Origin of the sequence: Spirillospora sp. NPDC048819 (genome assembly GCF_040650055.1) — a bacterium.
Lineage (GTDB): Bacteria > Actinomycetota > Actinomycetes > Streptosporangiales > Streptosporangiaceae > Spirillospora.
Genome location: NZ_JBEZGN010000019.1, coordinates 1 through 56,118, shown reverse-complemented (window position 1 = coordinate 56,118; position 56,118 = coordinate 1). Strand labels below are relative to the sequence as shown.

Below are 56,118 nucleotides of genomic sequence, written 5' to 3'. Positions count from 1 at the left end.
CAGTCTGCGGCGTCCCGCGGGTGCAGCCGTCCCGCGACGATCAGCAGTTCGGCGATGGCCTCGCTGTCGCCCTCGCCGTCCCGGAGCTTGCGCAATGTCGCGAGAGGGACGGATTCGGCGGGCAGATGCCCCACCACGTAGGAGGCGCACCGCCGCACGTGCACGTCCGGGTCGAAATGCAGCTTCAGCAGCCGCGCCGCGCCCGCGGCGAGCGCGCTTTGGACGTCGTCGAGTACGCCGGGCCGGGCGTGGGCGCCTTGGGCGATCCAGGCGAGCTGCCGCAGCACCTCGGGCCGCCGCCGCGTCCGCCGCGACGTGGCCAGCGCGATCAGGAACGGCACCGCCGCGGCCGTCGCCGGATACAGCGTGCCCTGGTGGGCGAGACGGGAGGCCAGGTCGTCGAAGGCCTCCGCGGCGGCGTCGTCACCGCGGCCGACCGCCGCGCGCAGCAGTCCCGGCACGTCCTCCGCCGAACCGTGGGCGTGCTCCAGCGAAGCCCAGTCGACGTCGTCGAGGCCGCCCAGCGGCCGGAAATTCATGGACGATCACACTAGTGACGAGAGCGGGGCCCCGTCTCGCGGGACGGATCTAACGCTCGTCGGCGGCGTCGGCGGCTTCCACTTCTTCGCGGGAGATGCCCAGCAGGAAGACGATCGTGTCCAGGTAGGGGACGTTGACGGCGGTGTCGGCGGCCTCGCGGACGACGGGTTTGGCGTTGTAGGCGATGCCGAGGCCGGCGGCCTGGAGCATGTCGAGGTCGTTGGCGCCGTCGCCGATGGCGACGGTCTGGCTGATCGGGATGCCGGCCTCTTTGGCGAACCGTTCGAGGGCGGCGGCCTTGCCGGCGCGGTCGATGACCGGTCCGGAGACCCGGCCGGTGATCTTGCCGTTCTCGATCTCCAGCGTGTTGGCGGCGGAGTAGTCGATGCCGAGGTCGTCGACGAGGCCGTCGGTGACCTGGGTGAACCCGCCGCTGACGATGGCGAACTTGTAGTCGAGGCGCTTCAGGGTGCGGACCATGGTGCGGGCGCCGGCGGCGAGGCGGAGCTTGTCGCGGACGTCGTCGACGGCGGCGGCGTCGAGCCCGGCGAGGAGCGCGACCCGTTCGCGGAGGGAGCCCTCGAAGTCGAGCTCGCCGCGCATGGCGGCCTCGGTGACCTTGGCGACCTCGTCGAGGCAGCCGGCGTGCTCGGCGAGCAGCTCGATGACCTCGCCCTGGATGAGGGTGGAGTCGACGTCCATGACGATCAGCCGTTTGGCGCGGCGGTGCAGGCCGCTCTGCTGGACGGCGACGTCCACTTCCTGTTCGGCGGCCTCGGCGGTGAGGGCGGCGCGGAGGGCGTCGGGGTCGGCGCCGGAGACGTCCATCTCGATGCAGGTGACGGGGTTCTGCGCGAGCCGTTCGATGCGGTCGATGTTGGCGCCGTGCGCGGAGATCCGCCCGGCCATCCCGGCCATGGCGGCGGGCTTCAGCGGGGCGCCGAGGACGGTGACGTGGAGGCGGCCGCTGCGCTTCGGCATCCGCTTGTTGCGGCCCGTGGACAGCTCGATCTCCATGTCGAGGTCGTTGGCGACGCGTTCGGCGGCGTTCCACACCCGCCCGATGTCGGCGCCCTCGCTGTACGCGAGCAGGACGCCGAGGACGAGCCGCCCCCGGATCACGACCTGTTCGACGTCGGCGACGATGAGGGGGAACTCCGCGAGGGTCCGGAAGAGACGCGACGTCACGCCGGGGCGGTCGCGTCCGGTGAGTGTGATGAGGAGCGTGCGCTGTGCTGACCCGTCCATAACTGTTCTCAACGGTACCGGCCGTGACGTGGGGTTCGTGCGGCAGGTCCAGCATGCAAGACGGCGGGCTAGTCGGGCAGGAGGAGATTGACGTCTCCGAACTCGTGCCACAGGTAGCGCTCGGCCAGGGCGGCCTCGTAGGTGGAGGCGAGCAGATCGGGTCCCGCGATGGCGGTGAGCATCATCAGGTGGGACGACCTGGGCTCGTGCAGGCCGGTGAGCAGGCCGCCGACGGCCTGTACGCCGCGCTCCGGGGTCACGATGTGCTCGGTCCACCCCGCGGATGCCCGGACGTGCCCGGAGGCGTCCACGGACGTCTCCAGGGCGCGGACGGCGGTGGTGCCGACGGCGATCACCCGGTTCCCGCGGGCGCGGACGTGCTCGACCAGCGCGGCCGTCGGTTCGGGGACCTCGTAGCGTTCGGCGTAGGGGGGTTCGTGGGCCTCGGGGGACGCGACGCCCGTGTGCAGGGTGATCGGGGCGATGAGGACGCCGCGTGAGACGAGCCGGGTCACCAGTTCGGGGGTGAAGGGGCGGGCGGCGCTCGGCATTTCGGCGCTGCCGGTCGTGCGGTCGTGGGCGAACACGGTCTGGTACGCGGCGGCTGGCCAGTCGCGGCGGACGTACCCGTACCGGATCGGTGTCCCGTGGCGGCGCAGGTACGGGACGACGTCGGTGCTGAGCCGGGCCTCCCAGAGACGATCCGACTCCCTGTGGGAAGACGACCCTCCATGACCCTCGGAACCGCCTTTGTGACGTCCCACCAAGGTGAGGGTGGCGCCGCCCGGCATCGGGATCCATTCGCCGGGGCAGCCGCCCGTGTAGGGGCTGCTGGACTTGCCGGTGAGGCGCCGCAGTTCGACGAGCCACAGCCGGTCCCCGCCGCCGGGCACCGGGGTGGAGAAGTGGACGCTGATCCGGTCGAGGCGGACGGCGGCCGGCAGCGTGGACGAGGTGTTGACGACGAGCAGGTCCCCCGGGTCGAGCAGCGTGGGCAGGTCGCGGAACTCGTGGTGGGCGACCTCCCCGGTGGCGCGGCGCGAGACCAGGAGCCGGACGCCGTCGCGGGTCCTGTCGCGCGCTTCGGGGGGCTCGTGGGCCTCCAGCGACGGGGGCAGCGTGAAGTCGACGGTCATGTGCGGGCCTCCAGCCGGACGGCGGCGATCACGCCGAGGGCGGCGATCGCGGCGAACAGCGCCCCGGCGACGGCCAGGCCCGTGTCGAGCCGTGCGCCGCCGAAGCCGGCGACCAGCGCGCCCGCGACGCCGACCACGAGGGAGGAGCCGAGGGTGTCGCTGATCTGGAGCGAGGACGAGTTGACGCCCTGCTCGTCCTCGGGCGACATGTCGAGGAGCAGGACGGACAGGCTGCTGATCGCGAAGCCCATCCCGGCGCCGCCGATGATCCACGCCGGGACGGCGAGCCAGCCGGAGAGCTGGAGCGCGACGGCGGTGAGGATGATCCCGGCGGTGACGAGCACGGCGCCGAGACGGGCGAAGAACGCGCGGGAGCGCTTGGACCTGGCCTGGATCTGGGCCGACGCGGACCAGCCGAGCGCGCCGACCGTCAGGACGACGCCCGCCTGCGTGGCGCTGAAGTCGTGCAGCCGGGTCAGCGCCAGGGGGATGAACACGTCGGTCCCGAAGAACGCGCCGGACAGCAGGCCCCGGACGAGGATGACGCTCGGCAGTCCGCGGCGGAGCCGCAGCGTCCCGGCGGGCAGGAGTTTCGGCAGCCCGTACGCGAGGCCCGCGAGGCCCGCGGCGACGGCCGCCGCCATCGTCCAGCCGGGGGCGTCCAGGCCGTACAGGAGGGTTCCGGCGCCCGCCGACACCGCGACCGCGGCCAGGTAGCGGCCTTTGCCGGAGGCGGGAGCGGCGTCCACGGTCCTGATGCCGCGCAGCGCGGGGACGAGCAGCAGCGTCGGCGGGATCACCAGCGGGATGAGCCCGAGGAACACCCAGCGCCACCCGGCGTGCTCGGCGACGACGCCGCCGACCGCGGGGCCGATCAGCGACGGCAGCACCCACGCCGCTGCGAGCATCCCGAACACGCGGGCGCGCTGATCCTCCGGGTAGACGCGGGCGATCACGACGTACATCGCGACCATCGCGACGCCCGAGCCGAGGCCCTGCACCGCGCGGCCGGCGACGAACAGCCACATGGACGGCGCCGCGCCCGCGACCACCAGCCCGGCGACGAACGTCCCGAGACCGGTCATGAACGGCCGGACGGGGCCGGACCTGTCGATCCAGCCGCCCGCCAGGACGGTGGACAGCAGGCTCGTGATCAGGGTGGCGCTGAAGCCCCACGCGTACAGCGACAGGCCGTTCAGGTCTCCGGCGACCACCGGCATGACCGTGCCGACGGCCATGGCCTCGAACGCCAGCAGCGTGACGACCAGGACGATTCCGAGCGTCGCGCCCCGGAGCCCGGCTTCCCGCGGCTTCGGCCCGGCGCCGGGCGGCGACGCCAGATGATCGGGTTCGAGCACGGTGGTCATCGTGCACCGCTGAGGTCGGCGGCCCGGTACCGGCCGCTGGCGGGCCGGCCGGTGACGAGGCGGCGGAACGCGGCGGCGGCCTCCTCGGGCGGCGGCGCGGAGTCGGCGTCCTCGCCCGCCGCGCGCAGCATCGCGGTGTTCATCTCGCCCGGATCCGCCCACCACACGGCCACGTCGGGCTCCTCGGCCGCCAGGACGTTCGACAGCTGCTCCAGGGCCGCCTTCGACGTCCCGTAGCCGCCCCACGTCTCGTAGTTCTCCACGGCCGCGTCCGACGTGATGTTGAGGATCGCGCCGCGCCGCTCGCGGAGGCTCGGCAGGACGTCCTGGATCAGCGCCAGCGGCGCCAGGACGTTCGTCGCGAACGTGGCCGCCAGGTCGGTGACGGGCAGGTCGGCGAGCCGCGGCATCGGCGTCGGGCCGAGGGTGCTCGCGTTGTTGACGAGCAGGTCGAGCCCGCCGTCCACCGCCCGGACGAGGTCGGCGCGGTGCGCGGGATCGGCGACGTCTCCGGCGATGGCCGTGACGCTCCCCCCGATTTCCCGGACGGCGGCGGAGAGCGCGTCCGCGTCGCGTGCGTCGATGACGGTGTGCCAGCCGTCCCGGGCGAGTTCGCGGGCGAGCGCCCGGCCGAGCCCGCGGGAGGCCCCGGTGATCAGTGCCGTCTTCGCTGTCGTCGCTGTGCTCATGCCTCCGACGCTAGGAATCCGCGCAGTTCACGGCATCGGCCGACGGGTCCCGCGGCGGGTGGTCAGATGGTCCTAGGACCAGCGTCCGGGAAGCCCCGCCGGCACGGCCGGAGACGTCGCCCTTGGGGCGGGTGTTACGGGTGCGGCGCACCATGCGCGGGGCGCCTCCACGTGGGGGAGAGCGAGAAGACCCGCGTACCGAGTACGGTCTTCACATGTGAGTGCCGGAAGGCGCTCGGCCACGGGCGATGAGAGGCCGGGATGGAGACCGAGGACGGCTGCCGCGGCGACCAGGGCGCGACCCTGCACGCCGTGAGTTCGGCCGTGCTCGCGGTGACCCGGCACCTGTCCGTCCACGAGGTGCTCCAGGTGATCGTCCGGGCGGCGGCGCAGCTGCTGGACGCCCGGTACGCGGCGCTCGGCGTGCCGGACGACGAGGGCTCGTTCGCCGAGTTCGTCGTCGAGGGCATCTCGGAGGAGGAGTGGGAGCGGATCGGCCCGCTGCCCCGCCAGCACGGCATGCTCGCCGCGATGCTGCACGGTGACACGCCGAAGCGGCTCAGCGACATCCGCAAGGAGCCGGAGTTCGAGGGCTGGCCGGTCGCGCACCCCGTCCTGAAGGACTTCCTGGGCGTGCCGATCCTGGACGGCGAGGACGTCCTCGGCATCATCTTCCTGGCCAACAAGCGGCGCCCCGGCGGGTTCACCGAGGGCGACGAAGACCTCCTCACCCTGTTCGCCGCGCACGCCGCGATCGCCATCACGAACGCCCGCCTGTACGAGCACAACCGTGAGCTGACGGTCGTCGCCGAACGCAACCGCATGGCCCGCGAGCTGCACGACGCCGTCGCCCAGAAGCTCTTCTCGCTGCGCCTCACCGCCCGCACCGCGTCCGCGCTGGCCGAACGCGACCCCGCCCGCACCGTCAAGGAGCTGGAGCAGGTCGAGCGGCTCGCCGCCGGGGCCCTCAACGAACTCCGCGCCGTGATCTTCGAGCTGCGCCCGGCGGACCTCGCGGACGGGCTGGTCGCCTCGCTGCGCAAGCACGTCGAGGTCCTCGACCGGGCGCACGAGACCACCGTGCGCATCGCCGCCGACGAGGCCGTCGTCCTGCCGGAGGAGCACGAGGCCGTCGCCTTCCGCATCACCCAGGAGGCCCTCTACAACGCGCTGCGACACGCCGGCGCGCGGACGGTGGAGGTCCGCCTCGGCACGGAGGATGGACGCGCCGTGCTGGAGGTCGCCGACGACGGCTCGGGCTTCGTCGCGTCCGACACGGCCGACCAGCAGGGCGGGCTCGGCCTGACGTCCATGCGGGACCGGGCGTACTCGATCGGCGGGGGGCTCACGATCGACGCGGCTCCCGGCCGGGGCACGACCGTCCGGCTGGAGGTGCCGCTGTGACCGCGAACGGCACCGGCCCGCGAGGCCGGAAGATCAAGGTCCTGATCGCCGACGACCATCCGGTCGTCCGGCAGGGGCTGCGGACCTTCCTCGGCATCCAGGACGACATCGAGGTCGTCGGCGAGGCCGGGGACGGCGCGTCGGCCGTGACACTGGCCGAATCGCTGGAGCCCGATATCGTGCTCCTGGACCTCAAGATGCCGGGCGCCGACGGCTTGGCCGCGCTGACGGAGCTGCGGGCTCGTGGGGTGCCGGCACGCGTTCTCGTCCTGACCAGCGTCACCGAGCGCGGGCACGTGCTGCCGGCGGTCCAGGCGGGCGCGTCCGGGTATCTGTACAAGGACGTCGACCCGCAGGCGCTCGTGCAGGCGATCCGGGCGGTCAACGACGGGCACGTGCTGTTCGCGCCCGACGCGGCAGAGGCGATGCTGGCCGGCGGGAAAGCGTCGCAGGACGACCGCGGCTTGGCCGCGCTGACCGAACGGGAACGGGAGGTGCTCGTGCACATCGCGCGGGGCAGGTCCAACCGGGAGATCGCCCGCGCGCTCGTGGTATCCGAGAAGACGGTCAAGACGCACGTCAGTAATCTGCTCATGAAACTGGGAGTCCAGGATCGGACGCAGGCGGCGCTGTACGCCGTCCGGCACGGCGTCGGCTCGTCCGGCGCACCCGGGGAAACCGGGGAAGCCACCGCCCGCGGCTGATACAACTCCTCTGACAGGATCGTCATCGAAATTGGTATGAACGTAGCAATCAGATACGCAGCAGGCAGCGACATCGGGTGCAACCGAGAGAACAACGAGGACTCGGGCTACGCCGGTGCGCGGTTGATCGCGGTCGCGGACGGCATGGGCGGCTACGCGGGCGGCGAGGTCGCCAGCTCGACCGTCATCGGGTCACTGCGCTCGCTCGACACCGACGCGCCTAAAGACGATCTTGTCGACATCCTGGGCCGCGCGGTGGCCGAGGCCAACGAGAAGTTGCGGATCGTCCGGGAGGAACGCCCCGACCTGAGCCGGATGGGCACCACGCTCACCGCCATGCTCTGGACGGGCGAGTCCGTGGCGCTGGCGCACGTCGGAGACTCGCGCGGCTACATGCTGCGCGACGGCGAGCTCTATCAGATGACCCAGGACCACACGATGGACGAGCTGCTCAAGGCGGAGGCCGAGCAGGCGGGCCAGACCGCCGACCCGGCCGAGACGTCGCGGCTGTCGCACGTGCTGTACCGGGTCCTGGACGGACGCGAGGACCGCGAGCCCGACCTGCGCCTTCGCGACGCCCAGCTCGGCGACCGCTATCTGCTGTGCTCGGACGGGCTGAGCGGCCCGGTCGACGCGCAGAAGATCTACGAGGTGCTGTCCGCCGAGGCCGACCCGCAGCGCGCCGTCGACCGGCTGATCGAGATCGCCCGCGACAACGGCGGCCCCGACAACATCACCGCGGTCGTCGCCGACGTCGTCGAGTCCGATCACGTCACCGGCGCCGAACCCCCCATGGTCGTGGGCGCCGCCGCCCAGGCCTGACCCCGACCCTGACCCTCTCTCTGTCCTTGTCCCTGTCTCTCTGTCCTTAGTCTCTGTCCCCCGACCGGCCGGACCACCTCCCACGTCACGTGTTCTTCGCCACGCCCGCCGTTGGAACCGTCCAACCTCGCGGGTGCCGTCCACCGCGCGCCTGTTGGATCAGGTGACGAATTTCCTGATGATTCATGGAACTCGTCGGGTAAAAGAGTGCTCACGCAGGTGGCGATTTGTCCTACTCTTGCCGAGAGGTGGTGTCGCTGAGCGCTGCGTAACGGTCCGATCGCAGATCGTTGCCAGGGCTTGACCCGCCTCCGGGTGCACCCTGTATACGGGTCACTCAGCTTTAGTCATCGAGGCGGAGGATTCGTGGGGGAAGCGCCCGGGGCGGCGGCCACCGGTGCACCGGACGGTGTACTCGGCGGGCTCGTCAGCCGGACCCTCACCGCAGCGCGGCATGGACCCCTGGGTGTGGTGCTGCGTGTGGCGGCGATGGCCGTGGCGGCCATCGGCGCGTCATGGATCCACCGTGTCAACGACCCCGGCGTGCTCTGTCCCCTTCGGGCGCTCACCGGAATCCCGTGTCCCCTGTGCGGGGGGACCACCGTGTTCATCGAGTTCGGCTCGGGTCGTCCCGCCCAGGCCGTGCTCGCGAATCCGGCGGTCCTCACCGGCGCGATCGCCGTGGCGATCGCACCACTGGGGCTGGGAGGACGGTGGTGGGCACTCCAGCCGAAGACCCGTGCCTGGATGCTCGGCACCGCCCTCGTGGGGTCGGAGCTGTGGCAGCTCGTCCGGTTCGGTGTTCTGCGCGTTTGAGCCGCGGTCGATCCTCGGTCAGACTTGCGGAGCCCACCGGGTCCGGCGGGCGTCACATAACCACAGGGTCAATCTATAAGGAGCAAGTGTGGGTAACCCCTACGACCCGTACGGCCAGCAGCCGGGCTACGGGCAGCAACAGCCCGGGTACGGTCAGCAGCCCCCGGCCCAGCCGGGTTACGGTCAGCAGCCCCCGGCGCAGCCTGGCTACGGCCAGCAGCCCCCCGCGCAGCCTGGCTACGGCCAGCCCCCGGCCCAGCCCGGCTACGGTCAGCCCCCGGCGCAGCCCGGGTACGGCCAGCAGCCTCCCGCCCAGCCCGGCTACGGTGCGCCGCAGGCGCCCCCGGCCCAGCCCGGGTACGGCCAGCAGGAGGTCCACCACCACCACTACGGCTCCGGCGGCCAGCTGGCCGAATGGGGCTCGCGTGCCGGTGGCTTCATCATCGACTACCTGGTGATCGGCGCACCGTTCTTCGTGCTGTACCTGATCGGCGCCCTGCTCGGCGGGTCCGGCAGCGGCGGCGCGGCCGTGATCGGGATGCTGTTCATCCTGATCGGGGCCGCCGTCTACCTCGGCGGCTTCCTGTGGATCTGCTACCAGGAGGGCACCACCGGCCAGTCGATCGGCAAGCGGCAGATGGGCATCCGTCTCGTCAGCGCGCAGACCGGCCAGCCGATCGGCTTCGGCATGGCGTTCGTCCGCAAGATCGCCCACGCCCTCGACGGCGCGGTGTGCTACCTCGGCTACCTCTGGCCGCTGTGGGACGACCGCAAGCAGACGTTCGCCGACAAGGTTTGCAACACCCTCGTGGTGCGCAACTGACTCGTGGTGCGCAACTGATCATCGGTTCGTGAGCGGGGCGTCCCTTCGCGGGGCGCCCCGTTTTCGTTCGCGGGACCCTCCCGTTCAGGGGTCCCTCCCGGTCAGGGGACCCTTCCGTTCAGGGGACGTGGTCGAACGCGCTGTTGCACGCGGCCACCAGGGCCCGCCGGACGGCCCGGTCCAGTAGCCGCAGGGCTTCACCGCGGCGCCGCATCTGGTCGATGCCGAGGCCGCGTTCGTCCATCTGCCGGGCGAGCTCCACGACGAGGGAGAGCCGGCCGGCGAGCGCGGCGAGGCGGTGCGCGCGGGCCGGGTAGCCGGGGGCGAGCGGATGGCCGCCGCGCTCCGGGTCGCGCATGTCGGCCAGCGCGTCGGCGATCTCCGGCGGCACACCGCCGAAGTCGTCCACGGTCAGCAGCGCCTCGGTGGCGTCCCGCATCGCGAGGGTGAGCTGCCGGTCGGCCTCCGCGAGGGACGGGACGTCCGGCGGCGCGGGCGACGCGTCATGGGTCGTCCAGCGGATGCCGACGTAGGACGATCCGCGCCGGTCCTCGGCGGGCAGGAGGCCGATCGCCCGGTCGGCGCCGAGCACGGCGACGACGGCGGCGCCCGCCTCGATCGCCGCGCGGTTGAGGCCGGGCGGGCCGGTCAGCCCGAGCGGGTCGCCCGGTTCGGGCAGCGCCAGCCGCAGTGCCGTCATTCCGCCGACGCGCAGGTCGCCGAGCCCGCGACGCAGCGTCACCTCGGCGGGCTCGCCGCCCAGGATCTGCGGGCCCGCGTCCTTCTCGACCTTGTCCACCGCCTCGTCGAGACCGACGTGCCCGGTCAGCCAGGCGTTGCCCCAGGCGACCAGTGCCGTCGCGACGGCCGTGCTCATACTGTCTTGCTCATTCGCTTTCCCAACACTCCCCAACGGGCATGCGAACCACCATAAGCGCTCGGATGGCCGATGCCACCGGACGTAACCAACCTCTCGCGTCCAGGGTGCATCCCGGGGCCGACGTTTCCGGTGGGGAGCCGGGAGGCGGCGGCCGCCCCCGATCGCATAGGTTCTCTTCTGAGGATCTGGGACCACCGGGATTGGGGACGAAGGCGCGCGATGGCCGGCGAAGTACTTCAACTCCGCGGAGTCGGGGTCAAGCGCGATGGGGCGACCCTGCTGCGCGATGTCAATTGGACGGTGAGCGAAGGCGAGCGGTGGGTCATCGTGGGCCCGAACGGGGCCGGGAAGACCACCCTGCTCCAGATCGCCGCCGCGATGCTGCATCCGTCCGAGGGCACGGTCGAGATCCTGGAGGAGGAGCTGGGCCGCACCGACGTGTTCGAGCTGCGTCCCCGGATCGGCCTGGCCAGTTCTTCTATCGCGGAGAAGATCCCGACCGGCGAGCGGGTCGTCGACCTGGTGCTGACCGCCTCGTACGCGATCCTGGGGCGCTGGCAGGAGGAGTACGACTCGACCGACGTGAGCCGCGCGGTGGCGCTACTCGACGCGCTCGGCTGCGCCGACCTGATCCGGCGCACGTTCAGCACGCTGTCCGAGGGCGAGCGCAAGCGCGTCCAGATCGCCCGCGCGCTGATGCCCGACCCTGAGCTGCTGCTGCTGGACGAGCCCGCCGCGGGCCTCGACCTCGGCGGACGCGAGGACCTCGTCGCCCGGCTGGCCGCCCTCGCCGACGACCCGGCCGCCCCCACGATGGCGATCGTCACGCACCATGTGGAGGAGGTCCCCGAGGGCTTCACCCACGCGCTGCTGCTGCGCGGCGGCGAGGTCGTCGCGCAGGGCAAGGTGGACGAGGTGTTCACCTCCGAGCACCTGTCGGGCACCTTCGGCCTCCCGCTCGCCGTGGACCGACAGAACGGCCGCTGGTACGCCCGCGCCGCCCCCCGCTGAGGTGAGGTTTGGACGTCCTTGACGCGATCGCGGTGCTCGCCGCCGGGATCGCCGCCGGCGGGATCAACGCGATCGTCGGCTCCGGCTCGCTGATCACGTTCCCGACCCTTCTCGCGCTCGGATACCCGCCGGTCGTGGCCAACGTGTCCAACAACCTCGGCCTGGTGACGGGCAACGTCAGCGGCGCGTACGGGTACCGGAAGGAGCTGCGGGGGCAGCGCGGCCGGCTGGTGCGCCTCGGCAGCGCCTCGCTCGCCGGCGCGGTGGCGGGCGGGCTGCTGCTGCTGACGCTGCCGCCCGAGGCGTTCGCCGTCATCGTGCCCGGCCTGATCCTGGTCGCGCTGGTGCTGGTGGTGGTGCAGCCGAGGCTTCAGGCGTGGATGCGGGAACGCCGGGAGGGGCGGGAGCCGCACGGGCGGGACGGCGGCCGCTGGCTGTGGCTGGGCGTCCTCGGCACCGGCGCGTACGGCGGCTATTTCGGCGCCGCGCAGGGGATCTTGCTGATCGCGCTCCTCGGGATCGGCCTGGACGACGACCTGCAGCGGCTGAACGGTCTGAAGAACGCGATGGTGTCGGTCGTCAACGGCACGGCCGCGGTGCTGTTCATCGCGATGTGGATGCTCGGCGAGACCCGGATCAGCTGGTGGTCGGTGCTGCTGATCGCGGTCGGCTCGACGGTCGGCGGGCTGCTCGGCGCGAAGCTCGGCCGCAGGATCCCGCCGCTGGTGCTGCGCGGGGTGATCGTGGCCGTGGGGCTGGTCGCGATCGTCCAGCTGCTGTGGGGCTGACCTGCGCCCGCGCGGTTGCCCCGAGGCGTTCCCGGGTATATATCGAACATTCGTTCGGATATCGGAGGGGTTCGCGATGAAGGGCGACTGGGTCGAGATCGTGGTCGACGTCGGCGGCGCGTCCACCAGGACCTACGAGGTGGCCGCGACCCGCGCCGGCCGCCGCGTGGAGATCGGCAACCGGCGCGGGGTGGTGGAGGTCAGCGAGGTGACCCGTACGGGCACCACGGTCCGCACGGCCCGCTTCATGTCCAACCGGGTGCTGGCCCTGGTCGAGCATCCGGTGTCCGACGAGCGCGGCGGCCACTCCGGTGACGGCTCCGGCTAGCCCGGCGGCCGGCCGGTGAGCGCGTTCACCGGCGGTGTGCCGCCCTCGTGAGGCGGCCCATGGGTGCGGCACGCCGCAGGTGAACGCCGGACGTCACAGGTCGAGGGTCAGGCGGGGCGAGGTGCAGCGGCCCACGCAGATCATCATCGTCCGGCCCGCGGCCCGTTCCTCCTCGCTGAGCAGCGAGTCGCGGTGCTCGGGCTCGCCGGCCAGCACGCGCGTCTCGCACGCGCCGCAGTAGCCCTTCTCGCAGTCGTACGACAGGCCGGGCACGACCTCCTGGATCACCTCGATGAGCCGCCGGTCGGCGGGGACCCGCAGCGTGGCGCCGGTACGGGCGAGGTGGACGTCGAACTCGGTGTTGAGCGCCGGGTCGAACGCCACCTCCAGCGAGTCGTCGCCGGTGAAGCGCTCGACGTGCAGCCGGGACCGGATGTCCAGCTCGTCGCAGGCGCCCTCGGCCGCCGCGATCATCCCGGTGGGGCCGCAGCAGTAGACGGCCGTGTCGGGGCCGGCCTCCGCGAGGATGGCCTTCAGGTCCGGGATGCCCGTCTCGTCCTGTGGCAGGACGCGCAGCCGGTCGCCCGCGATGGCGGCCAGTTCGTCGCGGAAGGCCATCGACGCGCGGGTCCGGCCGCCGTACACGACCTGGAAGTCGGCTCCGCGTGCGGCTGCCGCGCGCACCATGGCCAGGATGGGCGTGACGCCGATGCCGCCCGCCAGGAACAGGTAGGAGCCGGCCTCGACCAGGGGGAAGTGGTTGCGGGGGCCGCGCACGCCGAACGTGACCCCGTCGCGGGCGAGCGCGTGCACCTCTTCCGAGCCGCCTCTGCCGTCCGTCTCGCGCAGCACCGCGATCCGGTAGTGGGAACGGTCCTCCGGGTCGCCGCACAGCGAGTACTGGCGCACGCGGCCGGACGGAAGCCGCAGCTCAAGGTGGGCGCCGGGTTCCCAGGCGGGCGCCTCGTCGCCGTCGGCGCGCGCCAGCGTCAGGGTGAGGACGTCGTCGGCCGCCTTTTCGGCGCCCGTCACGGTCAGGTCGTACGAGGCGCCGAGGACGGTGGCGGCCACCGTGCTCTCACCGGCGCGCGGGCCCGGGGTGAAGACGGCCGGGAGCGCGTCCCAGCCCTTCTGGTTGCCGCTGGTCGGGTACTCGACGAGACCGTCCTCCAGCATCTGGAAGTCCGGCAGCCGGGTCAGCACTTGCGTCATCATCTCGCGGAACATCGCGCGGGCCAGATGGGCGCCGGCGCAGCGGTGCGAGCCGATCCCGAAGCTCAGGTGCCGGGACGCGTCGCGGTCGAGCCGGATCTCCTCGGGCTCGGGGAACACGGCGGGGTCGTGGTTGGCCGCCACCCACGGGATCAGGACGCGCTCGCCCGCCCGGACCGGGCAGCCGCCGACCTCGGTGTCGGTGCGCGCCGTGCGGGCCATCGACTGGGACGGCGCGAACGCCCGCAGGAACTCCTCGGTGGCCCGGTCCATCAGGTCGGGCGAGTCGATGAGGCGGCGCCGCTGGTCCGGGTTGCGGCTCAGGTGGACCAGCGTCGACCCGGTCAGCGAGGTCGTGGTGTCGACGCCGCCCGCGATGAGCAGCCCGATGACCGAGACCAGCTCGTCCTCGGTGAACGGCTCGCCGCCGTCGTTCCGCGCGGTGACGAGCGCGCTGACCGCGTCCTGCCGGGGCTCGGCGCGGCGGTCGCGGATCAGCTCGCGGATGCGCTGCTCCATGTACGCGAGGCCTTCGGCGCCGCGCCGTTCCCGCTCGCTGCCGGCGGGGGCGGCGAAGATGTCGTGGATCGGCCCGGCCAGCGGCGCCCAGTCCTCCTCGGGGAAGCCGAGCCAGTCGAGGGTGACGGCGGCCGGGACCGGGTTGGTCAGGTCGCGGACGAAGTCGGCCGAGCCGAGCTCGATGAACGCGTCCACGGCCCGGGAGGCGTGCCGGGCGATCATCGGCCGCAGCCGCTCGACCGCCGCCGGGCTCAGCAGCGGGTTGATCAGGTCGCGGTAGCCGGCGGACCGCGGCGGGTCGACCTCGATCGGGTACTGCTCCAGGCCCGGCCCGCTCGGGATGACGATGGCGACCGCGTCCACGCCGCTCGTCTCGCGCGAGGAGGAGAACGCGTCGTCGTCACGGGCGATGCGCGTCACGTCGGCGTACCGCGTCGTGTAGACGAACCCGCCGTGCGCGGGGGTGCGCCCGACGGGACAGCCCTCCCGGTACGCGGCGTAGTACGCGACCGGGTCGGCGTTGCACTCGTCCGAGTGGTGGTCGAAGTGGTGGTCCCGCTGTGCGAGGTCCTGCTGTGTCATGTGCTGCTGCTGCGTCATTGGCGCGACTCCAGATGCGCATGTCTTCCGCGCGGTGTTGCCCAGCCGCGCCTCTGGGAGATTCAGAAGGTCAGGACGGCCTTGCCGACCGTGCCCCGCTTGGCCGCCTCGACGGCCTCGCCGATCCGCTCGAACGGGAAGTGCCCGACGATCCGGTCCACCGGGAACCGGCCCGCCGCGTGCAGCCGCAGCAGTTCGGGCACGAAGACCTGCGGTATCCCGCCGCCGCCGATGATCCCGGTGATCGTGCGCCCGTTCAGGACGCTGCGCCAGTCGAAGCTCATCTCCTCGCTCGGGCCGACGCCGATCACGCCGCAGCGGCCGAGGGGGGCGAGGGCCTCCACGGCGGTGCGGAGGACGTCCGCGCGGCCGGTGGTGTCGAGGACGAAGTCGAATCCGTCCGGGGCGATCGAGCGCAGTTCGTCGGCGGCGTCCTCGCCTCCGGTCACGCCGTGCGTGGCGCCGAGGGAGCGGGCCGTGGCGAGGCGTTCGGCGTTGAGGTCCACGGCCGCGACGGTCGTGCATCCGCTGAGCACGGCCGCCAGGATCGAGGCGACGCCCACGGCGCCGGCCCCGAAGATCGCGATGGACGAGCCGGGCGAGGGCCGCAGCACGTTGAGGACGCCGCCGGCGCCGGTCTGGAAGCCGCAGCCGAACGGCCCGGCCAGGGTCAGGTCGGCGTCCTTGCCGATCGGCACCACGGCCCGGGAGGGCGCGATCACGTGGTCGGCGAACGACGACTGCCCGAGGAAGTGCGCGTTGATCTCGGTTCCGCCGAGCGAGACCGCCGACGATCCGTCGGGGCGCCGCCCGCTGAAGTTGAGCGCGTCGAAGCTCAGGCAGTAGCCGGGCGACCCGGTCAGGCACGGCCGGCACCGCCCGCACGAGGTGTGCGACAGCGCCACGTGGTCGCCGGGCGCCACCGAGGTGACGTGGTCGCCGACCTGCTCGACGACGCCCGCGCCCTCGTGCCCGAGCACGGCCGGGGCGTCCATGAAGGTGGCGAACTCCAGGTCGGTGGCGCAGATGCCGACGGAGGTGAGCCGGATCAGGACCTCGTCCGGACGGGGCGGGCCGAGTTCCACGTCCCGCAGGGCCAGGGGCTCGCCCGGGCGGTCCAGTACGGCGGCGGTGACCCGCATGCGACCTCCCCAAGGTCATTTCATAAAGAGATACGGCATCTTGACATGCGGGATAATTCCGGTCAAGGATTCCCGGTATGTCCGCACTTGATATTCCGGCCGCCAGGCACCTCGTCGACGGCGCCTGGGTTCCCGCCCGTGACCAGGGCGAACTCCCCGTCCTGGACCCTGCGAACAGCAAGGTTATCCAGCAAATCGCGCGCGCCGGCCAGGCCGACGTGGACGACGCGGTCGCCGCCGCCCGGCGCGCCTTCCCCGGCTGGGCCGCGACCTCGCCCGCCGAGCGCGGCGCCCTGCTGGGCCGCTGGGCCGCGCTGGTCATGGAACGGGTCGAGGACCTGGCCAGGTACGAGGCGCGCGACGTCGGCAAGCCGCTGTCCGGCGGGCGGATGAACGCGTTCATCGCACACGGGATCATCGAGTACTTTGCGGGTGCGGCCGACAAGCTCACCGGCGTCACGCTGCCCACCCGCACGCCCGACTACCTGGGCTTCACGATCCCCGAGCCGTTCGGGGTGTGCGCGGTGACGCTCCCCTGGAACGTGCCGATGCTGCTGTCGGCCGCCAACGTCGCGCCCGCGCTCGCGGCCGGCAACACGGTCGTGCTCAAGCCGTCCGAGATCGCCCCGCTCGGGCCGCTGGCGCTGGCGGAGCTGGCCCGCGAGGCCGGTCTCCCGCCGGGGGTGTTCAACGTCGTCACCGGCCTCGGCGCGGAGGCGGGCGTCGCGCTCACCTCCCACCCGGACGTCGACCACATCAGCTTCGTCGGCTCCACGGCCACCGGCCGCGCGGTGATGCGCGCCGCGGCCGAGAACCTGGTGCCGGTCAAGCTGGAGCTGGGCGGCAAGTCGCCCAACGTGGTGTTCGCGGACGCCGATCTCGACGTGGCGATCCCGGCGATCGTCGGCTCCATCACCGAGAACGCCGGCCAGAACTGCTATGCGGGCTCCCGGCTCCTGGTCGAGGAGTCGATCCGCGCCGAGGTGACCGAACGCGTCGTGGCGGGCATGCGGGCCGTGCGGCTGGGCACCTGGGACCAGGACCTCGACATGGGGCCGCTGGTCAGCCGGGAGCAGTACGAGCGGGTGCTCGGCTTCCTGGAGGGTGCGCCCGGGGAGGGCGCCCGCGTGGTGACCGGCGGCGCGAAGGCCGAGGTGCCGGGCGACGGCTGGTTCGTGGCGCCGACCGTCCTGGACGGGGTGGACTCCGGCATGCGGGTCGTGCGCGAAGAGGTCTTCGGGCCCGTCCTGACCGTGCAGGGCTTCTCCGGCACCGGCCGAGCAGTCGAAATGATGAACGACACTGACTTCGGGCTCCTGGCCTGCATCTGGACCGACGACGTGTCGCGGGCGCTGCGCGTGGCCAAGGACGTGCGGTCCGGGCAGGTCGCCGTGAACCAGTTCCATGACGCGGGGGTCATCGGGTTCCCGTTCAACATGCAGAAGGACAGCGGGTTCAGCGCGGGCGGCGGATACGCGGCGCTGCGCGAGTACACGCAGGAGAAGGCGGTGGCGGTGCGCCTGCTCGACCGCTGAGCGGCCGGGCCCGCCGCGCAGCCAGGAGGGGGTGTCGGCGACTTTGCGCGCAGGTGTTGACACATCCCGGAGACGGGGTTCAGAGTTACCTCACATTACGAACCGATGGTTCACAATGCGAGATGAGTTCGACAGGTGTCCTTGACCGGAGGTTGTGGTGAAAGCGCTGGTCCAGACGGGGTTCGGCGGCCCGGAGGTGGTGTCGCTGCGGCACATCGCCGACCCGGTCCCCGGTCCTCGTGACGTGCTGGTCCGGGTACGGGCCTGCGCGCTGAACCGGCTCGACGTCCTCCAGCGCCGCGGCCCCGCCGTGCTGCCCGGCTTCCGCCTCCCGCACATCGCCGGCATGGACGTGGCCGGGCACGTCGAAGCGGCCGGGGACGAGGCGGGCGGGGACGAGGCGGGCGTGTTCGCCCCCGGCGACCGCGTCGTGATCGACCCGACGCTCGGCTGCGGAACGTGCGGGCGCTGCGGAGCCGGAGACCCCGGCCACTGCGCCGCCGTCCGCGTCATCGGCGGGAACGTCGCCGGCGGCTTCGCCGAGTACGTCGCCGTGCCCGCGCGGCTCGTCCACCGCGTCCCGGACCACGTCGGGCTGGCCGAGGCCGCCGCGCTGCCGTCCACGTGGAGCACCGCCTGGCACGCCGCCCTCACGGTCGGCGCGGTGACCGAAGGCGAGACCGTGCTGGTGCAGGCCGCCGCCAGCGGGGTCAGCATCGCCGCCGTCCAGCTCGCCAAGCGCGCCGGGGCCCGGGTCGTCGCGGTCGCGGGCAGCGACGCCAAGCTCGCGCTCGCCGCGGACCTGGGCGCCGACCTGCTGCTGCGCAACGAGGCCGACGTCGTCGCGGCCGTGCGAGGCTTCACCGGCGGCGAGGGCGCCGACATCGCGCTCGACCACGTCGGCGCGTCGACCTGGAAGACCTCGCTGGACAGCCTGCGCACGGGCGGGCGGCTGGTCACCTTCGGCAACACCACCGGCGACGAGGTCACGATCTCACTCGCCGGCGTCTACCACCGCGGGCTGCGGCTGCTGGGCTCCGGCGCCTACACCGAGGCCGACTTCGCCGCGATGCTGAGCGCCTACTACGGCGGCGGCCTGCGGACCGTCCGGATGGCCGAGTACGGGCTCGACGAGGTGCCCGCCGCGTTCGCCGCCGCCGAGTCGCGCGAGGCCATCGGCAAGGTCCTGGTCCGGCCATGACCCATGACCCTCTCCTGGTCACCGGCGCGACCGTGGTGACGATGGCGCCCGGACGCGAGGTCGTCACCGACGCCACCATCGCCGTCGCAGACGGCCGCGTCGCCGCGATCGGCCCGTACCGGACGCTCCGCGCGGACCACCCCGGAGCCGCCGAGCTGGACGCGAGCGGCTGCGTCGTCGTCCCCGGCATGGTCAACGCCCACCAGCACTGCACCGTGGACCCGCTGATCCGCAGCGTGATCCCCGACGACATCGACTCCCAGGAGGCGATCTTCGGGTGGGCGGTGCCGCTGCACGGACTGGTCTCCGGCGACGACGACGAGGTGTCGGCGGCCCTCACCGCCGCCGAGTCGCTGATGCGCGGCGTCACCACCGTCCTTGAGGCGGGCACCGTGGCGCACCCGGAACGCGTCGCCGCGGGGCTCACCGCGGCCGGGATCCGGGGACGGGTCGGCGGCTGGGGCTGGGACGCCCCCGGCGTGCCGAACCCCCCACCGCATTCCCTGCCCGCCGCCGAGGCGCTGGCCCGGCAGGAGGAGATCGTGCGGAGCCTGCCCGCCGGCGGCCTCGTCACCGGGTGGATCACGCTGGTCGGCCACGACCTGGTCAGCGACGAGCTCTTCACCGGCGCGGCCGCCCTCGCCGAACGCCTCGGCACCACCATGACCTTCCATATGTCGCCCGGACCCGGCGACGCCGGGTCGTACCTGGACCGCACCGGCGCCCGCCCGCTCGTCCACCTGCGCGACCTCGGCGTGCTCGGCCCGCGCCTCCTCCTCGGCCACGCCGTGTGGCTCGACGACGAGGAGGTCGAGGCGGTCCTCGCGACCCGCACGGCGGTGGCGTCCTGCCCGGGCGCCTACCTGCGCCTCGGCCAGGGGTACACGCGGGCCGGGCGGCACGGCGAGCTGGTCCGGCGCGGCGGGCGCGTCGCGCTCGGCTGCGACGCCCACAACGCCGGCGACGCGCCCGACGTGCTGCGCACGGCCGGGCTCCTGGCCGGCCTGGAGAACGACCGGGGAGGGTGGCCGCTGCGCGCGGACGAGGCGTTCGCGCTGGCCACCTGTGCCGGTGCCGAGGCGGTCGGCCTCGGCGACCTCGTCGGGTCGATCGAAGTCGGCAAGGCCGCCGACCTCGTCGTCCTCGACACGCAAGACCTGGCCTGGACGCCGGTCGGCGACCTGGCCACGCACCTGGTGTGGGGTGCACCCGGCCACACCGTCCGCGACGTCCTGGTCGCCGGGAAGGCGGTCGTCCGCGACCGCCGGCTCACGACCGTCGACGTCGCGGAACTGCGCCGGGAGGCGGCAGAGCGGTCCACCGCGCTGCTGCGGGCGGCGGGACTCGATGTCCCAAGCCGCTGGCCGGTGGTCTCCGCGGCCACCGCCGCAACGAGCTCCCGCTCCCTGCTCGGCTCACCGTCCGATCGAAAGGACCCCTGAGGTGAAGAACCGTAAAACGGTACGGATCGCGGGCGCGGCCGTCGCCTGCGCCACCATGCTCGCCCTCGCCGGCTGCGCCGACACCGACGCCACGGCGAACCAGAACAACTCCGCCGGCGGGTCGGGCAGCGGCGTGCTGCCCGGCGAGCCCGACGTCAACGGCGACGGCAAGGTCGTCATCGGGGTGCTCAGCCCCGGCGACATCAACGACAACGGCTACTACGAGAGCTTCGTGACCAGCGCCGAGGCGTTCGCCAAGGAGAAGGGCTGGCAGCTCATCAAGCGCGGCAGCGTCCCGGAGAGCGAGGCGCTGAGCGCCGCCCGCGCGCTGTGCCAGCAGAAGGTCGACATGGTCGCGCTCGGCGCCTCCGAGCTCAAGGACGCCATCCCCGCCTCGGAGGAGGCGGTGTGCGCGAAGACCGCCTGGTACGTCCCGAGCTCCGGCAACGTCCAGCAGACCCCCCGGATCTTCGTGTCCACCGACGCCGCCGACCAGAGCGTCCTGACGGCCGGGTACGCGGCCGGCGTGCTGATGAAGGCGAAGGGACTCAAGAAGGCCGCCTTCGTCGGCGGCATGGAGGTCGACTTCAACATCAACGCCTCCAAGGCGTTCAAGGCGGGCATCCGCCTGATGATCCCGGACGCGACCGTCACCACCACCTACGCCGGTGACCAGGACGACGCCGCCAAGGCCAAGGAGGCGGTGCAGGCCCAGATCGACCAGGGCGTCGGCGTGGTCTACCCGTACCTCGGCGGCTCCACCGACGCCGCCACGAGGCTCGCCAACTCCAAGAACCTCATCACGCTGACCCCCGGCACCGACCGGTGCGCGTCCACCGACCCGAAGTTCGACATCTCCGTGCTGTACAGCCCCGGCGACTACTTCACCGAGGCGCTCAAGCTGTTCGAGGGCGGCAAGCTCGAGATGGGCATCGAGAAGGTCTGGACGATCGGCAAGGACCCGTACCCCACGGTCAAGCTGTGCAAGGACGACCCCGGGGCGCAGCAGAAGATCGACACGTTCATGAAGGACATCGCGAGCGGGAAGATCGACGCCTCCGCGGAAGTGGAGAGGCTCGGTAAGTGACATGACCGATCGTGACGGCGGAGCCCGGGCGCCCGCGCTGGCGCTGCGCGGGATCTGCAAGACCTACGGGCAGGTCGTGGCCTGCGACGCGGTGGACCTGACCGTTCACCGCGGGGAGATCCACGGCCTGCTCGGTGAGAACGGCGCGGGCAAGTCCACGCTGATGAAGATCCTGCTCGGGCTCGTCCGGCGCGACACGGGAACGATCCACCACGACGGCCGCCCGGTCGAGGTCGCGGGGCCGCAGGAGGCGATCGCGCTCGGCATCGGCATGGTGCACCAGCACTTCAGCCTCATCGAGCCGCTGACGGTGTGGGAGAACGTCACCCTCGGCGACACCGGCAGGGTCGACCGGGCGCGGGCGTGCGAGCAGGTCGAGGAGGTCGGCAGCCGTTATGGGCTGCCGATCGACCCGCTCGCGCCCGTGTCGCGGCTGTCGGCCGGGGAGCGGCAGCGGGTCGAGCTGATCAAGTGCCTGCGCCGCGACCCGTCCGTCCTCGTCCTGGACGAGCCGACCTCGGTGCTCACCCAGGCCGAGTCGGCGGAGCTGTTCGGCGTGCTGCGCGAGGTCGTCGCCGGCGAGGACCGCGCGGTGGTCCTGATCAGCCACAAGCTGGCCGAGATCACCACGGCCACCGACAGGGTGACCGTGCTGCGCAGGGGCCGCGTCGCGTTCCACAGCGCGACCGCGGAGACGAGCGCGCAGGAACTGGCGCGGCAGATGGTCGGCCGGGACGTGTCGCTGCGCGCCGAAGCGGCCGCGCTGGGCATGCTCCCGGTCGAGCGCCGCGGCAAGCCGCAGGCGGAGGAGGACGCTCAGGAGCCGGACGCCGAACCGGCGCTGCGGCTGTCGGGCGTCACCGTCCGCTCGGAGGGCGTCACGCTGCTCGACGACTTCAGCCTGGACGTGGCGCCCGGCGAGATCGTCGGCCTGTACGGGGTGGAGGGCAACGGCCAGGCGACGCTGGGCGACCTGCTGTCCGGCCTGATCGAGCCGTCCGCCGGGACGGTCGAGGTCAACGGCGTGCGGATCGACCCGGCCAAGCCGGGCGCGCTGCACAAGGCGGGCCTCGGCATCGTCCCGGAGGACCGGCACGCCTCCGGCGTCGTCCTCGACATGAGCGTCGCCGACAACCTGGTGATGAAGTCGCTCGACTCCGTCAGCGGCCGGATGCTGATCGACCGGCGCAAGACCTACGAGGTCGCGCGGCGGCTGGCGGCGGAGTTCAACATCATCACCTCGTCGCTGGACGCCACCGTCCGCAGCCTGTCGGGCGGCAACCAGCAGCGGGTGGTCCTCGCCCGGGAGATGTCGGCGAACCCGGCGGTCCTGGTCGCGGCCCAGCCCACCCACGGCCTCGACGTCGGCGCCATCGAGGACATGTACCTGCGGCTGCGCAAGGCCGCGTCCGGCGGGGTGGCGGTCCTGCTGATCACCACCGAGCTGGAGGAGGTCATGGCGCTGGCGTCCCGGATCGCCGTGATCTCCCGGGGCCGCGTCACGGGCCTGCTGCCCACCGCCGAGGCCACCGCCGAACGCCTCGGCATGCTCGTCGGAGGTGTAGCGGCATGACGGACGCTGATCGCACCGGGCGGCGGCTGGCGGCGTCGCTGAACCCGGGGCCCGGCGCGGCGCAGGTCACCATGGCGACGATGGTCGCGGTCGCCGTCGCGCTGGCGGTGTCGTCGGTGCTGGTGGCGACGACCGGCGGTTCCCCGATCGGGGCCGTGAAGGCACTGTACGACGGGAGCCTGTCGAGTCCGGCGGCGATCAGCTCCACGCTCCTGTACACGGCGCCGCTGCTGCTGGTGGCGGTCGGGACGTGCGTGTGCGTCCGGGCCGGGGTGTTCAACCTCGGCCAGGAGGGCCAGGTGCTCATCGGCGCGCTGGCCGGCGCCGCGGTCGGGCTGCGGCTGGCCCTGCCGGGGCCGGTGCTGCTGGTGCTCGCGCTCGTCGCGGCGGCGCTCGCCGCCGGGGCGTGGGCCGGGATCAGTTCGCTGATGCACCGGGTGCGCGGCGTCAACATCGTGGTGAGCACGCTGCTGATGACGTTCCTGGCGCAGCAGCTCGTCTCGTACGCGGTGAACACGCCGTGGCTGCTCCAGGAGACGCGGCGCGGGGAGGCGACGGTCTCGCCGCAGTCCAACCGGCTGCCGGAGGACCGGCTGCTGACCTCGTTCGGCGAGTACCCGGGGCTGCAGATCAACACCGGCCTGGTGCTGGCGCTGGTCGCGGCCGTGGTGATCGCGGTGCTGATCGTGCGCAGCCGGTGGGGTTTCCGGCTGACGATGCTCGGCCTCAACCCGCGTGCCGCCCGGCACGCGGGGGTGCGGGTCGCGGCGATGAGCGGGACGGCGCTGGCGCTGTCGGGCGCGTTCGCGGGCGTGGCCGGGGCGGTGCTGCTGACCAGCCCGGTCGGCACCAACCGGCTCCAGGGCGGCATCTCCAACAACATCGGCTGGGACGGTCTGCTGGTGGCGCTGGTCGCCCGCAACCGGCCGCTGGTGGCGATCCCGGTCGCGCTGCTGTTCGGAGTGCTGCGTTCGGGGGGCGGGTTCCTGGCGTCGACCGGCGTCCCGCACTTCCTGGTGGACGTGGTCAAGTCGCTGCTGGTGCTCGCGTTCGTCGTCCCGCCGGTCCTGACCGAGGCGCTGCGTCGCCGGCGGGAGAGCCGCCGCGGCGGCGCCGACGCGGACACGGCGGCACCCAAGGCCAAGGAGGCGGTCGCGTCATGAGCGCCGCGGACAACATCTCCACGATTCTCGCCAGCGGGGCCCGGCTGACGGTGCCGCTCGCATTCGCCGCCTGCGGGGAGTACCTCGCGGAACGGGCCGGGACGGTCAACATCTCGGTCGAGGCCATGATGCTGGGCGGGGCGTTCGGCGCGATCGCCGGCGCCTCGGTGACCGGCAGCGCCTCGACCGGGCTCGTGGTCGGCATGCTGGTCGGGCTGCTCATCGGGTTCGTGCACGGCAACCTGTCGCACCGGGCGGCCGTCAACACGTTCGTGGTCGGGCTCGTCCTGAACACGCTGGTGCTGGGGCTGACCAGCTACCTGATCGTCACCGGGACGTTCACCGGCCACCAGGTGTGGCAGGTCAGCGTGCCGGTGCTGCGCGACATCCCGATCGTCGGGCAGGTGCTGTTCGTCGAGCGGTGGCCCGTCTACCTGCTGATCGCCGTGGTCCCGCTGACATGGTGGCTGGTCGAGCGCAGCCGGTGGGGCCTGGAGCTGCGGGCGGTCGGCGAGGATCCGCAGGCCGCGGACGTGACCGGCATCGACGTCAACGCGCGGCGCCGGCAGGCGCTGCTGTGGTGCGGGCTGCTGGCCGGGCTCGGCGGCGCCTACCTGGCGGTGGGCGAGGTCGGCTCGTTCAGCCAGAACATGACCGCGGGCCGCGGGTTCATCGTGATCGCCGCGGTGATCTTCGGGGCGTGGCGGCTGGGCCGGACACTGCTCGGCTGCGCGCTGTTCGGGCTCGCCGACGCGATGCGGCTGGCGCTGCCCGCGCTGGGCTTCCAGCTGAACTCGCAGCTGCTCATCGTCGCCCCGTACCTGCTGGCCCTGCTGGCGATGCTGCTGTTCGCCGCGAAGGACCGCGAGCCGCGGGCCCTGGGCAAGGCGTTCGAGCGGGGTACGGCGTGATCTGTAAGTGCAATCAGGCCCGGGCGTTCGGAGCCCGGACGATTCCGAGGAGGACAACGTGACCGGACTGACCACCGCGCGCTGGACGCACGTCGCGCTGCCCAGCGGCGACCTGGACAAGTCGATCGACTTCTATACCTCGCTCACCCCGCTGGTGGTGGTGGAGCGGTTCAAGGACGCCGACGGCGAGAGCGCCTGGCTGTCCAACGACGGCCAGGTAGAGACGCCCTTCGTGCTGGTGCTGGTGTCGTTCAACAAGGACAAGGGCGGGCAGCTGGGGCTGCTGCACCCGTTCGCCCACATCGGCATCGAGGTGCCCGAACGCGCCGACGTGGACGCGCTGGCCGAGCGGGCCCGCGAGCTGGGGAGCCTGCACTGGGAGCCGCGCGACATGCCGGACCCGGTCGGCTACATCTGCGCGCTCAAGGACCCCGACGGCAACGTCATCGAGATCTCCCACAACCAGAAGGTGTTCGACACCGTCCGGGCCAAGTGGGGGCGGTCCTGAGCGGCGTCCCAAGGCCGGCGGAACCGGGCGCCGCGGCGCGGGTCGAGGAACGGACCCGCGCGGCGGTGCTGCGGTACCTCGGCGCACTCAACCGCCATGACGCCGAGGCGGTCGCCGGATGCGTGGCCGAGGGCTTCGTCGGCGAGCACACCTCCCCGATGGGGCGCGGCGTCACCGGCCGCGCCGCGTACCGGGAACGGCTGGACGGCTTCCTGGCCGACTTCGCCGACCTGAAGTACGAGATGGAGGACCTGGTCGTCCGGGACGTGCGGGCCGTGCTGGCCTACACGATGTCGTTCCGGCTCGTGTCGGCCGGGAACGCGCCGGTGCGGGTCCGCGGCGTGTTCCGGTTGTGGGTGGACGCGAACGGCCTGGTGGCCCGCCGGGTCGACTACTGGGACGGCTCCGAGGTGACGCGGCAGCTCGCCGCCGCCGTCCCGTCGCAGGGCGGCTGATCCGCGCTCCCGCCGCGCCGCCCGGCCGCGCCCTCCCGTGGGGGCCGGGCGGTGATCGCACGCTGCCCGCACGTAGGTATATCGCATTATGAGATAGCGTCTCTCATTGGTTGACAGGATTCCATCTCGCATCGAAAGATGATGTCGTGCATGTTGTGATGACTTCCGGGGGTCTAGGCCGGATCGAGGACGGCGGCGTCGCCGTCCTCGACACGCCGTATCCCGACGCGGCGGCCCTGATCGAGGCGACGGGCTCGCTGGACGCCCTGGCCACGGCGAAGGTCGTCCGGTGGTTCCCGCTGGACGGCGACGGCGCCGGAGAAGACGCCGGGGACGGTGCCGAGGGCGGTGCCGGGGGCGAGCTGCTCGCCCCCATCGCCCGGCCCCGCGCCGTGTGGGGCATCGGCATGAACTACCACTCCAAGGCCGCGCTGACCGGACGTCCCGTCCCCGACGAGCCGGTGCTCTACCTGGCCGCGCCGTCGTCGGTGTGCGGCCCCGGCGCCGCGGTCCGGCTGCCGGCCGGGCAGACCGCCGAGATGGACTACGAGGCCGAGATCGCCGTCGTGATCGGCCGCACCCTCGACCACGCCGCCGAGGCCGACGCCTGGCACGCCGTCGCGGCCGTCACCGCGGCCAACGACATGACCTGCCGCGACGTCATGAAACGCACCGGGTGGCCCGTCCTGGCCAAGAGCTTCCCCGGCTTCACCCCGCTCGGAGCCTCCCTGCTCGGCCGCGACGAGACCGCCGGACCGGACGCGATCGGCGTCCGCTCCTGGGTCTGCGGCGAGTCGCGCCAGGACTCCACCAGCGCCGACATGATCTTCCCGATTCCGGAGCTGCTGGCCCGGATCTCCCGGTACGCCGTGCTCCGCCCCGGCGATGTGGTGCTGACCGGCACGCCCGCCGGAACCGGCCAGGACCGCGGCGACTTCCTGCGGCCCGGCGACACCGTCCGGGTCGAGATCGACGGCGTCCTGCCGCTGACCATCCGGGTCCGGGCGTGAACCCGCGCCCCGCACCGCCTCACGCGCGGGACCCGGCCCCCCTTTCCCCTTGCACCACCCTCACAGAACCGGGAGCACCTCGATGACCGAAGAAAAGAAGCCCGTCTACGATCGTGTGCTCAGAGGCGGAACGGTCATCGATCCCGCCTCCGGCACCGACGCCGTCCTCGACGTCGCGATCAACGGGACCGCGATCGCCGCCGTCGGCACCGGACTGGCCGCCGGCGCGGCGCAGGTCATCGACTGCACCGGCAAGTGGGTGCTCCCCGGCCTCGTCGAGGGCCACACCCACATCTTCCAGCACGTCTCCAAGGTCGGCGCCCCCGCCGACGACGCGCACCTGCGCCGCGGCGTCGTCGCCGCCGCCGACGCCGGGACGGCCGGCGCCTCCACGTTCGCCGCCTTCCGCAAGCTGGTCGTCGAGCCGACCCCGATGCGGATCGTGAACTTCCTGAACGTGTCCGTCCTCGGCCTCATCGACTTCCGCTTCGGCGAGCTGATGAACCCCGACACGCTCGTCCCGGACGACGCGCTGGAGACCGCCGCCGCCAACCCCGACGTGGTCCGCGGCTTCAAGATCCGCCTGTCGGAGGACGTGGTCGGCGACAACTGGCAGATGCTGCTGAAGAAGTCGCTCCAGGTCGCCGAGCAGGCGGGCCTGCCGCTCATGGTCCACATCGGCGAGACCTCCGAGCCGCTGCCGATCGTCCTGGACCACCTGCGTCCCGGCGACCTCGTGGCGCACTGCTACACCGGCAAGGAGCACGGCATCCTGGACGGCGACGAGGTGCTGCCCGCGGTGGCGGCGGCCCGGGAGCGCGGCGTCCTGTTCGACTCGGCGCACGGCAAGAGCAACCTCAGCTTCGAGGTCGCCCGCCGCGCGATCGCGCGGGGCTTCTACCCCGACGTCCTCAGCTCCGACACCAGCGCCCGCAACTGGCGCGGCCCGGTGTTCGACCTGCTGACCAGCATCTCCAAGCTCGTCGCGCTGGGCATGCCGCTCACCGAGGCGGTCGCCCGCGCCACCGTGCGCCCGGCGCAACTGCTCGGGCTGGACGCGGAGGGCTACGGGCGCCTGGAGCCCGGCGGCCCCGCCCACGTGACCGTGGTCGAGGAGACCGAGCCGGTCGTCCTCCCCGACGCGGCGGGCAACTCGATCACCGCACCCCGCCTGGAGCCGACGCTCGTCCTGCACGGCGGGGCGGAGGTCGAGACCGTGCCGTGGCGCGGCCTGTGACCTCGCCGGGTTCCTCACCACGGGGTTCCTCACCACGGGCCCGGCTGCGGGCGGCGCTGGCGGAGGGGACCCGGGTGACCGGGACCTTCGTCAAGCTGCCCGTGCCGGACGTGGTCGAGCTGTGCGGCCTCACCGGCTTCGACTTCGTGGTCGTCGACCTGGAGCACTCCACGCTGACGGAGGCCGACGCGATCGGGCTCGTCCGGCACGCCGAACGCTGCGGGATCCCGGCGCTCGTCCGGATCCCCGAGGTGGACGCGCCGCTCATCTGCCGCCTGCTGGAGAACGGCGCGGCCGGGCTCCAGCTGTCCATGCTCGGGCAGGCCGCGCAGACCCGCGCGCTCGTCCGGGCCACGCGGTTCGCGCCCGAAGGCGCGCGGTCGGTCAGCCTGGCCAACCGGGCCGCCGGGTTTGGGCTGCGTTCACCGGGGGGCTCGTCCGGCGGCCTCAAGGCGTTCCTGGCCGCCGAGCGCGACGACCCGCCGCTGCTCGTCGGGCAGGTCGAGACCCCCTGGTGGAGAGACGGCGACTCCTGGGACGCGGTGATCGGAGCCCTCGACGTCGTCTTCGTCGGCGGCACCGACCTGGCCGTCAGCCTGGGCGCCGACCCCGGCGGTGACGAGCTGCGCGCGGCCGTCACCGAGATCGAGAGGGCCGCGGAACGGCACGGGGCGGCGTTCGGCGGCTGGGCCCCGTCCCGGGCCGCCGCGCAAGGCCAGGGGCTCGCCGCCGCGCGCTACCTGGTGACGGGCTCGGACCTGCAGATTCTGGCCGCCGGACTGGAAGCGGCGGCCGGCGAAGGAGACAACGGATGACCGAGAACAGCGGCACGGAGAAGAGCGGCACGGAGAACAGCCGCAACGCCAAGCTCTACAACCGGGTGATCGGCTGGGCCGACATGCCGGAGGCGGAGCTGCGCAAGGGGGTGCGGCGCCGCGTCTACTCCACCGACGAGGTGATGGTCGCGCACCACACCCTGGACGTCGGCATGGACCTCAACCCGCACAGCCACGCGGACTTCGACCAGCTCGTCTACATCGCCGAGGGCCGCTGCAACTACTACGTCGAGGGCATCCCGCACGAGATGACGGCCGGGACGTTCCTGCTGGTGCCCAGGGGAGCCGAGCACTACATCGAGCCGCTGGAAGAGCCGTGCGTCAACATCGACATCTTCGTGCCGCCGCGCGCCGACTTCGCCAAGTCCCTGACGTACCTGGACGACCTTCCCTGATCCCGCCTCCGAGCCGCGATCGACTGCGGCGTGCCGCCCGAGTGAGACCGGCTCAGGCCCGTCTCACCGGTTCGTCCCACCGAGGGTGCACGCCGCGGCCCGGCGTTCAGCCGGCCTCGGCGTGGGGGGCGCCGTTGTTGCCCAGGCGCTGGGACAGGTCCCTCGTGATCTCCAGCAGCGCCTGCGCCATCGGCGAGCCGGCCTGCCGCGGGACGTCGACGGAGGTGCCCACGATCGCCATCGTCGCGATGATGGCGTCCCCCTCGAAGACCGGCGCCGCGATGGTGTGCAGGCCGTTCTCGGACGGGGAGTTGACCGACAGGCCGTGCTCGCGGATCCAGTCGAGCTCCCCGCGCAGCTCCGGCGCGCGGCGCAGCAGCTTGGCCAGCGCCGGGACCTGCTCGGGCGTAAGGTACGCGCAGAACACCCGGCCCTGCGCGGAGGTCGCCAGGTCGAGCCGCGACCCGACCCGGACGCTGATCCGGATCAGGTGGTCGGTGTTGTCGGCGGAGCGGACGACGGTCGGCGACTCGCCGTCCCAGATGCTCAGCACGACGGTCTGCCCGGCGGTCTGGACGAGCCGGTCCATGTACGGTTCCGCGGCGGTCACGATCGGCAGCGCGGCGCGTGCGGCGGCGGCGAGCGTGAGGACCTGCGGGCCCAGCGAGTACAGGGCGGTGCGGTCGTCGTACCGCAGCAGGTTCGCCGCCCGCAGCGCCTTGGTGTACCGGTGGGCGGTCGCCTTGCTGGCGCCGAGCCGTGCGGTGATCTCGTTCAGGCTCAGGTGCGGCCGGCTCACCGTGAACGAGTCCAGGATGAGCGCGGCGCGCTGCACCGTCTGGATCGATGAGGAGCTCTCGGCCGTGGTCTCTCGTGCGGTGCTCGTCGCCATCCGTTCCTCGCTTCTGCCTCGGTCACCGGCCGCGTTCCGCCTTGCGCGGCGGGCGCGTTCCGCCTTGCCCGGCGGGCGCCGTGGCGGCACGACACGTCATCTCATCATGAGCGCGACCGCGGCGGTGGTCATTCGCTACTTACGGGTAAAGCGCCCGGTGCGGTACGTGTCAACAGCTTGACCGAATGTCATCTCTTACTGCGAGACGCAATCATGTTAACTGAGACGTAGCTAGTCAAGCCGGTCGGGAACCATCCGTCTACCCCTTGACAGGGTGAACCGGACTGGGGAACTCTGTACACGATGCGAGATGGTATCTCGAATTAGTGAACGATGCTGCTGACGAAGCGGCGTGGAAGGGGGTGAAGCCCGATGTCCGGACCGGATGGCACGGGTCTTCCGGGGCGGCTGGTCGTCGAGGACTGGGACGCACTGACTTTCCGCGTGAATCGGGTCGCGTACCGCTCGGAAGAGATCTTCCAGGCGGAGCGGGACCGGATATGGGCGCGTACATGGCTGTACCTGGGCCACGAGACCGAGATCGCCACGCCCAACGACTTCAAGACGCGGACGCTGGGCGGCCGGCCGCTGATCTTCTGCCGTGACACCGACGGTACCGTCCGGGCGTTCCTCAACTCCTGTCCGCACCGCGGCACGATCCTGTGCCGGGAGCGGGAGGGGTCCAGCAAGCTGTTCCAGTGCTTCTACCACGCGTGGACGTTCCGTAACAACGGCGAGGTCGCGGCCATCCCCGGCAAGGAGGCCTACGAGGCCGCCGGCGAGGGCTTCCTCGACTCGATGGCGCTGCGCACCGTCCCCCGGCTGGAGATCCACGAGGGCTTCGTGTTCGTCTCGTTCGACCCGGACGTCCCGCCGCTGCTCGACTACCTCGGCGACGCCGCCGACTACATGACGATGATCTCCGAGCAGCACGAGGCCGGCATGGAGGTCCTGCCGGGCACCCAGCTGTACGGCGTCCGCGGCAACTGGAAGCTCGGCGTCGAGAACGCCATGGACGGGTACCACTTCTCGCCCACGCACAACACGTTCGTCGGCTACCTGCGCGAGACGGGCTTCGCCGTCACCGACGACGACCAGTACGCCTACAACCTCGGCAACGGCCACAGCCTCCTCGTCCTCACCGGGCACGGCGGCCGGATCAGCATGCTGTGGGAGCCGCGCTTCGGCGAGGACGAGAAGGTCCGCACCGCCGAGCACCGCGCCGAGATGGACCGCCGGCTCGGCCCCGAGCGGGCCCGCTACGTCGCCGACGAGAGCCACATCCTGTTCGTCTGGCCCAACCTCCTGCTCTTCGACCTCGAAGGGCTGTCGATCCGCCAGCTCGAACCGGCCGCGGCCGACCGCACCGACGTGCGCGCCTGGCAGCTCGCGCCGCGCGGTGAGGACGCCGACACTCGCGCGCTGCGGATGAAGACCATGGTCAGCTTCGTCGGCCCCGGCGGCCTCGCCACCCCCGACGACATCGAGGCGTACGAGGCCGTGCAGCGCGGCATCGAGGCCACCGCCGCCGACGCCCGCGCCGGCATGGACTACAGCGACATGTCCCGCGGCATGGTCGACGAGGTCAAGGGCGTCCAGGGCCGCTCCATCGACGAGGGCGCCATGCGCGGCTTCTGGCGGCACTGGGTGGACGCCCTCGGCGTCGACGGCGGCCTGGACGTCGGCGGGCCCCGCCCAGAGCGCTTCCTTGAGGGAAGGAACGTGCGATGACCGCACCCACCACCAGCGCCGTCCTCGTCGGCGGACGCGAGATCACCCGCGCCGACGTGGAGGACTTCCTCTACGCCGAGGCCGAGATCCTGGACGCCTGGAAGTACGACGACTGGCTGGCGCTGTTCGAGCCCGGCGCCCGCTTCGAGGTCCCCGCGACCGACTGGAAGGGCGAGTCGGCCCACGCGTCCGGCTCGTTCGTCACCGACGACTGGGACCTGCTGCGCGCGCGCGTCAAGCGGCTCAAGTCGCGCAAGGCGCACGCGGAGAACCCGCCGTCCCTTACCCACCGGATGATCTCCAACGTGCGGCTGCGCGAGCACGACGAGCCGGGCGTGCTGCGGGTGACGGCGTCCTTCATCACCCACCGGGCCCGCGACGGCGAGTTCGACGCGTACGTGGGCCGCTACGACCACCTGCTGGTCACGGGCGGCGAGCCGCGGACGGGCGGGGCGGAGCTCCGCTTCCGGCTGCGGCGCGCGATCCTCAGCCACGAGCACCTGACCGCCGGCAGCCGACTGAGCTTCATTCTCTGAGGACAAGCGATGATCCAACACAACCTCGCGTTCCGTTTCCGCGAGGACGCGCCGGCGGAGGCCGTCGAGTCCATCCTCGCGGAGCTGCGCACGTTCCCGCGGCGCTACCCGGCCATGCGCGACTTCACGCTCGGGCCCAACATCAGCACCCGCAGCAGCAGGTACACCCACGCGTTCTCGGTGAAGTTCGACACCGAGGCGGACCTGATGGCGTACCTGGAGAGCGAATCGCACGAGCGGTTCGTCCGGGAACGCTGGCGCCCGATCATGGACGACCACATCATCGTCACCTACGAGACCCCCGGCAGGCCCGGCCGGCCGCGCGGCCCGTACGGCATGGAGTACGCCCGCATCGAGGTCCCCGACATGGACCGCACGATCGAGTTCCTCCAGTACCACGTGGGTCTCCAGCTCGAACAGCGCACCGGCGACCACGCCTACCTGCGCGCCGACATCGAGCACCACTCGATCGAGCTGATCAGCGCCCCGGACCGCGAGGCCGGCCACACCGTCGCCATCGGCTACAGCGTGGAGAACGCCGAGGTCCTGGCGGACCTGCGCAAGCGCGTCGCCGACGCCGGGCACGAGATCCTCGAACTCCAGGACCGCCAGAAGGACCTCTGCTCGGACGGTTTCGCCGTCCGCGACCCCAACGGGCTGACCGTGGAACTGTTCATCGGCTTCCTGGAGTACGCCGAGCCGCCGGTGACGGAGCTGCGCCCGGTCGACCTCGTCCACCCGTTCATCGCGACGAACAAGTACGAGGAGTCGCTGGAGTTCTACACGAAGGTGCTGGGCTTCCAGTCCTCCGACGAGATCGTGGGCTCCACGACGTTCATGCGCTGCGAGGACCGCTACCACCACAGCCTCGCCCTGCAGAACAACAAGGAGCACTTCGTCGCGCACCTGTGCTTCGCGACGAAGAGCCTCGACCACGTCATGCGGTTCCGCGCCCGCGCGCTCTACAAGGGCGAGCCGATCGCGTCCGACCTGGTGAACCACTCGGCGTCGACGTCCATCGCGTTCTACATGCACGAGCCGCTGCACGGCCCGCGCTACGAGCTGTGCGACGCGCACCGCGTGTTCACTCCGGAGGAGCACGAGTCCCACGTCGCCCGCCGGATGCCGCCGGACCCGCGCAACATCGACGTGTGGCGCCCGGCCGCCGACGACTGGGGCCGTTTCTGAGTACGGAACCGCAGGACGCGGGCGAGGACATCGTCCGCGTCCTGGAAGTCCTGGACGGCGTCCCGGCGCCGTACGGCCGCGAATCCGCCGCCGCCGTGCACCTCGCCTCCTGGTGCACGGCGCGGTGGCCGTGGATCGACTGGACGGTCCACCGGTACGGCACGGGCGGGGCCAACCTCCAGGCGGGCGACCCGGCCGGGGTGCTGCTCTACTCGCACCTCGACACCTCACTCAGCGGCGACCCCGTCGAGGACAGGCCGATCACCGCCCGTGCCGACCCGCCGCCCCCGCTGAAGGTGACGTCCACCCACGTCGAAGGCTTCGGCCTGGGTGTGGCGAGGGCCCCCGCCGCCGCGGCTCTGACCGGTTTCATCTCCGCCGCATCCCGCGGTGTCCCGGCACGCCTTCTCCTGGCCGGCTCAGGGACGCACCGGAGCATGCTGCACGGCCCCGCCGGCGCTGCCCGCTCGACCGGCCTGGACCACTACCTGGCCACCGAGCCCCGGCCGCCCGCCGCCGTCGTCGCCAAAGGCGGCCCGCCCACCATCCTGTGGGAGGAGCCAGGCGCCCTCTACCTCCGCCTGCGCGTACAGGGACGGCACGGCGCCGTCCTGGCCCGCGAGTCAGCAGACCCGCACGGCGGCATCATCGCCCACGCGGGCCCGGTCCTGGACGCCGTCGAACGCTGGCGCGCAGCCTACGTCGCCTCCGGCACGGCCCCCGGCACGCAGGTGGGCCCGGCCGCCGGTATCGGCTCCCTCGCCGCGGGCCGCCCCGACAAACCCGACCTCTTCCCAGCCCTCCTGGAGGCCGGGATCTACGTGGTGACCATCCCGGGAGCCGCCCCGAAGGCCATCGCCGACGCGCTCCGGACCGAGGTCGAAGCGGCCTGCGCGACCGGCCCACTCGCCAACTGCAAGGTCGAGGTGGACATCGACGAGATCCACCCCGCCGCCGCGACCCCCGCCGACGCACCCATAGTCCGCGAGGCCAGAACCGCCTGGCGTGCCGAGTTCGGCGACGCCCCGCCCCCCATCACCGGCTGGACGGGCTCCACGGACGGCGTCGCCCTAAGAGCCCACGGAGTGGACACCGTACGTCTCGGCCCCGCATCCCGCCCGTCCCCAGAAGACCCGCGGTGCGACGTCCTCGACCTGGCGTCCCTGACCGCGTACGCCCGCCTGTACGCTCGCCTCCTCGCCCGGGAGTGAACCGGGCGCGGTCGGCCCACGTCTCTACAAGGGGAGGTGGGGGAATGCGAAAATTCGGTCCCGGACGCACCGTCGCCAGCTACGCCTGGGCGCTGAGCCCGATCTACACGCTCGGCATGGGCACGTCGATCACGATGATCATCGCGGCGGTGCGGATGCGGTCGCTCCTGCTGTGGCTGGTACAGCCCATCTATCTCGCGCTCGTCGTCCTCGGGTTCGTCACAGCGGGAAGCGAGGACGGCACGACCGGGGACACGGTGTTCCTCGCCGTCTTCCTGACCTTGGTGACGGTCGGCACGGGACACGCGTTCTTCCTCCGCCGCAAGGTCTTCAGCCCGGCGGAGGCCGACCTTCTGAAGCAGGCCGAACTGGACGTGCACCGCCGCCGGGAGTTGCGTGTCCGGGCGGCCGAGGTGGCCCGGCGCTCCCCGGCGCTGGCCGTGGAGATGCGCATCGGACGTCCCGACCTGGAGAGGTCCTACGACGACGGCGGGCTCGTCGACATCAACCATGCCCCGGCATCGGTGCTGGCCGAGATCCCGGGGATGACCCACGAACTCGCGGAACGCATAGTCCGAATCCGGAGCGACACGGGCGGCTTCATCTCCGCGGAGGAGGTCGCGACGCTGGCAGACCTGCCTCCCGTCCTCACCCCGCAGATCGCCGAGTACGGCGTCTTCCTCCGGTGATGGCCGTGGCCCCGTTCACACCGCTCCTGGAACGGGGCCACGAGCAGGGGTGGCCGGTCAGAGACCCCAGGCCTCATTGGGGACGACCGCGTCCGCGATCTGGAAACGGCCGCCCGGCAGGGGCTCCTTCGCCTTCCCGTCGGGCGTGTTGATGACGTTCTTGCCGAAGCCGGGCACCATCGGGCGGCCGACCTCCCGGCGCAGCCACAGCCGCAGCAGGTGGCGGCGGCGCTCCGGCTCGGGGTAGTCGTCGTACTCGGTGCGCGAGTGCAGGGCGGCGTAGTTCAGGAGCCACTGGACGTCCCCCGGCTGGAAGTCCATGTCCAGGGGGAGGCCGGGCTCCTGCGCGATCTCGTCGAACAGGTTCAGGACCTCGATCTGCGCCTCGGTCAGCCGCGGCACCTCCGGGTACTCCTGAGCCGTGAAGATCATCTGGGCGCCGGCGTAGGTGCTGAAGACGCCGTCGACGTAGCTGCAGATCGGCGACTGGTAGGTGTTGGCGGGCGCGTCCGGGTCCTGCCTGCGCCAGTCCCAGTGCCAGGGCTCGAACAGCAGGGGCGCGAGGTCGGGGCGGCGGCGCAGGATCTCGTTGTAGATCGTGGTGCCGCTGACCAGGCTGGACGCCCCGCCCGCGCGGGCTCCGCGCAGGCACATCAGGGCGACGACGTCGGAGCTGTCGGAGTGGAACGGCAGCCGGTCGCGCACCCGCGACGGCAGCGCGGTCGGGTCGTCCATGGTCTTGTTGGACGTGGCGATGACGTGGTCGAGCACGTCGCCGTACTGGTTCTGCGGCATCGGGGATCCGAGGTGCAGGCCCATCAGGTAGAAGATCGCGCCCGCTACCGTGTCGCCGTAGTCCTCGGTGCGGAGCCCGCGGATGAGGATGAAGCCGCGCCCGGCGTCCATCTGCTCGGCGCATTCCTCGATGAGGCCGGTGCAGGCGTCCAGCGGGTAGTCGGCGGCGGTGACGGCGCGCAGGTCCGGGTCGTCGGCGACGAAGCGGCGGCCGACGGCCTCCAGTTCGTCCCGCTCGGCGTCGGACAGCTGGTGGATCCACTCGGTGGAGCCGGCCAGCTCGTCCCCGCGCCAGGCGGACGGGCCGGAAATCGGGGACAGGTCAACGGTCGTGGACATGATGCCTCGCACTTCAGAAAGGGTGAGCAGGCCGCGGACGGACGCCGCGGCCCGGGATGGGGCTGCGGACGTCGTGCGTTAGAAGGGCGTCTGCGGAAGACCCGCGGCCGTGCCGGGACGCATGCCGGTACGCGGCGGGCGGACGCGCAGCGGCTCGGAGTAGGCGCGCACGGCCGGTCCAGGGCTGCCCGGTGAGGCTGCTCGGATCATTGGCGTGCTCCCGACGGTGGAGGATCTCCCGCCAACCTAAGTCAGACCCTCCGATCCCGTCAAGCGAGACGCCATCTCGTATAGATAGCCCACCCGCCGCCCGTGCCACGGCCGAACCACGCGACCGGAGTTCACTGGTTCGCGGCCCGTCCCTCTGCTGCCTCGGCGATCTGAGCGATGAGGGCGTCCGTGGTGGCGGCCTCCAGCAGACAGCCGCCCCACGGCGTCGGGACATAAGCCCACCAGCGGCAGGTGTGGAGCCCCCACCAACAGTGGACACCGGGGAAGTGCTCTCCGATGTTCGCGACTGTAGACGGCCGCACGGCGACGGCCGACCGCCGGTTCGGGCGGTGGAGCGGCGCGGCCGATGCGCCCGGGGGGACGCTCACCGGACGCGCCACTCTCACCTCCCCCCACGGGACCGCGCCGGGGGTCGCGGTCCCCTCCGGTGGCCGGGCGGCGTTGTAGTGCGGCTGCCCCCTCACCGGAGTCCCTTTCGCGCGGCGGCCCGCTCAACCTCGGCGCGCAGGGCGTCACGAAGCGAGTCGGCGTCCGAACAGATCACCGTCGGATAGATCCCGGCGGCCGGGTCATGGAGGCTGGCCACCCAGTCGCCCAGCCGCCCGTCCCAGCGAACCGCCCGCCAGATCCGATGCCCCGTGAACTCCTGACGCAGCCTGGCGAGTTCGTGATCATTGATCGCTTCCTGAGCGTTCATCGGCGGCCCTTCTCCTTCCGCGTTCTTGGGACAAGGATTCCGGCTCCGCGTTACCTTCGGAAGGTTCGTACAGCAGATACAACAACGGGGAGTCGCAGGTGAGCGCCAGAGAGTCATTGAACCCAGAGGGCTCGCTTTGGGATCTCATCGCGGTTCAGCTGCGCAGACATCGCGAAGAACGCAGGATGTCCGGCAGTGCGCTGGGGGTAATACTTGATCTTGATCGATCAAGTGTTTCGCGGCTTGAGTCTGGCCAGGTGAAGCTCCTGGAGAAGCACGCACGCGTCCTTGACCGGGAGTGGGGCACTCAGGACCTCTTCCAGGTCCTCCTCCTCTTCGCCAAAGCAGGCCATGACCCGGAGTGGTTCAAGGCGCACTTCGAACTGGAGGTCCTTGCCGCTGAGCTGCGCATATGGGAACTCGCCTGGATCCCAGGGCTGTTTCAGACGGAGGCGTACACACGTGAGGCCGTGCTTGCAGGCGGGTTCCAGGACGTCGATGGACGTGTGGCAGTCCGGATGAAGCGCCAGGAATGTCTGCTTCGCGATCCCGCGCCAAATCTGTGGGCCATGCTCGACGAGGGCGTTATCAGGCAGCCCGTTGGCGGGGCTGAGGTCATGCGCGGCCAACTCGCCAGGCTGCTGGAGTTGGGTGAACAGCCGAACATTTCCGTGCGGATCGTTCCCCAGCGTGCCGGTGCGCACGTTGGACGCGACGGCTCGTTCAAGATCATGACTGTGGACGGCGGCGACTCGGTGTACGTCGAGGCGAGCTTTGGTGGGCGACTTGCCGTGGATATCACGGATGTACGCTCGTACCGAGCAAACTTCGATCGCATCAGTGATCGGGCTCTTCCGGTGGATGCGTCCGCCGAGTTGATCCAGCAAGTGATGGAAGGCTTCAGATGACTCCCGTCTGGCGCAAGTCCAGCCGCAGCGGAACCGACGCTGGAACGAGCGACTGTGTGGAAGTGGCGCAGCTCTGGCGCAAGTCCAGCCGCAGCGGAAGCACGTCCGGCCAGAGTGACTGCGTGGAGGTTGCGCAGCTTGCCCCCAACATCGGAGTGCGTGACTCCAAGGCCCCCGAGGCCCCCCACCTGGCTCTCGCTGCCGCCGAGTGGCGTGCGTTCGCCGACCGTGTGAAGCGCGGCGAGCACGACCTGGCCTGATTCGTCCCCAGCGTTGTGCGAGCCCTCGGCCCCAGGTGCGGGTCGAGGGCTCGTTGCCGTACGTCGAGCATCCCGCCCTGGAAGGTAGTGGCCAGGTGCGGCGAAGTGGTGATGGACGGACGGGCGGCGCGGAACAATCTGGTGCAGGACGGGATGTCGCGGGTGAGGTCGGCGCTGCGGGAGGCGCGATGAGCAGTGGGGGCGGCAGGCGTCGGCAAGCGGTCGCGGCCGGGGCAGGTGTGGTGGCCGGCGCGGTGGTGAACGTGGCCACGGGGATGTTGACCCAGGAGTGGGGCCTGGCGTGGCTGGCGGCGGCGCTGGCGTGCGTGGCGACGGGCGCCGGATTGCTGGCATGGCTGACGTTCCGTGCGACGGCGGATCCAGAACCGGCAGGTTCCGGTCGGGTGTCGGCGTCGGGAGAGGGCGCGATCGCGGCCGGCGACTCGGTGACCGGGTCATCGACAAAGGTGACGCGCCCGCCCGCAGGCGGCCCGGCACCGACACCACCGGTCCCAGGAGCCGGTGAGGGAGTAAGCGCATCGGGCCTGGGGACGATCGCCGCCGGAGGCGATGTGAAGGACTCCCGTACCGAGGTCACCGGGGATGACCAGGCAACGCCGTGAGAAGCAGCCGAGGCGGCCCCTCACCCAGTGAGGAGGGCCGGGACGCAGAGCAGCCGGACGGACGGGTTGAGGCGGCTGGCACCGGGGCGATGGCCGCCGGCGGCAACATCATCGACTCGTCCACACACGTGGGTGATGTGTATCAGGCGGCACCCCTGCCACGGCCCGAAAACGTAGATCCGCCCCCCTGGGTGCTGCCGGCTCTGCCGTTGCGCACGACGACATTCGTCGGACGGAGCGGGAAACTGGCCGAGTTGGACGCCGCGCTGGCAGACCCGGGTGGGGCGGTGGTGCAGGCGGTGCACGGGCTGGGCGGCGTGGGCAAGAGCGCGCTGGCCGCGCAGTGGGCGCACCAGCATGCCGACAGCCACGTCCTGACCTGGTGGATCACCGCTGATTCCGCGGCAGGCGTCACAGCGCGCCTGGCCGATCTGGCCGGGATGCTGGTGCCCGAGATGACCCGCAGCACGCCAGCAGCGGTGGCGTTAGAAGAGCGGGCCGCTTGGGCACGGCGGTGGCTGGCCGCACACGCAGGCTGGCTGGTGGTGCTCGACAACGTCACCCACCCCGCCGATGTGGCCGAGCTGGTGACCAGCGCTCCCGGCGGCCGCTTCCTGATCACCAGCCGCTTGCGGGAGGGTTGGTACGACCTCGTCCCGGCACTGGTCGAACTGGATGTGCTCAGCGCATCCGAGGCTCAGGAGCTGCTGGCCGGCATCCTCACCACCGGCCGCCAAGCCGCCGACCTGGCCGGTGCCGCCGAGCTGTGCACCGAACTGGGTCACCTGCCGCTGGCCGTCAAACAGGCCGGCGCCTATATCCACCAGACGCACCTGTCCCCGGCGGCCTACCTGGAGATGCTGCGCACCGATCCGGCGGTCATGTACGACCAGACGGCTCGCGGCGCTGACGGTGAACGCACCATCGCCCGGATCTGGCGTCTCACTCTCGACCACCTCACCGCCACCGCCCCGCTGGCCGGTGACGTGCTGCGCGTCCTGGCCTGGTGGGCGCCCGAGGACATCCCCCGCACCTTGCTCACCCCGCTCGGCGGCCCGGTAGAACTCGCCACCGCGCTGGGCGACCTGTCCGCCTACAACATGATCACCCTGGACGCCGACACCATCTCTGTCCACCGCCTGGTCCAAGCCGTCGCCCGCACCCCCGACCCGCGCCCGGTCCAGGGCGACGGCGACCCCCACCGCCGCCCCGACGCCATCGACCACGCCCGCACCCAGGCCACCGACCTGCTCAACCAGGCTTTTCCCGCCACGGCTGGCAACCCGGCAGAGTGGCCGGCCTGGCAGATCCTGGTCCCCCACGTCACCGCCCTCGCCGACCACACCATCTCCTACACCCTCCTACACCGACTCGGTCGAACTCGCGGGACTGCTCCAGGGCACAGCGGCCTTCCTACGCGACCAGGGAGCCGTGAATCGCGCCATCACCTTCTATCAGCGCACGCTGATCTGCTGCGAGCGGGTGCTGGGCGGCGACCACCCCAATACTCTGACCACCCGCAACAACCTTGCTAGCGCCGATGAGGCGGCCGGTGATCCAGGGCGCGCGATTCCGCTGCATCAACAGAGGCTGGCCGATTGCGAGCGGGTGCTGGGCGGCGACCACCCGACCACTCTGGCCTCCCGCACGTGCGTGGCGGCCCCGCAGCACGCAAGGCGCGAATGTCGTCCGCATCTACTAGTATCGAACATATGTTCCAGTGGGTACTGGAGTGGTTCTCACCCGAACGGATCGGTGCGCTGATCGGCTTGGAGGGCGACCTGGGCCGACCGGACCTTCCACGTAAGGCGGACGTGCCGATGACAGCCTCGCCCGACGTCCTCTCGACCTCCATCGACGCGATCAGAAGCTCCCAGGCGCGGCAGCGCCCCGTCATCATGGTCACGTGTGCCGCGGACGGCCGTCCCTGGGTCTGCGTTCCGGATTCGGGGGAGCTGCGCGTGATCGAGGATCGGTGTCTGCGCGTGGCGATATGGCCGGACAACCCCACCGCGACCGACCTGGACCGCGGCGAGCCCGTCCTGCTGATCGTCACGGGTTCGCCGGACGTCCATCTCATCCGCGCCACGGCCCGCCGGCTGGCCGACGCCGCCATGGTGTGGGCTCACTACGACCTCACCATCACGTCGTCGCGGATCGCCGACCGCGGCACCGCGCCCTACCTTCAGTCCGCGCAGCTCAGCGGCAGTACCGACGTCCGCAAGGAGGTCTTGGAGAGCGGCGGCTCGCGCAAGCCGCTGACAAGGTCGTCCATGTAGTCGAGACCGTTTGGATCGCTGAACCTGACCGGCGGTCCAAACGGTCTCCAGCGTGCGAGGGTCACCCAGACGCCTGGCCGAAGGCGCTGTCCTGCGGTGTCCCGTCCCTGCTGGCGCAGGGTGCCGGCCGGACCGAGCGCCGCAGGATCATCAGAGATCTCGGACTCGTTGTGCGATGAGCGCGGCGTGTGACAGCGGCGTCGACAGGTCCGCCACGTCTCCGTTGGTGGTGTAGTCGAGCAGCACGACCGTGTGCTTCGTGCTGAGTTCACGGAGTTCGGCGACGAGATCGGGGGCTCGGTGGTCGAGCATCCAGCGGTAGGTCGGCAGATAGATCAACCGCCGGGCCTCCTCGTAGCCGAGCAACCGACCTTCGAGCCGGTGGCCGAGCGGCGGGCCGAGGCGGCGGACCGTTCGCTTGATCCCCTTCATGGTCGTCACCTCTAGTTTGGAGAAATCCTCCTCCTCGGAGGCGAACACCTTCAGGGCCTGCCAGACGCCCTCGACCGACTGCGCCGTCCGGTCCGGATGGCCGGGCACCGGGATGCCGCCGTGCGGATAGAACGGGCTGAGTCGCACCCAGGGCTCCGGGGCCCGGGACGTCACATCGAGGATCAGCGCGTCCGGGAAGTCTCGGTGGAGCGTGGTGCGGCGGCGGCTCGCGACATGAAGGGACATGAACGCGAACCTGCCATCCGGGTACGACAGTTCATCTCGAAGTGAGACTGACTTCGTCGGCCAATCGGACCGGCCGCCCATGGGCGCTGCCGCTCGGTCCTTGGTCCAGCGTGTCAGCCGAGGGGGCGGACCTGGACTACGCCGGATTCGGTCACGCGGGTTTCGAAGGAGGGCTGGCGGGCGGTGGCGGGGCCGTGGACGACGGCGCCGTCGCGGACGCGGAAGGTGCTGCCGTGCCAGGGGCAGATGACGCAGATCTCGGCGTTGTCGTCGGTGACGACGCGGCCCTGGTGGAGCGGTCCGGCGAGGTGGCTGCAGCGGTCGGTGAGGACGTGGATCTCGTCGCCGGTGCGCAGCACGAACAGGCCGATGTAGCCGAGGCGGCGGTGCACCGGCCAGCCGTCCGGGAGCTCTTCGGCACTGCACAGGTCGTGCCAGCCCAGGGTGACGAGATGGGCGGTCTGGTCGGCGTGGCTGGCGCCGCCGGCCTGGCGGAAGGCGAGGTGGCCGCCCAGGTAGCTGCCCGCCAGGAGGGCTGTGAGGCCGGCGAAGCCGAAGGCGCGTCCGGCGGCGTCGCGGCCCTGGTAGCGGGCCAGGAAGGACGCCGAGTACAGCGTGCTCGCCGTCGCCATGCCGGCCGCGTGGACGAGCCCTACGCGCTGCTGTTCACGGTGCATGGCCGACCAGTCGGCGATTCCGGTGAGGACGGTCGGGACGGCGCCGGCGAGGCCCGTCGCGACGAGGGTCTGCGCGGCGCGGCGGCCGCCGGGCATCAGGTCGAGGACGGCGGCGGAGATCCAGCAGCCCATGGGCACGTCGGTCAGCGGCGGATGCGCGGGATGCCCGACCGGGACGCCGTGGAGGGCGTCCTTGACCGGGCCGGGGCGCAGCGTCCGCCGCACGGCCGTGGACAGGACGCGGATCGTGCGGTCGAGGCTGCGGGCGTGCTCCAGGCCCTCGGTGGCGTCGGCGAGCCGTGTCGAGCCTTGGGGCCGGGAGCGCCGGAAGATGTTCGTCCTGCGGTTCATGCCCCTCCTCCGCGGCTGCTGAGACGCCTGTTGCGACACTAGTCTTCCGCGTTCTCCTGCGGCCAGTCATTCCTACCTGGAGGGGGATGGGCCTAAACCACGGGGTCAGCGCACCACCGGCTCGACGGTGACGGGGACGCCGTTGAACACGGCGTTGCCGGAAAGCGGGTCGATCTCCTGCTCGTCGGTGACGGCGTTGACGTTCACGCCCGCGTGCCGGTGGGCGACTTCGGTGCGGGTGCCGGGACGGTCGTGGCCCCAGCCGTGGGGGAGGCTGACGACGCCCGCCATGACGGTGTCGGTGGGTTCGGCGACGGCCTCGACGGCGCCCGTCCGGGAGGCGACGCGGACGCTGTCGCCGGCGGCGATGCCGAGCCGGTCCGCGTCGGCGGGGTTGAGCTGGAGCGTGCAGGTGTTGGAGCCGCGCACCAGTTCGGGGACGTTGTGCAGCCAGCTGTTGTTGGAACGCAGGTGGCGGCGTCCGATCAGCACCATCCCGCCGGGCGGAACGGGGTCGCGCAGCGCCGAGTGCAGGCGGTCGACGTCGGCGGCGAACGTGGACGGGCACAGCTCGACGCGGCCGGACGTGGTGCAGAGGACCTCGTCCAGGCGCGGCTCAAGGGGGCCGAGGTCGAGGCCGTGCGGGTGCTCGGTGCGGAGTTTGTCCAGCGTGAGGCCGGACGGGTCGGCGCCGAACCCGTCGCCGTACGGGCCGAGGCGCAGCATCATGTCGAGCCGCTGCTCGGTCGGCGTTCCGTCGTCGAGCATCTTCCGGAGGTCGGCAGGGTCGCGGCCGTGCACCGGTGAGCCTTCGAGGGCGGCCGCCTTCCGCAGCGTCGAGTTGATGATCATCTCGTCGAGGGCGGCGGGGTCGCCGTCCGCTCCGGATGCGATCATGGCGAGGCGGGCGAGCAGGTCGGACTCGCTCGGCCGCCCGTCCGGCAGCGGCACGACCGGCGGCGAGTAGCGCGAGTAGTTGCGGACGGCGAGCCCGGTCAGCGCGATGTCGTAGTGCGGCGTCTGAGCGGGGCGCGGCGGCGGCAGGACCACGTGCGCGTGCCGGGTCGTCTCGTTCAGGTACGGGTCGACGCTCACCATGAACTCCAGGCCGGCGAGCGCACGGTCGAGCCGGGCGGCGTTCGGCGCCGACAGCGCCGGGTTGCCGCCGATCGTGATCAGCGCCTTGACCTGGCCTTCGCCGGGCGTCTCGATCTCGTCGACGAGCGTCGCGATCGGGAGCTCCCCGTTGACCTCCGGCAGTTCGCGGACGCGGCTGCGCCACCGTCCGGTCGTGAAGGGCTTCTTGCGACGGTACGTGGGGGTGTGCGCGGGCCGGGGGAACATCGCGCCGCCGGGACGGTCGAGGTTCCCCGTGAGGACGTTGAGGACGTCCACGAGCCAGCTGTTGAGCGTCCCGTACGCCTGGGTGCAGGTGCCGATGCGGCCGTAGACGGCGGCGCGTTCGGCGGCGGCGAGCTCGCGGGCCGTCCGGCGGATCGTGCCGGCGGCGACGCCCGTGGTCTCCGCGACGCGCTCGGGGGCGAAGTCCACCGCGAGGGCGCGCAGGTCGTCGAGGCCGTTGACGTGCCCGTCCAGGTGCTCGGCGGAGGCGACCAGGTCCTCGGCGAACAGGGTGTGGACGAGCGCCATGAGGAGGAACGCGTCCGTCCCGGGGCGGATGAAGAGGTGCTCGTCGGCGAGGGCGGCCGTCCGCGTGCGGCGCGGGTCGACGACGGTGACCTTGCCCCCGCGCGCCCGGATCGCCTTGAGCCGTCCGGGGAAATCGGGTGCGGAGCACAGGCTCCCGTTCGACTCCAGGGGGTTGGCGCCGAGCATGAGCAGATGGTCGGTGCGGTCGAGGTCGGGCACGGGAATCGCCAGCGGATCGCCGAACATGTGCCCGCACGCGACGTGCTTCGGCATCTGGTCGGCGGTGCTGGCCGTGTACAGGTTGCGGGTGCCGAGCGCCTTCACGACCGCGCCCGCGTAGAGGGGGCCGGCGACCGAATGGGCCGTCGGGTTGCCGATGTAGACGGCGACGGCGTCGCGCCCGTGCCGTGCGATGACGTCGGACAGCCCCGCCCGGATCGTCTCGAACGCCTCGTCCCACCCGGCCGCGGCGTGCTCGTCGCCGGCGCGGACGAGCGGTTCCGCCAGCCGGTCCGGGTCGCCGTCGAGGCTGCCGAGCGTCGCGCCCTTGGGGCAGATGAACCCCATGCTGAGCGGATCCTTCTCGTCTCCGCGGACGCGCGTCACCGTCCCCGCGTCGTCCAGGGTCAGTTCGAGGCCGCACAGGGCTTCGCAGAGGGGACAGGTGCGGAACGCCGTGCGGTCGCCCATGGGGACTCTCCTTGAGAACGGGACCGTGTCCCATGATGACCCGTCCCACCAGGGGGCGCCATCATCGGGTCCGGCCAAGCATGGCCGGGACGCCGATTCCGGAGTTACCTTGACAAAGAGGACTTTCGGCAGCCGCTAGGGAGCTGCTATGGAGCCGTGGGTCGCCTGGTTGCTGGTCGCCGCGCTGCTCGGCATCGCCGAGATGTTCACGCTCACGCTGGCGCTGGGCCTGCTGGCCGTCGCCGCGCTCGCCGCGGGGCTGGCCGGCGCGCTCGGACTCCCCCTCGCCGCGCAGGTCGCGGTGTTCGCGCTCGGCTCCCTCGCCGGCCTCGTCGTCGTCCGCCCGATCGCGCGCCGGCACATCGCCCAGCCGCCGCCGCTGCGCTCGGGCACCGCCGCGCTCGTCGGACGCGAGGCGACCACCCTGACCGAGGTGAACCGCCAGGGCGGACGGGCCCGGATCGGCGGCGAGGAGTGGACGGCCCGCCCCTACGACCCCGACCTCGTCATCCCGGCCGGCGCCGTCGCCGACGTCCTCGCCATCGAGGGGGCCACCGCCCTCCTGTACTGGGTCTCGTCCTCGGATGAGGAGCAGCCATGACCGACATCGCCATCACCGTCCTCATCGCCCTGATCGCCGGGGTCGCCCTCTTCGCCACCGCGGTGATGCGGGCGGTGTGGATCATTCCGCAGGCACGTGCCCGCAACGTGGAGCGCCTCGGCCGCTACCACCGCACGCTCGAACCGGGCATCAGCTTCGTCATCCCGTTCGTCGACCGCGTCAAACCCAGCCTCGACCTCCGCGAGCAGGTCGTGTCGTTCAAGGCGCAGCCGGTCATCACCGAGGACAACGTCGTCGTCCACATCGACACCGTGCTGTTCTTCCAGGTCACCGACCCGCGCGCCGCCGACTACGAGATCGTCAACTACATCAAGGCGATCGAGCAGCTCACCGCGACGACACTGCGCAACGTCATCGGCACCCTGGACCTGGAGGCCACCCTGACGTCCCGCGACCGGATCAACACCGCGCTGCGCGGCGTGCTGGACGACGCGTCCGGCAAATGGGGCATCCGCGTCACCCGCGTGGAGATCAAGGCGATCGAGCCGCCGCCGTCCATCAAGGACGCCATGGAGAAGCAGATGCGCGCCGAGCGGGAGAAGCGCGCCGCGATCCTGACCGCCGAGGGCGCCCGCGCGTCCAAGATTCTCACCGCGGAGGGCGAGAAGCAGTCGACGATCCTGCGCGCCGAAGGCGCCAGGCAGGCCGCCATCCTGGAGGCCGAGGGACAGTCGGTCGCGATCGACCGCGTCTTCAACACCATCCACGAGGCCGACCCCGACCCGAAGCTCCTCGCCTACCAATACCTGCAGACGCTGCCGAAACTCGCCGAAGGCCAGGGCAGCACCTTCTGGGTCATTCCCAGCGAGGTCACGACCGCGCTCCAGGCCGTCTCGCAGGCATTCGGCGGTTCCCTGGACGACGCCAAGTCCGCCCTCCAGAAAGCCGCACGCCAATCCGACGGCGAACCGCAGGAACTCGACCAGGGGGACGGCCCCTACGAACTGGGCCGCGGCAACCGCCAGAAGGCCGAACACTGACCAGCGGCGCGCCGGCCAACCTGCGCGCGGTCGGCCGACGCGGTCAGCCGACGTGCCGGTCAGCCGGAGAACGGTCAGCCGGAGAACGGTGCCGCCGCCTTGAAGTCGGGATGCACCTCGACGGTCGGGGCGAGCGCCGCCATGATCCGCCGCGCCCGCGACAGCGGATGCTGCGGGAAATGCGGGTCCCATCCGGGGTCGTCCGACCAGTTCCGCGGCAGGCCGCCCTGCACGTCCGGCGCGTAGGGGTGCTGCGCCCACGAGCGCATCATCTCCTGCATGTCGCGCCCCTGCCCGTACTCCGACATGAACCGGTCGAGCGCCACGCTGTCGCGCATCCCGGTGACGCCCTCCTCCAGGCACTGGACCTTCAGCACGAGGCTCCGGTCGGCGCGCGGCACCGTGAACGACCCGAGGTAGGCCACGCCGCTCGGACGGTCCGGCAACGGCAGCTTGACGATCTGCCGCACCGCCGGAAGCCCGTCCACCGTGACGACGTCCAGCTCGACGACCCCGCCGCCGCCCGCCGCCGTGTGCGCCACCGTCCGGGCGCGCAGCAGATCGAGATCCTCCAGCGGCGCGGGCAGATCCGGCGGGATGTCGAACCCGTAGACGGCCAGCCCGTCCCCGTCCGCATTCCGGAAGGCCCCGGGCTGCACCTGCTCCCACCCGGTCACATCAAAGCGCAACGACATAGCGCCGCACCCTAACGCGAACCACGCGACGTCAGACGCTTTCCAAATCAGAGAACGCCACGCTCAATCTCATACCTTCCGGTAGCGGCGTGCTCGTGCTCCTGGTGTCGGTTCCCGTACGTGGCCAGAGCCTGAACGCACGATGCGGAGCAGGCCGCCCGGTGACATGGGAAGCGGCCGGGCGGGGGAGGCCGCCCGGCCGCTTCGGGGCGCGTCCCGCAGAGACACGCCGGGTGAGAGGCGGCCCCGAGGCCGGGCCGTCCCTCTGGGATAGGTCAAGAACCGTTCACGCCGAGGCCCTTGAACGCGACGATGCGGCTCAACCTACCCCGGTAAACACGAGTGTCTCAAGACACTGAATCGGACGTCTATGCCGCGGTGTTCGGTGCGCATGGCATGCTTGGCGTCCGATCGAGGAGGTCCGTGGGGGCCGGGGCGGAGGTGAGGCGATGAGCGTGCGGCGAAACAGGGTCGCGGCTGCGGCCGTGGCGGGGGCGATGGCGCTGACGGCCGCGGCGTGCGGCAGCTCGGGAGACTCCGAGGCGAAGGGCGCCACGCCGCCCGCACCCGGCGGCTCCTCGGCCGGGACGCAGCCGACCAAGCCCACGCAGCCCGCCAAGAAGCCGATCATCCTCGCGTTCGGCGGCGACGTGCATTTCGAGGGAATCCTGCGTCCCCGTCTCAACAATCCCTCGACCGCGCTTGGGCCGATCGCGAGGAAGCTGCGCTACGCCGACCTCGCGATGGTCAACCTGGAGACGGCCATCACGACGGGCGGGACGCCCGCGCCCGGCAAGGCGTTCACCTTCCGCGCCCCCGCGACCGCCTTCAAGGCGTTGAAGGCCGCCGGCGTGGACGTCACGTCCATGGCCAACAACCACGGCATGGACTACATGGAGGGCGGCCTGGCCGACTCCCTGGCCGCCATCAAGCGCACCGGGTTCCCGACCGTCGGAATCGGCAAGAACGCCGATGACGCCTACCGTCCCTACCGCGTCACCGTGAAGGGCAACAAGCTCGCCATCGTGGGGGCCACGCAGGTACTGGACAACAACCTGATCCAGGCGTGGACGGCCACCGACACTAAGGGCGGGCTTGCTTCCGCGAAGAACGTCCCACGGATGGTCCAGGCGGTGAAGGAGGCGAGCAAGGGGTCCGACGTCGTCATCGTCCACCTGCACTGGGGAGCGGAGCTGCAGCCCTGCCCGCTTCCGCGCCAGCAGGAACTCGCCGAGAAACTCATCGCGGCAGGTGCGGACATCCTCGTCGGCGGCCACGCGCACATCCCGCTCGGCGGCGGCTACAAGGACGGCGCGTACGTCCACTACGGCATGGGCAACTTCGTGTTCTACTCCGCCAACGGCAAGACGGCGGAGTCCGGCGTGCTGTACCTGCGCGTGGAGAACGGCAAGGTCACCAAGGACAAGTGGGATCCTGCGCGGATCTCCGGCGGCATCCCGATTCCGCTGAAGGGCGCCCAGGCGAAGGCCGCCGTCAAACGGTGGAACGGCCTGCGGGAGTGCACCGGACTCCAGGCACGCCCGTCCTGACGCCGCCCGTTCGCTGAGTTGGACTCTCCCACTGTGGGAGACGTCAGGGTGGGGCCTGTGAGCAACGATCTCCTGCCGATCGGGCGCTTCGCCCGGCTGTGCCGGCTGAGCGTCAAGCAACTCCGGCACTACGACGACCTGGGGCTCCTCGCCCCCGCGTGGACGGACCCGGCGTCCGGCTACCGGTACTACCGGCCCGGCCAGGCCCGGGACGCCCTCATGATCGGCCTGCTGCGCGCGATGGACGTGCCGCTGCCGGTCGTGGCGCGCGTCCTGTCCGGGGGCGGCGTCGGATCCGGAGGCAGTGTGCTCTCCGGGGCCGAGGGCGGGGGCGATCAGCTGAAGGCGGCGCGGGACCGGATCGAGGCCGATGTCGCGCGGCGGCAGCGCGGCCTGCGTCTCCTGGACCGCGTCCTCGCCGAGGGGCTGCCGGAGAGCACGGTGTCGATCGTCCGGGAGCCGCCGCGGCGGGTCTTCACCGCACGTGAGCCCGCGACACCGGAGACGATCCCGGACGCCACCGCGGCGTGCGTGGCCCGGCTGCTGCCCCGGATGTCACCGGACGGAGTGCTGGTCGGGCTGTTCCCCCTGGACATGGAGGAGGAGTTCGACGTCCGCGTGGTCGTCCAGGCGGCGGACGGCGACGACGTCCTGCCCGGTGGGTCATTCGCCGGGGCCGTCCATGTCGGCCCGTACGAGGAGATTCCGCTCACGGTCCATGGCGTGCTCGCGTGGTTCGGCGACTACGGGCACACGCCCGCCGGGCCCGTCCGCGAGGTGTACCTCAACGACCCCGCGACCACGCCGCCCGAGCGCCTGGAGACTCAGGTGCTGATTCGAGTGGAGGATGACCGATGAGCTGGTACGAGGCGGCGGAGGACCCGGAGCTGGTGGAGCACGGGGCCGTGTCGGGGCTGGCCGTCACCGGCCGTGGCGAGCCGGGCGGTACCGCCTACGGCGAGAGCGTGGGAGCGCTGTACGCGGTCATGGGCGCGCTCGGTGCGCCGATGGCGCCCCTGGAGGGACGCTGGTGGGTGGAGGACGAGCGCTCGCCGTTCGACGTGCCGCGCGACCAGTGGTGGTGGCATCTGTTCCTTCGTCTCCCGGACGGCACCGAGTCGGTCGACCGGGCCTGCGAAGAGGTGCGGCCCGGAGTGCCCGCGGCGTGCCGCGTCCAGCACGTCACGTTCACCGACGGCCGATGCGTCCAGGTCCTCCACCGAGGCGCCTACTCCGACGAGCCGGCGACCCTTGCCCGCATGGCCGCGCTGATGGAGGCCGAGGGCCTCGTGCGGAACGGCCTGCATCACGAGATCTACCTGTCCGACCCCAGTGAGACCGACCCGGAGAAGATGCGCACGATCCTCCGCCAGCCCGTCCGGTAGGCGGACGCGGACGCTACCGGCTGCCCGCCCGAGGACGTAGTTTCACGGGAAACGCTTCTACGGACGGGCAGGCGGGGCTCATGCGAGACCAGCGGGTGAGGTCGGACGAGATCGAGCTGGCCGTGCGGGTGCGCGGCGAGGAACACCGGCCGACGGTGGTCCTCGTCCACGGCTACCCCGACACGAGCGCCATGTGGGACGAGGTGGCCGAGCAGCTCGCCGGACGGTTCCGCGTCGTCGTCTACGACGTGCGCGGCGCCGGCGCGTCCGGCAGCCCGTCCGACCCGCTCGACTACGGGCTGGACGCGCTCATGGGCGACCTCGAAGCCGTCCTGGACGGTGTCGGCGCCGATGAGCCCGTCCACCTGGTGGGGCACGATTGGGGTTCGGTGCAGGGCTGGGAGGCCGTCATCGGGGACCGGCTGCGGCGACGCATCGCCTCGTTCACCTCGATCTCCGGGCCGGACCGGCGGCACATGGCGCGCTGGACGCGGCAGGCCGTCCGGTCCGGTCCGCGCGGCGTGGCGGAGGTCCTCGGCCAGGCACGCCGCAGCGTCTACATGCCGGTGCTGATGGCGCCGAAGGTGGGCGAGGCCGCGGCCCGCGTCCTGTCCGCCGGGTTTCCGCGCGTGATGGGGCTGCGGGAGGGCGCCGAGCCGCGGTCCGGCCACCCGGCGGACACCCTCAAGACGGACGCCCGCAACGGGCTCGGCCTGTACCGCGCCAACATGGGCCGCCGCGCCGCCCGGTCCGGCGGCCAGACGAACCGGGCCGACGAGGGGCGGACGGACGTGCCCGTCCAGCTCATAGTCTCCATCAAGGACAAGTACGGGTCCCAGCCACTGCTGCTGTCCGCGCGCGGACCTGTGACACGCCTGTACGTACGGCGCGCACCGGCCGGACACTGGGTCGCGCGCAGCCACCCGGACCTCATCGCCCGCTGGGTCACCGAGTTCGTCGAGCACATCGACGGCGGGCCAGAGACTCCGGCGCTCGCCCACGCGCGCGCGGCAGGAGAGCCCGGGAAGGACTTCGGCGGCGATCTCGTCGTCGTCACTGGGGCGGGCAGCGGCATCGGACGCGCCACGGCCCACGCCTTCGCCGACGCAGGGGCCCGTGTGGTCGTCGCAGACATCGATGAAGGCGCCGCCAAGCGCACCGTGGACGAGATCGCCGCAGGCGGAGGCGAAGCCCACGCCTACAGGGTCGACGTCGCCGACGCCGACGCGATGGAACAGTTCGCCGACCACGTCCGTGTCTCCTTCGGCGTCCCGGACGTCGTCGTCAACAACGCGGGCATCGCCCTGGCCGGCTCACTCCTCGACACATCGGAAGACGACTGGGCCCGCATCCGCGCCATCAACGTGGACGGCATGTACCGGGGATGCCGCCTGTTCGGGCGCCAGATGGTCGAGCGCGGCGAGGGCGGCCACATCGTCAACGTCTCGTCCATGGTGGCGTACCTGCCCAGCCCCGAACTCCCCGCCTACGCCGCCACCAAGGCCGCCGTGCTCCAGATGACCGAATGCTTCCGCCTCGACATGGACCGCTACGGCATCGGCGTCTCCGCCATCTGCCCCGGAGCGATCGACACGCCCATCACGGGCCGGACCCGCTTCGTCGGCCTGCCACCCAGTGTGGACGGCGAACTGCGCGAGCGGATGGGCCGCGCGGTAGAGCGGCGCGGCTTCCCGCCGGAGAAGGTCGCGCGGGCCGTCCTGCGTGCCGTCCGGCAGGACGCACCCGTCGCGTTCGTCGCCGCCGAAGCCCGCCTCGGCCGCGCCCTCTCCCGCGTGTCGCCAACGGCGAACCGCGCGATCGCCCGCCTCGGCCGCCGCGCAGGAGATCGCCTCCGCACAAACGCAGAACGCCTCCACACCTGACCCCGTCCCAGGCGACACCGTCCCAGGTTCGACCGCCACGGGTTCGACCGACACGGGTTCGACTGTCACGGGTTCGGCCGTCACGGGTTCGACCGGCCCGGGTTCGACCGGCCCGGGTTCGACCGGCCCAGGTTCGACCGGCCCAGGTTCGACTGGCACGGGTTCGACCGCACCGCGGCACCAGCAGGGGCGGCACACCGGCACACCCCACATGAGCGGCACACCGGCACACCCACATGAGCGGTACACCCCGGCACAGGCGGCGCACTCCCACGCGAGACTTCCACGCGGGGCTCCCATGCGGGGCTCCCATGCGGGACTCCCACGCGCGACTCCCATGCGGGACTTCCACGCGGGTGGCGTCAGGGGGCGTCGACGGTTCGCTTGAGGGTCTGGGTGGGGGTCTCCCCGAAACGCTGCCGGTAGTGGGCGGCGAAACGGCTCATGTGGAGGTATCCGGCGGCCCCGGCGATGTCCGTGACCGTGACCGTGCGCGGGCCGGGCCGGGCCTCGACGAGCGCGGTGCGGGCATGGTCGAGCCGCACCCCGCGCAGGAACTGTGTGGGCGTCATGCCCCACTGGTCCTGGCAGATGGCCTGAAGCTGCCGGACGCCGATCCCCACCGCAGCGGCGATGTCGGTGACGCCGATCGGACGATGGTGATGGGTCTCGACCCACTCGCGGATCGTCCCCGCGAGATGGTGCGGGACGCGGGCGGGCGCTTCCGCGAGGCTCTCGGTGGCGGTGTGCGGAAGCCCCAGGAGGATGGCGGTGAGCAGCGACTCCTCCAGGCTCCGCGCCGCCAGTGGATGCAGGCCGCCCCCGCGTCCCGTCGCGTGGTCGAGCACGTCGCAGACATGCCGCCAGGTGCGTTCGACGATCGAGGACGGGGTGATGGCCGGCCCGTCCACGCTGTGGAAACGCAGCGGCGGGCTGTGCTCCCGTCCCAGATGGCGGTCGAGGTGGTCGGCGAGACGCCCGGTGCTCGTGGCGATGACGAGGCAGCCGAGCGTCGGGTGCGGCGTCATCCGCATCGCCTCGTCGTGGGAGAGGACGAGGCTGCCGCCCGCCGTGTCCCGGTTGTGCGTGGACCGGTACTCGACGCCCATCGGCGCGATCGGCGCGCACATGGCGAAGTGTCCCTCGGTCGGGGGCGTGTCCACGATGACCCCGCCGCCTCCGTAGCGCACCCAGACGAGATTGACCGAACCCACACCGACGGCGTTGACGCGGCCGTCCAGCGTGACGCCCGGCTCACGGGCCTGGAGGTCGTGCCCAACGGCGAACGGCTCGACCGTGTCGTGCAGGACGTCGATGTCCTTGCTGACGACCCGCTGGTAGGCGGACAGAGGCGGCGAGGTCTCGGGAGAAGTCATGTTCGTGTCGGTGGAGCCGTTTCGTTACGGTCGGTGGACAGGACACCCCGGGCCCGCAGCCGCGGCATGACCTCGGCGGCGAAGTAGCCCAGCTCATCAGCGTAATTGAGGAACGACAGAGCGATACCGTCGAATCCCGCATCGGCGAACTCCGCGAGACCGTCCGCGACGTCGTCGGGGTCGCCGACCAGGGGGCAGCTTCCGTGCCCGGCGGCGAACCGGTCCCGGTAGACCTGCAGCATCTCGGGCGTGAACGACTGCGCGTGCAACCCCTGCAACCGCATCACCTCGTCGACGGCGGGCCAGTCGGCGTGCTCGTCGGCGTAGTAGCGCAGGAAGTCCTCCGCCTCGGTCCTCGTCGGCCGGCACACGACGTGGCCGAGAGTGAACACCCCGACGGTCCGGTCATGGGACGCGGCCTCCGCGCGGATCGCCTTCACGATCTCCGCCCCGTCCTCGGGGCCGCCGACCACGGTGAACGCGCGGTCGGCGTTGCGGGCGGCGAACGAACGTCCCTGCGTGGACGACCCGGCGTTGATCACCGGAAGGCTCTGCCCATTGTACGGCTTGGGCCTCCCCACCACATGTTTGAGCTGGAAGAACTGCCCTTCATGGTCGAACGGCTCGTCCGTCGACCAGATGCGCCTGACGACGTCCCACCATTCCTGCGCGAGCCCGTAACGCGTGTCGTGGTCGTCGGGCAGGGTGAGCCCGAACATCTCGTATTCGGGGGCGTGCCAGCCCGCGACGATGTTCAGCCCGACCCGTCCCTTGCTGAGATGGTCGGCGGTCGCGAGCTGCTTGGCCGCGACGACCGGGTGATGGAACGCGGTGTGGACGGTGCTGAACACGCGAATTCGGCTGGTGGCGGCGAGGAGACCGGACGCCCACACGAGAGGGTCGAGGGCGCTCCGGTGAAAGTCGGTGTCGGGTCCCCAGTCCGTCCACCGCGCGACGGGCAGCAGGAAGTCGATGCCCGACTCATCCGCGAGACGTGCGAGACGGAGATTGTTGTCCCAGGTCGCGTGCCATCTTTCCGGGGCGGTCGTGATGGCGAGTCCCGATTCGGTGTTGGGTGAGAACAAGCCCAGCTGGAATCCCATGCCGACCCCTTTTCGTCCGTCCGCGTCCGGCATTGCCCGCCCAGTATGGGAAGCCGCCGGCCGACGGGCAATGCCCGGATCCAGCCACGCTCCGTAATGTCATACCGGGATCGTGCCGAGTGCGAGCCGGTCAAAAGATCTCGCGGGCCCGTTCACCTCATTCGAGGGGCGGTCCTCCGTCATCGCGTAGACGACCACCTGCGCGGGTTGCCGCCGCTGCTCCTTGGCCCAGCGCGCCAATTCCTGGACGACCTCGGCGAGATGCGCCCCGCAGGAATCCCCGGACCGCAGCCGGTCGTCGGCGACGGCGTCGGTCTCCAGCCGCACATGAAAGCACGACAAACGACCACAGTGTGGCATCGAGCAGGGCTGCTTGCCGTTGAGGGGAAGAGGTGCGGGGTGCATCAAGTGGCACTTTCAGCGTCGCAGGGGAGCGGAAATGCTGCCTCGAAGGTAGGAAATCCGTACCCCTCCGGACAGGAAGAGCGTGCAGAAATGCCTCCGCGGCAACGACTGGGCGTGAGACATCAATGATGCCTTAGGTCGTCGCTCTGTTCAACGCGAACGAGATAGTCCACTGCGCTGACGGGCTAGTCCAGAATGCGTGCTATCCACTGATTAATACTCCAGCCGCATTTAGTGATCGATGAGGCGTTGTTGTCGTTGGTAGTGGCAGCGGCGGGCGCGGGCCTGGTGGCGGCGTCGCCAGCGTGACCA

56 protein-coding genes (1 of these 56 only partly in view) are annotated in these 56,118 nt (G+C 71.6%); 38 read left to right on the top strand and 18 right to left on the bottom strand.

All coding sequences use genetic code 11. The features are described from left to right. The 5 genes from AB0C35_RS24375 to AB0C35_RS24355 form a co-directional block, all read right to left on the bottom strand. On the bottom strand, positions 1-539 hold the start of the coding sequence (locus AB0C35_RS24375; RefSeq protein WP_358459752.1) for a hypothetical protein. The gene continues 1,594 nt to the left of window position 1, outside the view; only the first 539 of its 2,133 coding nucleotides appear in the window; its start codon is at positions 537-539; its stop codon lies off the left edge, out of view. 49 nt (positions 540-588) lie between these two features. Further along, complete coding sequence (serB, locus tag AB0C35_RS24370) at positions 589-1,788, bottom strand: phosphoserine phosphatase SerB (RefSeq protein ID WP_358459749.1); 1,200 nt, start codon at positions 1,786-1,788, stop codon at positions 589-591. Between the two features lie 68 nt (positions 1,789-1,856). Then, positions 1,857-2,924 carry an S-adenosylmethionine:tRNA ribosyltransferase-isomerase gene (locus tag AB0C35_RS24365; protein ID WP_358459746.1) on the bottom strand — a complete coding sequence of 356 codons (1,068 nt, stop codon included), beginning with the start codon at positions 2,922-2,924 and terminating at the stop codon, positions 1,857-1,859. Then, positions 2,921-4,282: an MFS transporter gene (locus AB0C35_RS24360; RefSeq protein ID WP_358459743.1), complete on the bottom strand. Its 1,362-nt coding sequence runs from the start codon at positions 4,280-4,282 to the stop codon at positions 2,921-2,923. The genes AB0C35_RS24365 and AB0C35_RS24360 overlap by 4 nt, the downstream gene beginning before the upstream one ends. A gap of 5 nt (positions 4,283-4,287) precedes the next feature. Beyond that, positions 4,288-4,980, bottom strand: coding sequence for an SDR family oxidoreductase (locus AB0C35_RS24355; protein ID WP_358459740.1), 693 nt, complete (start codon positions 4,978-4,980; stop codon positions 4,288-4,290). Positions 4,981-5,241: 261 nt separating this feature from the next. Between AB0C35_RS24355 and AB0C35_RS24350 the strand changes: the two genes are divergently transcribed. The 5 genes from AB0C35_RS24350 (at position 5,242) to AB0C35_RS24330 (ending at position 9,549) form a co-directional block, all read left to right on the top strand. Continuing rightward, positions 5,242-6,384 (top strand): GAF domain-containing sensor histidine kinase, encoded by a 1,143-nt coding sequence (locus AB0C35_RS24350; protein ID WP_358459737.1) that lies wholly within the window; start codon positions 5,242-5,244, stop codon positions 6,382-6,384. Beyond that, a complete protein-coding gene (locus AB0C35_RS24345; RefSeq protein WP_358459735.1) occupies positions 6,381-7,088 on the top strand; it encodes a response regulator transcription factor in 708 nt (235 codons plus the stop codon). The genes AB0C35_RS24350 and AB0C35_RS24345 overlap by 4 nt, the downstream gene beginning before the upstream one ends. 36 nt (positions 7,089-7,124) lie before the next feature. Next, the gene (locus AB0C35_RS24340; protein WP_358459733.1) at positions 7,125-7,910 is read left to right on the top strand and encodes a protein phosphatase 2C domain-containing protein; all 786 of its coding nucleotides are present in this window, start codon (positions 7,125-7,127) and stop codon (positions 7,908-7,910) included. A 366-nt stretch (positions 7,911-8,276) separates the two neighbouring features. Next, positions 8,277-8,726 carry a DUF2752 domain-containing protein gene (locus AB0C35_RS24335; RefSeq protein WP_358459730.1) on the top strand — a complete coding sequence of 150 codons (450 nt, stop codon included), beginning with the start codon at positions 8,277-8,279 and terminating at the stop codon, positions 8,724-8,726. An 88-nt stretch (positions 8,727-8,814) separates the two neighbouring features. Beyond that, a complete protein-coding gene (locus AB0C35_RS24330; protein WP_358459727.1) occupies positions 8,815-9,549 on the top strand; it encodes an RDD family protein in 735 nt (244 codons plus the stop codon). A 118-nt stretch (positions 9,550-9,667) separates the two neighbouring features. Here the strand turns inward: AB0C35_RS24330 and AB0C35_RS24325 are convergent, their stop codons facing one another. After that, complete coding sequence (locus AB0C35_RS24325) at positions 9,668-10,426, bottom strand: hypothetical protein (protein ID WP_358459724.1); 759 nt, start codon at positions 10,424-10,426, stop codon at positions 9,668-9,670. 222 nt (positions 10,427-10,648) lie between these two features. Between AB0C35_RS24325 and AB0C35_RS24320 the strand changes: the two genes are divergently transcribed. The 3 genes from AB0C35_RS24320 to AB0C35_RS24310 all read left to right on the top strand — a co-directional run bounded on the left by AB0C35_RS24320 (position 10,649) and on the right by AB0C35_RS24310 (position 12,556). Beyond that, the gene (locus tag AB0C35_RS24320; protein WP_358459721.1) at positions 10,649-11,440 is read left to right on the top strand and encodes an ABC transporter ATP-binding protein; all 792 of its coding nucleotides are present in this window, start codon (positions 10,649-10,651) and stop codon (positions 11,438-11,440) included. 8 nt (positions 11,441-11,448) lie between these two features. Beyond that, positions 11,449-12,228: a sulfite exporter TauE/SafE family protein gene (locus AB0C35_RS24315; RefSeq protein ID WP_358459718.1), complete on the top strand. Its 780-nt coding sequence runs from the start codon at positions 11,449-11,451 to the stop codon at positions 12,226-12,228. A gap of 76 nt (positions 12,229-12,304) precedes the next feature. Next, on the top strand, positions 12,305-12,556 hold the full coding sequence (locus AB0C35_RS24310; protein WP_358459715.1) for a hypothetical protein: 252 nt from the start codon (positions 12,305-12,307) through the stop codon (positions 12,554-12,556). A 93-nt stretch (positions 12,557-12,649) separates the two neighbouring features. Here AB0C35_RS24310 and AB0C35_RS24305 read toward each other — a convergent pair whose 3' ends face one another. Then, positions 12,650-14,887 carry a cytochrome P450 gene (locus tag AB0C35_RS24305; protein ID WP_358459712.1) on the bottom strand — a complete coding sequence of 746 codons (2,238 nt, stop codon included), beginning with the start codon at positions 14,885-14,887 and terminating at the stop codon, positions 12,650-12,652. A 62-nt stretch (positions 14,888-14,949) separates the two neighbouring features. Then, entirely contained in the window at positions 14,950-16,029 is a 1,080-nt protein-coding gene (locus AB0C35_RS24300) for an NAD(P)-dependent alcohol dehydrogenase (RefSeq protein ID WP_358459709.1), read from the bottom strand. 77 nt (positions 16,030-16,106) lie between these two features. Between AB0C35_RS24300 and AB0C35_RS24295 the strand changes: the two genes are divergently transcribed. From AB0C35_RS24295 to AB0C35_RS24235, 13 genes are all read left to right on the top strand, one after another. Then, positions 16,107-17,564: an aldehyde dehydrogenase family protein gene (locus AB0C35_RS24295; RefSeq protein ID WP_358459706.1), complete on the top strand. Its 1,458-nt coding sequence runs from the start codon at positions 16,107-16,109 to the stop codon at positions 17,562-17,564. Between the two features lie 157 nt (positions 17,565-17,721). Continuing rightward, positions 17,722-18,765, top strand: coding sequence for a zinc-binding dehydrogenase (locus tag AB0C35_RS24290; RefSeq protein WP_358459703.1), 1,044 nt, complete (start codon positions 17,722-17,724; stop codon positions 18,763-18,765). Further along, on the top strand, positions 18,762-20,207 hold the full coding sequence (locus AB0C35_RS24285; protein WP_358459700.1) for an amidohydrolase family protein: 1,446 nt from the start codon (positions 18,762-18,764) through the stop codon (positions 20,205-20,207). Before AB0C35_RS24290 ends, AB0C35_RS24285 begins: the two co-directional genes overlap by 4 nt. A 1-nt stretch (position 20,208) precedes the next feature. Continuing rightward, positions 20,209-21,294, top strand: coding sequence for a BMP family ABC transporter substrate-binding protein (locus AB0C35_RS24280; protein WP_358459697.1), 1,086 nt, complete (start codon positions 20,209-20,211; stop codon positions 21,292-21,294). A 1-nt stretch (position 21,295) separates the two neighbouring features. Further along, positions 21,296-22,867, top strand: coding sequence for an ABC transporter ATP-binding protein (locus AB0C35_RS24275; protein WP_358459694.1), 1,572 nt, complete (start codon positions 21,296-21,298; stop codon positions 22,865-22,867). Beyond that, positions 22,864-24,030: an ABC transporter permease gene (locus AB0C35_RS24270; RefSeq protein ID WP_358459691.1), complete on the top strand. Its 1,167-nt coding sequence runs from the start codon at positions 22,864-22,866 to the stop codon at positions 24,028-24,030. Before AB0C35_RS24275 ends, AB0C35_RS24270 begins: the two co-directional genes overlap by 4 nt. Then, on the top strand, positions 24,027-24,941 hold the full coding sequence (locus AB0C35_RS24265; RefSeq protein ID WP_358459688.1) for an ABC transporter permease: 915 nt from the start codon (positions 24,027-24,029) through the stop codon (positions 24,939-24,941). The genes AB0C35_RS24270 and AB0C35_RS24265 overlap by 4 nt, the downstream gene beginning before the upstream one ends. A gap of 58 nt (positions 24,942-24,999) precedes the next feature. Then, positions 25,000-25,449, top strand: a complete 450-nt coding sequence (locus tag AB0C35_RS24260) for a VOC family protein (RefSeq protein WP_358459685.1) — start codon at positions 25,000-25,002, stop codon at positions 25,447-25,449. Further along, on the top strand, positions 25,434-25,904 hold the full coding sequence (locus tag AB0C35_RS24255; protein WP_358459682.1) for a nuclear transport factor 2 family protein: 471 nt from the start codon (positions 25,434-25,436) through the stop codon (positions 25,902-25,904). Before AB0C35_RS24260 ends, AB0C35_RS24255 begins: the two co-directional genes overlap by 16 nt. 158 nt (positions 25,905-26,062) lie before the next feature. After that, complete coding sequence (locus AB0C35_RS24250; protein ID WP_358459679.1) at positions 26,063-26,914, top strand: fumarylacetoacetate hydrolase family protein; 852 nt, start codon at positions 26,063-26,065, stop codon at positions 26,912-26,914. A gap of 82 nt (positions 26,915-26,996) precedes the next feature. Further along, positions 26,997-28,151, top strand: a complete 1,155-nt coding sequence (locus AB0C35_RS24245) for an amidohydrolase family protein (RefSeq protein WP_358459676.1) — start codon at positions 26,997-26,999, stop codon at positions 28,149-28,151. Positions 28,152-28,225: 74 nt separating this feature from the next. Beyond that, a complete protein-coding gene (locus AB0C35_RS24240; protein ID WP_358459673.1) occupies positions 28,226-28,966 on the top strand; it encodes an aldolase/citrate lyase family protein in 741 nt (246 codons plus the stop codon). Continuing rightward, positions 28,963-29,382: a cupin domain-containing protein gene (locus AB0C35_RS24235; RefSeq protein WP_358459670.1), complete on the top strand. Its 420-nt coding sequence runs from the start codon at positions 28,963-28,965 to the stop codon at positions 29,380-29,382. The genes AB0C35_RS24240 and AB0C35_RS24235 overlap by 4 nt, the downstream gene beginning before the upstream one ends. A 106-nt stretch (positions 29,383-29,488) precedes the next feature. On the opposite strand, the gene AB0C35_RS24230 is transcribed toward AB0C35_RS24235, so the two are convergent. Then, entirely contained in the window at positions 29,489-30,274 is a 786-nt protein-coding gene (locus AB0C35_RS24230) for an IclR family transcriptional regulator (protein WP_358459667.1), read from the bottom strand. Positions 30,275-30,646: 372 nt separating this feature from the next. On the opposite strand from AB0C35_RS24230, the gene AB0C35_RS24225 reads away from it, so the two are divergent. Genes AB0C35_RS24225 through AB0C35_RS24205 form a run of 5 tightly spaced genes read left to right on the top strand, consistent with a single transcriptional unit; the run spans position 30,647 to position 35,629 of the window. Next, a complete protein-coding gene (locus AB0C35_RS24225; protein WP_358459664.1) occupies positions 30,647-32,005 on the top strand; it encodes an aromatic ring-hydroxylating dioxygenase subunit alpha in 1,359 nt (452 codons plus the stop codon). Beyond that, the gene (locus AB0C35_RS24220) at positions 32,002-32,541 is read left to right on the top strand and encodes an aromatic-ring-hydroxylating dioxygenase subunit beta (protein ID WP_358459661.1); all 540 of its coding nucleotides are present in this window, start codon (positions 32,002-32,004) and stop codon (positions 32,539-32,541) included. The genes AB0C35_RS24225 and AB0C35_RS24220 overlap by 4 nt, the downstream gene beginning before the upstream one ends. Positions 32,542-32,550: 9 nt before the next feature. After that, positions 32,551-33,729 (top strand): Dabb family protein, encoded by a 1,179-nt coding sequence (locus tag AB0C35_RS24215; RefSeq protein ID WP_358459658.1) that lies wholly within the window; start codon positions 32,551-32,553, stop codon positions 33,727-33,729. Continuing rightward, complete coding sequence (locus tag AB0C35_RS24210; RefSeq protein WP_358459655.1) at positions 33,693-34,940, top strand: M20/M25/M40 family metallo-hydrolase; 1,248 nt, start codon at positions 33,693-33,695, stop codon at positions 34,938-34,940. The genes AB0C35_RS24215 and AB0C35_RS24210 overlap by 37 nt, the downstream gene beginning before the upstream one ends. Positions 34,941-34,984: 44 nt before the next feature. Next, a complete protein-coding gene (locus tag AB0C35_RS24205) occupies positions 34,985-35,629 on the top strand; it encodes a helix-hairpin-helix domain-containing protein (RefSeq protein WP_358459652.1) in 645 nt (214 codons plus the stop codon). Positions 35,630-35,686: 57 nt separating this feature from the next. Here the strand turns inward: AB0C35_RS24205 and AB0C35_RS24200 are convergent, their stop codons facing one another. Next, positions 35,687-36,763 (bottom strand): TauD/TfdA family dioxygenase, encoded by a 1,077-nt coding sequence (locus tag AB0C35_RS24200; RefSeq protein WP_358459649.1) that lies wholly within the window; start codon positions 36,761-36,763, stop codon positions 35,687-35,689. 691 nt (positions 36,764-37,454) lie between these two features. Further along, complete coding sequence (locus AB0C35_RS24195) at positions 37,455-37,691, bottom strand: hypothetical protein (RefSeq protein ID WP_358459646.1); 237 nt, start codon at positions 37,689-37,691, stop codon at positions 37,455-37,457. A 98-nt stretch (positions 37,692-37,789) separates the two neighbouring features. Between AB0C35_RS24195 and AB0C35_RS24190 the strand changes: the two genes are divergently transcribed. The 6 genes from AB0C35_RS24190 (at position 37,790) to AB0C35_RS24165 (ending at position 41,761) form a co-directional block, all read left to right on the top strand. Then, positions 37,790-38,599, top strand: a complete 810-nt coding sequence (locus AB0C35_RS24190) for a helix-turn-helix transcriptional regulator (RefSeq protein WP_358459643.1) — start codon at positions 37,790-37,792, stop codon at positions 38,597-38,599. Then, on the top strand, positions 38,596-38,859 hold the full coding sequence (locus AB0C35_RS24185; protein ID WP_358459640.1) for a DUF397 domain-containing protein: 264 nt from the start codon (positions 38,596-38,598) through the stop codon (positions 38,857-38,859). Before AB0C35_RS24190 ends, AB0C35_RS24185 begins: the two co-directional genes overlap by 4 nt. Before the next feature lie 188 nt (positions 38,860-39,047). Continuing rightward, positions 39,048-39,482, top strand: coding sequence for a hypothetical protein (locus AB0C35_RS24180; protein WP_358459637.1), 435 nt, complete (start codon positions 39,048-39,050; stop codon positions 39,480-39,482). A 209-nt stretch (positions 39,483-39,691) separates the two neighbouring features. Then, positions 39,692-41,017 (top strand): hypothetical protein, encoded by a 1,326-nt coding sequence (locus AB0C35_RS24175; RefSeq protein WP_358459635.1) that lies wholly within the window; start codon positions 39,692-39,694, stop codon positions 41,015-41,017. Then, the gene (locus AB0C35_RS24170) at positions 40,914-41,246 is read left to right on the top strand and encodes a tetratricopeptide repeat protein (RefSeq protein WP_358459632.1); all 333 of its coding nucleotides are present in this window, start codon (positions 40,914-40,916) and stop codon (positions 41,244-41,246) included. The genes AB0C35_RS24175 and AB0C35_RS24170 overlap by 104 nt, the downstream gene beginning before the upstream one ends. After that, positions 41,195-41,761: a hypothetical protein gene (locus tag AB0C35_RS24165; RefSeq protein ID WP_358459629.1), complete on the top strand. Its 567-nt coding sequence runs from the start codon at positions 41,195-41,197 to the stop codon at positions 41,759-41,761. Before AB0C35_RS24170 ends, AB0C35_RS24165 begins: the two co-directional genes overlap by 52 nt. Before the next feature lie 150 nt (positions 41,762-41,911). Here the strand turns inward: AB0C35_RS24165 and AB0C35_RS24160 are convergent, their stop codons facing one another. From AB0C35_RS24160 to AB0C35_RS24150, 3 genes are all read right to left on the bottom strand, one after another. Next, positions 41,912-42,439: a hypothetical protein gene (locus tag AB0C35_RS24160; protein WP_358459626.1), complete on the bottom strand. Its 528-nt coding sequence runs from the start codon at positions 42,437-42,439 to the stop codon at positions 41,912-41,914. 113 nt (positions 42,440-42,552) lie between these two features. Continuing rightward, positions 42,553-43,467 (bottom strand): Rieske 2Fe-2S domain-containing protein, encoded by a 915-nt coding sequence (locus AB0C35_RS24155; protein ID WP_358459623.1) that lies wholly within the window; start codon positions 43,465-43,467, stop codon positions 42,553-42,555. Positions 43,468-43,572: 105 nt separating this feature from the next. After that, a complete protein-coding gene (locus AB0C35_RS24150) occupies positions 43,573-45,807 on the bottom strand; it encodes a molybdopterin oxidoreductase family protein (RefSeq protein ID WP_358459620.1) in 2,235 nt (744 codons plus the stop codon). Between the two features lie 148 nt (positions 45,808-45,955). Between AB0C35_RS24150 and AB0C35_RS24145 the strand changes: the two genes are divergently transcribed. Next, a complete protein-coding gene (locus AB0C35_RS24145) occupies positions 45,956-46,408 on the top strand; it encodes an NfeD family protein (RefSeq protein ID WP_358459617.1) in 453 nt (150 codons plus the stop codon). A 65-nt stretch (positions 46,409-46,473) separates the two neighbouring features. Then, entirely contained in the window at positions 46,474-47,409 is a 936-nt protein-coding gene (locus tag AB0C35_RS24140) for an SPFH domain-containing protein (protein ID WP_358460000.1), read from the top strand. Between the two features lie 74 nt (positions 47,410-47,483). Here the strand turns inward: AB0C35_RS24140 and AB0C35_RS24135 are convergent, their stop codons facing one another. Then, positions 47,484-48,104 (bottom strand): hypothetical protein, encoded by a 621-nt coding sequence (locus tag AB0C35_RS24135; protein WP_358459614.1) that lies wholly within the window; start codon positions 48,102-48,104, stop codon positions 47,484-47,486. Positions 48,105-48,553: 449 nt separating this feature from the next. Between AB0C35_RS24135 and AB0C35_RS24130 the strand changes: the two genes are divergently transcribed. From AB0C35_RS24130 to AB0C35_RS24115, 4 genes are all read left to right on the top strand, one after another. Continuing rightward, positions 48,554-49,654 carry a CapA family protein gene (locus AB0C35_RS24130; protein WP_358459611.1) on the top strand — a complete coding sequence of 367 codons (1,101 nt, stop codon included), beginning with the start codon at positions 48,554-48,556 and terminating at the stop codon, positions 49,652-49,654. 57 nt (positions 49,655-49,711) lie between these two features. Beyond that, entirely contained in the window at positions 49,712-50,512 is an 801-nt protein-coding gene (locus AB0C35_RS24125; protein WP_358459608.1) for a MerR family transcriptional regulator, read from the top strand. Continuing rightward, on the top strand, positions 50,509-51,039 hold the full coding sequence (locus tag AB0C35_RS24120; protein WP_358459605.1) for a GyrI-like domain-containing protein: 531 nt from the start codon (positions 50,509-50,511) through the stop codon (positions 51,037-51,039). Before AB0C35_RS24125 ends, AB0C35_RS24120 begins: the two co-directional genes overlap by 4 nt. A gap of 80 nt (positions 51,040-51,119) precedes the next feature. Next, on the top strand, positions 51,120-52,922 hold the full coding sequence (locus tag AB0C35_RS24115; protein ID WP_358459602.1) for an SDR family oxidoreductase: 1,803 nt from the start codon (positions 51,120-51,122) through the stop codon (positions 52,920-52,922). A gap of 362 nt (positions 52,923-53,284) precedes the next feature. Here the strand turns inward: AB0C35_RS24115 and AB0C35_RS24110 are convergent, their stop codons facing one another. The 3 genes from AB0C35_RS24110 to AB0C35_RS24100 form a co-directional block, all read right to left on the bottom strand. After that, positions 53,285-54,298, bottom strand: coding sequence for a helix-turn-helix transcriptional regulator (locus tag AB0C35_RS24110; RefSeq protein ID WP_358459599.1), 1,014 nt, complete (start codon positions 54,296-54,298; stop codon positions 53,285-53,287). Next, the gene (locus tag AB0C35_RS24105; protein ID WP_358459596.1) at positions 54,295-55,401 is read right to left on the bottom strand and encodes an LLM class flavin-dependent oxidoreductase; all 1,107 of its coding nucleotides are present in this window, start codon (positions 55,399-55,401) and stop codon (positions 54,295-54,297) included. The genes AB0C35_RS24110 and AB0C35_RS24105 overlap by 4 nt, the downstream gene beginning before the upstream one ends. Before the next feature lie 99 nt (positions 55,402-55,500). After that, on the bottom strand, positions 55,501-55,728 hold the full coding sequence (locus AB0C35_RS24100) for a hypothetical protein (RefSeq protein ID WP_358459593.1): 228 nt from the start codon (positions 55,726-55,728) through the stop codon (positions 55,501-55,503). Positions 55,729-56,118 lie beyond the last annotated feature (390 nt).

Bases quoted from the DNA above. Each gene is read 5' to 3' on its own strand.
- serB (WP_358459749.1), bottom strand. From the start codon at position 1,788: ATGGACGGGTCAGCACAGCGCACGCTCCTCATCACACTCACCGGACGC.
- AB0C35_RS24365 (WP_358459746.1), bottom strand. From the start codon at position 2,924: ATGACCGTCGACTTCACGCTGCCCCCGTCGCTGGAGGCCCACGAGCCC.
- AB0C35_RS24355 (WP_358459740.1), bottom strand. From the start codon at position 4,980: ATGAGCACAGCGACGACAGCGAAGACGGCACTGATCACCGGGGCCTCC.
- AB0C35_RS24350 (WP_358459737.1), top strand. From the start codon at position 5,242: ATGGAGACCGAGGACGGCTGCCGCGGCGACCAGGGCGCGACCCTGCAC.
- AB0C35_RS24340 (WP_358459733.1), top strand. From the start codon at position 7,125: ATGAACGTAGCAATCAGATACGCAGCAGGCAGCGACATCGGGTGCAAC.
- AB0C35_RS24325 (WP_358459724.1), bottom strand. From the start codon at position 10,426: ATGAGCACGGCCGTCGCGACGGCACTGGTCGCCTGGGGCAACGCCTGG.
- AB0C35_RS24320 (WP_358459721.1), top strand. From the start codon at position 10,649: ATGGCCGGCGAAGTACTTCAACTCCGCGGAGTCGGGGTCAAGCGCGAT.
- AB0C35_RS24310 (WP_358459715.1), top strand. From the start codon at position 12,305: ATGAAGGGCGACTGGGTCGAGATCGTGGTCGACGTCGGCGGCGCGTCC.
- AB0C35_RS24305 (WP_358459712.1), bottom strand. From the start codon at position 14,887: ATGACGCAGCAGCAGCACATGACACAGCAGGACCTCGCACAGCGGGAC.
- AB0C35_RS24300 (WP_358459709.1), bottom strand. From the start codon at position 16,029: ATGCGGGTCACCGCCGCCGTACTGGACCGCCCGGGCGAGCCCCTGGCC.
- AB0C35_RS24295 (WP_358459706.1), top strand. From the start codon at position 16,107: ATGTCCGCACTTGATATTCCGGCCGCCAGGCACCTCGTCGACGGCGCC.
- AB0C35_RS24285 (WP_358459700.1), top strand. From the start codon at position 18,762: ATGACCCATGACCCTCTCCTGGTCACCGGCGCGACCGTGGTGACGATG.
- AB0C35_RS24275 (WP_358459694.1), top strand. From the start codon at position 21,296: ATGACCGATCGTGACGGCGGAGCCCGGGCGCCCGCGCTGGCGCTGCGC.
- AB0C35_RS24270 (WP_358459691.1), top strand. From the start codon at position 22,864: ATGACGGACGCTGATCGCACCGGGCGGCGGCTGGCGGCGTCGCTGAAC.
- AB0C35_RS24265 (WP_358459688.1), top strand. From the start codon at position 24,027: ATGAGCGCCGCGGACAACATCTCCACGATTCTCGCCAGCGGGGCCCGG.
- AB0C35_RS24250 (WP_358459679.1), top strand. From the start codon at position 26,063: ATGACTTCCGGGGGTCTAGGCCGGATCGAGGACGGCGGCGTCGCCGTC.
- AB0C35_RS24245 (WP_358459676.1), top strand. From the start codon at position 26,997: ATGACCGAAGAAAAGAAGCCCGTCTACGATCGTGTGCTCAGAGGCGGA.
- AB0C35_RS24235 (WP_358459670.1), top strand. From the start codon at position 28,963: ATGACCGAGAACAGCGGCACGGAGAAGAGCGGCACGGAGAACAGCCGC.
- AB0C35_RS24230 (WP_358459667.1), bottom strand. From the start codon at position 30,274: ATGGCGACGAGCACCGCACGAGAGACCACGGCCGAGAGCTCCTCATCG.
- AB0C35_RS24225 (WP_358459664.1), top strand. From the start codon at position 30,647: ATGTCCGGACCGGATGGCACGGGTCTTCCGGGGCGGCTGGTCGTCGAG.
- AB0C35_RS24220 (WP_358459661.1), top strand. From the start codon at position 32,002: ATGACCGCACCCACCACCAGCGCCGTCCTCGTCGGCGGACGCGAGATC.
- AB0C35_RS24215 (WP_358459658.1), top strand. From the start codon at position 32,551: ATGATCCAACACAACCTCGCGTTCCGTTTCCGCGAGGACGCGCCGGCG.
- AB0C35_RS24205 (WP_358459652.1), top strand. From the start codon at position 34,985: ATGCGAAAATTCGGTCCCGGACGCACCGTCGCCAGCTACGCCTGGGCG.
- AB0C35_RS24200 (WP_358459649.1), bottom strand. From the start codon at position 36,763: ATGTCCACGACCGTTGACCTGTCCCCGATTTCCGGCCCGTCCGCCTGG.
- AB0C35_RS24195 (WP_358459646.1), bottom strand. From the start codon at position 37,691: ATGAACGCTCAGGAAGCGATCAATGATCACGAACTCGCCAGGCTGCGT.
- AB0C35_RS24185 (WP_358459640.1), top strand. From the start codon at position 38,596: ATGACTCCCGTCTGGCGCAAGTCCAGCCGCAGCGGAACCGACGCTGGA.
- AB0C35_RS24180 (WP_358459637.1), top strand. From the start codon at position 39,048: ATGAGCAGTGGGGGCGGCAGGCGTCGGCAAGCGGTCGCGGCCGGGGCA.
- AB0C35_RS24165 (WP_358459629.1), top strand. From the start codon at position 41,195: ATGTTCCAGTGGGTACTGGAGTGGTTCTCACCCGAACGGATCGGTGCG.
- AB0C35_RS24160 (WP_358459626.1), bottom strand. From the start codon at position 42,439: ATGTCCCTTCATGTCGCGAGCCGCCGCCGCACCACGCTCCACCGAGAC.
- AB0C35_RS24155 (WP_358459623.1), bottom strand. From the start codon at position 43,467: ATGAACCGCAGGACGAACATCTTCCGGCGCTCCCGGCCCCAAGGCTCG.
- AB0C35_RS24150 (WP_358459620.1), bottom strand. From the start codon at position 45,807: ATGGGCGACCGCACGGCGTTCCGCACCTGTCCCCTCTGCGAAGCCCTG.
- AB0C35_RS24145 (WP_358459617.1), top strand. From the start codon at position 45,956: ATGGAGCCGTGGGTCGCCTGGTTGCTGGTCGCCGCGCTGCTCGGCATC.
- AB0C35_RS24140 (WP_358460000.1), top strand. From the start codon at position 46,474: ATGCGGGCGGTGTGGATCATTCCGCAGGCACGTGCCCGCAACGTGGAG.
- AB0C35_RS24135 (WP_358459614.1), bottom strand. From the start codon at position 48,104: ATGTCGTTGCGCTTTGATGTGACCGGGTGGGAGCAGGTGCAGCCCGGG.
- AB0C35_RS24130 (WP_358459611.1), top strand. From the start codon at position 48,554: ATGAGCGTGCGGCGAAACAGGGTCGCGGCTGCGGCCGTGGCGGGGGCG.
- AB0C35_RS24120 (WP_358459605.1), top strand. From the start codon at position 50,509: ATGAGCTGGTACGAGGCGGCGGAGGACCCGGAGCTGGTGGAGCACGGG.
- AB0C35_RS24115 (WP_358459602.1), top strand. From the start codon at position 51,120: ATGCGAGACCAGCGGGTGAGGTCGGACGAGATCGAGCTGGCCGTGCGG.
- AB0C35_RS24110 (WP_358459599.1), bottom strand. From the start codon at position 54,298: ATGACTTCTCCCGAGACCTCGCCGCCTCTGTCCGCCTACCAGCGGGTC.
- AB0C35_RS24105 (WP_358459596.1), bottom strand. From the start codon at position 55,401: ATGGGATTCCAGCTGGGCTTGTTCTCACCCAACACCGAATCGGGACTC.